Genomic DNA, 56,196 nt, shown 5'->3' with positions numbered 1-56,196 from the left:
GGCCGTGAGCGAGAGAGTGATGCTGCCGTCCTCATTGTCAGTGCGCGAAACGATGTCGCCGTTGCGGTACAGCCAGTCGACCTGGCCGAGCTGGGCCGGGCTCAACGTCACCGTCATCGTTTCCAGCTCACCCGACACGCGCGTCTCGATGAGTGCCTTCAGCGTGTCCAGTCCCTCGCCAGTCACCGCCGAAATCGCGATCGGCGGCGACTTGCCGCTCAAGCCCTCCGCGAGCAGCCGCTCGCGATTGCCTTCGTCGAGCAGGTCGATCTTGTTCCAGACCTCGATCACGCGGTTCGTGTCGGCGGCGTCGACGCCGAGATCGGCAAGGATGCGTTCGACATCCTCAGCCTGGGCCGCCGTGTCCGGATCGGAGATGTCGCGCAGATGCAGCACCAGATCGGCCTCGACGACCTCTTCCAGCGTCGCCCGGAAGGCGGCCACCAGATGCGTCGGCAGGTCGGAGATGAAGCCGACCGTATCCGACAGGATGATCGGCGTGCCGTGCGGCAGCCGCACGCGCCGCAAGGTGGGGTCGAGCGTGGCGAACAGCATGTCCTCGGCCAGCACCCCTGCCCCGGTCAGCCGGTTGAACAGCGTCGACTTGCCGGCATTGGTGTAGCCCACGATCGCCACCACCGGAAAAGGCACCTTCTTGCGCTTGGCGCGGTGCAGGTCGCGCGTGCGCCGCACCGTTTCCAGCTCGTGCTTCAGCTTGGTGATCTTGTCCTGCAGGATGCGGCGGTCGGATTCGATCTGGGTTTCGCCGGGGCCGCCGAGGAAGCCGGCGCCGCCGCGCTGCCGCTCGAGGTGGGTCCAGCTGCGCACCAGCCGACCCTTCTGGTAGTTGAGATGCGCGAGCTCGACCTGCAGCGTGCCTTCCTTGGTGCGCGCCCGCTCGCCGAAGATCTCGAGGATCAGCCCGGTGCGGTCGAGCACCTTGGCATTCAGTTCCTTTTCGAGATTGCGCTGTTGAACCGGCGTCAGCGGATGGTCGACAATGACCAGTTCCGCCTTGCGTTCTTTCACGATGTCGGCGAACTCGGCCACCTTGCCGCTGCCGAGCAGCGTCGCCGGACGCGGGTCGGCGACCGTCACCACCGCGGTGTGGACCGGGTTGAGGTCGATGGCGCTGGCAAGCCCTACCGCCTCGTCATGGCGGGCATCCGCCGAGCGGGTCAGACGCGGACGGCTGGTTTCCTCGTCGCCGCGCGGCTGGCGGGTAAGCACCGGCACAATGACAACAGCCCGGGTCGGATCCTTGGCTTCCGGCCCGAGTTGATGTCCTTGTTTTCCGCGAACGCTGCGGTCCGCGTCCTTATCACGTGCCAATCAGGCGCCCTGGCTTTCCTCGCCATCGAACATCTGAACCGGCTGGCTCGGCATGATCGTGGAAATGGCGTGCTTGTAGACGAGCTGGGAGTGCCCGTCACGCCGCAACAACACACAAAAATTGTCGAACGAAGTGACGACGCCTGTCAGCTTCACGCCGTTGATGAGGAAGATGGTAAGTGGATTTTTGCTCTTGCGAACTGAATTCAGGAACAGGTCCTGAAGGTTTTGCGATCGTTCCGCCATTTTTCTTGTCTTTCGCCGATCCCCTTCGGTTTGCAGCCAATGCGCCAAATTACGCGGCACGTGTCAAGCGCGCAAACCCCCTCTTGCCGATACAAAGGCAAGCAGAACGAGATAGTTGAGGTTAACTCCAGTTGTGCGGTTATCAGGCTGGACTTTTTTCCGCAACGTCAAAAAAAGCCTGCCGCAACGAAAGTGTCATAGAGCCAGGATGGCCATTTGCGATTGGCGCACCGTCGATTTCGACCACCGGCATGGCGATTGTGGTCGCCGAACTGATAAACGCCTCCCTGGCAGCCTTGGCCTCAGTGACCGAAAAACCGCGCTCCTCGATCTTGAGGCCGAGCTTGGCGGCGACATCGAAAAGTGTCGTGCGGGTGATGCCGCGCAGGATGCCGTGCTCGGCCGGCCGGGTCACAAGGACGCCGTCCCTTGTGACAATCCAGGCGTTTGACGAGCCGCCTTCCTTGACGTTGCCATCGGCGTCGACGAACCAGGCTTCCTGGGCGCCGGCTTCCTTGGCTTTCTGCTTGGCAAGCACATTGGGCAAAAGGCCCGTGCTCTTGATGTCGACGCGGTCCCAGCGATTCTCAGGCACGGTGATGACCTTGATGCCGGCCTCCACCCGCTTCGCATTCGCCGCCGGATCGGCTTTCCTTGCGGTTATGACCAGGGAAGATTTCGTGCCTGCCGGCGGAAAAACGAACTCGCGGCTGGCGACGCCGCGCGTCACCTGCACATAGACAAGGCCGTTGACCACGCCGTTGCGATTGACCACCTCGCGCAGCAGCAGCGACAAGACGCCTTCCGATACCGGCCAGGCGATCGACAGTTCCTTCAGCGAGCGCTTGAGCCGGGCAAGATGGCGCGGCATGTCGACGATATGGCCGCGCGACACTTCGCAGACCTCATAGACGCCGTCGGCGAACTGGTAGCCGCGGTCCTCGATATGGACGCTGGCTTGGGAATGGACGACATAGCGCCCGTTGACGTAGGCAATGCGCGGCATGGGCATCCTCGGGGAAATATCGGGCTTTCTTAGGCGATTCTGCCTTTGCCGTAATAAACAATCGCGTGGGCCAAGCCGGTCTAGACGCCGAGCGACTTCAGCTTGCGATGAAGGGCCGAACGCTCCATGCCGATGAACTCGGCCGTTTTCGAGATGTTGCCGCCGAAGCGGTTGATCTGGGCAATCAGATAGTCCTTCTCGAACTGCTCGCGTGCCTCGCGCAGCGGCAGCGCCATTATGTGTTGGTCCGACTGATTGGGCGTGCGTGGCATCACGTCGCCGATCTCGGAAGGCAGAAGGTCGGCGGTGATCGGAGCATCGGGATTTTCCCCTCGCGCCAGGATCATCAACCGCTCGACATTGTTGCGCAGCTGGCGAACGTTGCCCGGCCAGTTATGCGCCTGCAGCACGGCCAGCGCATCGTCGCCGATGCGGCGCGGCTTGATGCCGGCCTGGCGTGCGATCTGCTTCATGAAATTGTCGACGAGATAGGGAATGTCCTCGCGCCGCTCGGCGAGCCCGGGCACCATGACCGGAACCACCGCCAAGCGGTGGTAGAGGTCCTCGCGGAAGCGGCCGTCGGCGATCATCGCCTCCAGGTTTTGCGAGGTGGAGGAGATGATGCGGACATCGACCTTGACGCGCTTGGTGCCGCCTACCCGCTCGAACTGCTGCTCGACCAGCACGCGCAGGATCTTGTTTTGCGTTTCGCGCGGCATGTCGGCGACTTCGTCGATATAGAGGATGCCGCGATGCGCTTCCTCCAGCGCACCGACCTTGCGCTCGGTGCCGTTCGATTCGGTGCCGAACAGTTCGATCTCCATGCGCTCGGGCGTGATGGTGGCCGCGCTCAGCGTCACGAACGGGCCGGCCTTGCGCGACGACAGGGCGTGGATGGCGCGCGCCGTCAGCTCCTTGCCGGAGCCGGACGGGCCGACGATCATGACGCGGCTGTTGGTCGGCGCGACGCGCTCGATTGTCTGCCGCAGCTGGCTCATGGCCGACGACATGCCGATCAGGTCGAAGGTCTCGCCGCTGCGCTGCTTGAGGTCGGAGACCTCGCGCCGCAGCTTGGACGTCTCCAGAGCGCGCTCGGCGATCAGGATGAGGCGATCGGCCTTGAACGGCTTCTCGATGAAGTCGTAGGCACCGCGCCGGATGGCCGACACCGCCGTTTCGATGTTGCCATGGCCGGAGATCATCACGACCGGCATGTTCGGGTGCATGGTCTTGATCTCGTCGAGCAGCGCCAGGCCGTCGAGGCGCGAGCCCTGCAGCCAGATGTCGAGGAAAATCAGCCGCGGCGCGCGGTCGGCGATCGCCGCAAGCGCGCTGTCGGCGTCATGCGCCGTACGGGTTTCATGACCCTCGTCGCTCAGGATACCGGCGACAAGTTCGCGGATGTCTTCCTCGTCATCGACGATGAGAATGTCAGACGCCATTACCGACCTTTTCAGTTTCTCGTTCGTGTTCGTTTCGACCTTCACCGCGTGGCGGCGCGGCTACGACCGTCGCCGGCGGCAGGATGATCGAGATCATCGCGCCCCGGCCACCATGGAAATCCGCTGGCGCGTCGTGCAATTCGAGACGGCCGCCATGGTCCTCCACGATCTTCTTGACGATAGCGAGGCCGAGCCCGGTCCCCTTCTCGCGCGTCGTCATATAGGGCTCGAGAAGCCTTTGGCGATTCTCGCGCGGCAGCCCCTTGCCGTTGTCGATAACGTCGATTCGTATGGCGCCATCTTGGCGCCCGGCTTGAATCCGGATTGTGCCGTCCGAACGATCCGCCGGATCAAGTCCATCGATCGCCTCGGCGGCGTTCTTGATGACGTTGCCGAAGGCCTGCGCCATCAGGCGGCTGTCGAAAGTGCCCTTCAACGGCTCGCTGCCGAAATCGCGATCGAAGGCGATGTCGGGGCGGCTGACCTCGACCAGGAAGGAGGCCTCGCGCAGCGACTCACGCAGGTCGATCGCCTTCATCTCCGGCTTCGGCATGCGGGCGAAGGCCGAGAATTCGTCGACCATGCGGCCGATGTCCTCGACCTGGCGGATGATGGTATCGGTGCACTGGTCGAAGACCTCGCGATCCTCGGTGATGACCTTGCCGTAGCGGCGCCTGATGCGCTCGGCCGAGAGCTGGATCGGCGTCAGCGGGTTCTTGATCTCATGCGCGATTCGCCGCGCCACATCCGCCCAGGCCGAAGAGCGCTGCGCCTGGACGAGATCGGTGATGTCGTCGACCGTGACCACGTAGGATTTCTCTTCCTCGCCGTCGTCGCTGGACTCGACGGTGACCTGGACGTTGAAGGTGCGCTCCAGGCCGGCGCGGAAGAAGGTCACCTGCTCGCGGTAGACCGGCTTGCCCGACTGGCGTCCGATCTCGAAGACCCGGCCGACAAGGGGCAGGACCGCCGAAAGGTTCTGGCCGAGCGTCGCACTTGCCGAAATCGCCAGCATGGTTTCGGCCGAGCGATTGACGATGGTGATGATGCCGTAGGGATCGACGCCGATGACGCCGGCGGTGACGCCGGCCAGCACCGCCTCGGAGAAACGCCGGCGCTCGTCGATCAGATCCTTGGCCGAAAGGAGCTCGTTGCGCTGCGATTTGAGCTCGAGGATCATGTTGTTGAAGGTGTCGCCGAGCGAGGCGACGTCGCCGTCGGACTGGCGCACGGGCACGGCGACGTCGAGATTGCCGGTGGCCACCTCGTCGGCGGCGCCGATCAACTGACGGATCGGCCGCACGATCCGGTCGGCAACGGCGATGCCGGTCCAGATCGCCGACAGGATAATGATCAGCGTGAGCGACAGGTAAGGCAATGCAAAGGCGACCTGCGAGGTCCGCCGGTTGTCCTCCAGATTGCGGTATTCATCGGTGTTGCCCTTGACGATCTGGCGCGCCTTGATGACGTCGGGATCGACCAGCCGGATCGTATAGAGGTAAAGCCCTTCGATCTCGCGCAGCTTGATGATGGCGCCCATGATGTTGCGGGTGCGCGGCTCGATCAGCACCGGCTTGCCGGCCGCCGCGGTGTCGACTGCGCCCGCCGGCGGTTCAGGCATGGCGAAGTCGGCGTCGGTCTTGGCTTTCATGACGAACGAGCCGTCAGGATTGATCAGGGCGGCGTGCGCCAGTCCGCGGCCAACGGCTTCCTTGTTCAACAGATCGAGGAAACCACTACGGTCGAGGCCGTAGAGCGTGCGCGAGGCATCGAGATCGTATGCCATCGACAATGTCGTGCCCTGCAGGTTGCGCGCGTTCTCCTGCACATAGGCGTCGGCGATCGACAGGGACGAGTTGACGATCGTCTTGGTGCGGATCTCGAACCAGCGGTCAAGGCCGATGTCGAGCGTGATCGAGGCGATGATCGCCACCATGATGGCCGGGATTGCGGCAACCAGCGCGAACATCGCGACGATGCGCACATGAAGCCGCGAGGCGGCCCTGCCGTGGCGCCGCGCCAGGACGATGCGGCGCACCTCGCGGGCGATCAGCGCGATCAGGAACAGAACGAAGACGGCATTGGCCGCGACCAGGGCCCAGGTCGTGTCGGCGGTCGGCGCGATCGGCGTTGCGCCGACCAGGATAGCAAACGAGATTGCCGCCGTGATCACCGCGCCGGCGATGGCCACCACGCCGGGCAGCGCCAGCAGCCGTCGGCCGTCACGTGTGCCAGCCTGGCTGAAAAGCGGTTGGTTCAGGGTCGGAGCCTCAGCTGCCATATCGCGGTACAGAGTCGGTCATTGCGTCGGATGTATGCAACGCATTGTGGCGATTATGCAACAAGTGTGGCCGAGGACGAAATCTTTCCCCCGTCAATTCGCCAATTATTGCAAGCACGAGGCTGCGCTATGGCTGCCTGGACGACTTGTATACGTTGACGCCAAGCTCGCGGATCTTCTTGCGCAGCGTGTTGCGGTTGAGCCCCAAAAGCTCCGCCGCCTTGATCTGGTTGCCGCGCGTCGCCGTCATCGAGGCCAGCACCAGCGGATATTCGACCTCGGCGAGAATGCGCTGGTAAAGCCCCGACGGGGGTAATTCGCCGGCGAAGGAGGCGAAATAGCGCTGCAGGAAATGCTCGACCGCCTGGCCGATCGACAGATCGTCGGGAATGAGCGCGCCGCCGTCCGGCACGACTGGCCTCTCGCCGGTCTTGAGCTCAGACTCGATGATTTCCGACGAAATCTCGTCCTGCGAGTAGAGGGCGGCCAGCCGGCGCACCAGGTTTTCCAGCTCGCGCACATTGCCCGGCCAGGGATAGCGCTTCATGAGCTCGATGCCGCCGGACGAAATCCGCTTGGTCTGCAGGCCCTCGCTGGCGCCCTGCTTGAAGAAGTGCCGCACCAGGTCGGGAATGTCCTCGGAACGCTCGCGCAGCGCCGGCAGCCTCAGCGGCACAACATTAAGGCGATAGAACAGGTCTTCGCGGAAGAGGCCCTGATTGATCAGCGTGCGCAGGTCCTTGTTGGTGGCCGCGACGATGCGCACGTCGGTCTTGATCGGCGTGCGTCCGCCGACCGTCGTGTATTCACCCTGCTGCAGGACGCGAAGCAGCCGGGTCTGCGCTTCCATCGGCATATCGCCGATCTCGTCGAGGAACAGCGTGCCGCCCTCCGCCTGCTCGAAGCGGCCGCTGGAACGGTTCTGCGCGCCGGTGAAGGCGCCCTTCTCGTGGCCGAACAGTTCCGATTCGATGAGGTCGCGCGGGATCGCCGCCATGTTGATGGCCACGAACGGGCCGCCGCGGCGGCGGCCATATTCGTGCAGCGCGCGCGCCACCAGCTCCTTGCCGGTGCCGGACTCGCCGCTGATCATGACCGTGAGATCGGTCTGCATCATGCGTGCCAGCATGCGGTAGATGTCCTGCATGGCGGCGGAGCGGCCGACCAGCGGCATCGTTTCCGGCTGGTCTTCGGCGCGGGCGTCGAGCTTCGGCCGCTTCGGCTCGGACAGCGCCCGGTTGACGATGTTGAGCAGCTCGGTGAGGTCGAACGGCTTCGGCAGATATTCATAGGCGCCCGTTTCGGAGGCGCGGATGGCGGTCATGAAGGTGTTCTGGGCGCTCATGACGATGACCGGCAGCTCGGGCCGCGCCTTCTTGATGCGCGGCAGCATGTCGAAGGCGTTTTCGTCCGGCATCACCACATCGGTGATGACGAGATCGCCTTCGCCAGCCGCCACCCAGCGCCACAGGGTCGAGGCGTTCGAGGTGACGCGCACCTCGTGGCCGACGCGCGACAGCGCCTGGTTGAGCACGGTGCGGATGGCCGCATCGTCGTCGGCGACCAGAATATTGCCGCGAACGCTCATTTGCGGTCTCCTTCTGCTTCAGCGCCTGAGCCGGGCGAAGTCTCCTTCCAGGCCGGCATCAGGACGCGGAACGTGGTGCCCCGCGCGGTCGAATCGCATTCGATGATGCCACCATGCTCGCCGACGATCTTGGCGACCAGCGCCAGCCCGAGGCCGGAACCATTCGGCTTGGTGGTGATGAACGGATCGAACAGGATCGGCAGGATGTCTTCCGATACGCCGGGACCGTTGTCATGCACGCAGAATTCCAGCGGCAGCGAGACGCGGTCCTGCGTTCCAGGTACGGAAACGCGGATGCCGGGACGAAATGCCGTCGACAGCACGATCTCCCCCTGCGGATCCGATCCAATCGCCTCGGCGGCATTCTTGACCAGGTTGAGGAAGACCTGGATCAGCTGGTCGCGGTTGGCGAAGACCGGAGGCAGTGATGGATCATATTCCTCCAAGATCTTGATTCGCCTAGCAAAACCGTTCTTAGCGATCGCCTTCACGTGGTCGAGAACGACGTGAATGTTGACGGGATAGCGCTCGATCGGCCGCTCGTCGGAAAACACTTCCATACGGTCGACCAGCGAGACGATGCGGTCGGTTTCGTCCGTGATCAGGCGGGTGAGCGCCCGGTCCTCGTCGGAAGCCGAGAGTTCGAGCAACTGGGCCGCGCCCCTGATGCCGGAGAGCGGGTTCTTGATCTCGTGCGCCAGCATGGCGGCCAGGCCGGTGACGGAGCGCGCAGCACCGCGATGCGTCATCTGGCGGTCGATCTTGTCGGCCATCGACCGTTCCTGGAACATCACGACGACGGAACCCGGAAACTCCGGCACAGGAGCGACATAGAGATCGACCATCTTCTCGATGCCGAGGCGCGGCGACGAGACGTCGACGCGGTATTCGTTGACCGGCGCACGGCGCTCGCGCACCTGGTCGACCAGCGTCAGCAGCGGGCTTCCGAAGGGCACCAGCTTGGACAGCGTGTTGCGGGCAAGCATGGTCGCGCTGGAGCGGAAGAAATCCTCGGCATCCGCGTTGGCAAAAGTGATGAAGCCGTCGGGATCGACCATGATCACCGGGCGGCGGATGGTGTTGAGCACGATGTTGGCGGCGTCCGCCACCTGCTGCGGGGCATTGGCCTTCATGCAGCGCTCCGCAGGCTGTCCAACGGCAAGCTGTCGGTGAATACGCGGCGCAATTCGGCGACGATCTCCGCCGGTTCGAACGATGTGAGGATACGTTTGCGCTGCTCGGCGCGAACACCTGGAGCATGGCGGTCAAGATACCAGCCGAGATGCTTGCGCGCCTGGCGCAGGCCGCTTTCGACGCCGTAGAGCGCGAGCATGTCGTCGTAATGCGAGACGACGTAATCGGTTAACTCTTGCGGCGTCAGTGGAATGCCCTGTGTCTTTGCGCCGCCCGCGGCCGTCGCAATACCGCCGGCGATCCATGGCGCGCCATAATGCGCGCGGCCGATCATCACCGCGTCGGCGCCGGATTGATCGAGGATCGCCGTTGCTTCCTCAGGCGAGCCGACATCCCCGTTCGCCACCACGGGAATTGACACGGCTTGCTTGACGCGCGCGATGGCGCGCCAGTCGGCCCTGCCCTGGTAGAACTGACAGCGCGTGCGGCCATGCACGGTCACCATGCTGACGCCGGCCTGTTCGGCGCGCCGCGCCAGCATCGGAGCGTTGAGAGCGCTTTCGTCCCAGCCCAGCCGCATCTTGACCGTCACCGGCACCGAGACGGCGCCGACCACCGCCTCGATCAGGGACAGCGCATGATCGAGGTCGCGCATCAGCGCCGAACCGGCATAACCGCCGGTCACCTTCTTCGCCGGGCAGCCCATGTTAATGTCGATGATATCGGCGCCCTCGCCCGCCGCGATTCGCGCGCCCTCGCCCATATGGGCGGCCTCACGGCCGGCCAGCTGCACCATATGTACCGGCAGGCCGGAATGACGTATACGCAGGTCGCAGCCCGCCCTGCCCTTGGCCAGTTCGCCGCTCGCCACCATTTCCGACACGACCAGCCCCGCGCCATGCGCGTGGGCGCGCAGCCGGAACGGCTCGTCGGTGATGCCCGACATCGGCGCGAGGAAAACCCGATTGCGGATTTTTACCCCGCCGACATCGAGGGGCGATGCCAATGTGGTCAGTTCAGCCATGCACAAAAACCAAGCATGTTCGATCGTTGCACATTCTCTAGCCAGAAGTGTGGCGTTGTGCAACGCGCAATGACGTCACATTAAGGCGCATTTTGGAAAATGCTGGCCTTCGGCCATCACCCCGACTAGGACCGATCGGAATGAGCGAGGCAAGCGAAAAGCAAGCGGCGTCCCCAGGCGGCGGGATCGGAGTGGTGATCGTGGCCGCCGGCCGTGGCGCGCGCGCCGGTCAGGCCGACGGTCCGAAGCAATATCAGCGCATCGGCGGCCGTGCCGTTATCGCCCATACTCTGGATATCTTTCTTTCGCATCCGTTGATCGGCCCGGTTGTTGTCGCCATCCACGCCGACGATGCCGAGCTGTTGCAACGCGCCGCGGGGGCACACGCCGAACGTCTCATCACTGTTATCGGCGGCCCGTCGCGCCAGGCCTCCGTCCGGCTCGGCCTCCTCGCGCTGAGGGACCAGGCACCCGAAAAGGTGCTTGTGCATGACGCCGTGCGCCCGTTCGTCGATGCCGGGCTGATCGATCGCACCATCGAGGCCATCGGGGAGCGCCACGGCGCCCTGCCGGCACTGCCCGTCGCCGATACGCTGAAGCGGGAATCGGCCACCGGCATGATCGACGAGACGGTGTCGAGGGCCGGCCTTCATGCGGCGCAGACGCCGCAGGGTTTTCCGTTCTGGCCGCTGCTTGCGGCGCATGAGAAGGCGCATCATCTGGGCAAGACGGAATTCACCGACGACGCGGCGATCGCCGAATGGGCGCAGATACCGGTCAAGATCGTTCCCGGATCGCCAGACAACGTCAAACTCACCTGGGCAAGGGACATTGCATTGGCCGACGAGCGGCTCTCCAGCGCGCAGCAGCGCTTCCCCGATATTCGGACCGGCAATGGCTACGATGTGCATGCGTTCGAGCCCGGCGACCATGTCACGCTCTGCGGCGTCGCCATTCCCTATGACCGCAAGCTCTCCGGCCATTCGGATGCCGATGTCGGGCTGCATGCGCTGACCGACGCGCTGCTTGCCACCTGCGGCGCCGGCGACATCGGCACGCATTTCCCGCCATCGGACCCGCAATGGAAGGGTGCGGCCTCGAAGATCTTCGTCGAGCACGCGGCCAAGCTGGTGCGCGAGCGCGGCGGCCGCATCGCCAATGCCGACATCACGCTGATCTGCGAGGCGCCGCGCGTCGGCCCGCATCGCGCGGCGATGACGCAGGCGCTTTCGGCCGTGCTCGGCATTGCACCCGAGCGCATTTCGATCAAGGCGACGACCAACGAGAAGCTCGGCTTTGTCGGGCGCGGCGAAGGCATCGCGGCGATCGCCACGGCCAGCGTCGTCTATCCGGGAGAGGTGCCGGCATGAGCAACGCTGAACTTGCAAACGCCCTGCTCCAGGCCTGCCAGCAGCGCGGCATCATGCTGGCGACGGCCGAAAGCTGCACCGGCGGCCTGATCATCGCCGCGCTGACCGACATTGCCGGATCCTCCGCCGTGGTCGATCGCGGCTTCATCACCTATTCCAACGAGGCCAAGATGGAGATGCTCGGCGTCTCCGCCGCCACGCTCGACGCGCATGGCGCTGTCTCGCGCGAGACGGTGCTGGAGATGGCCGCGGGAGCGCTGGCGCATTCACGGGCAAGCCTGTCGCTCGCCGTCACCGGCATTGCCGGTCCCAGCGGCGGCTCGGCGGACAAGCCGGTGGGCCTTGTCTGGTTCGGGATTGCATTGGCCGGACAGCCGGTTGCCACCGAACAGCAATTGTTCGGCCAGAAGGGCCGCGAATTCATCCGGCACGAGACGGTGCGTCACGCGCTGCAGCTCGGGTTGCGGGCGCTTGGCGAGCGTTAGGCCTGCTTCCCTCCATAGATGACGTCGGCGCGCTTCTCGAAGGCTTCCGAGAACATGCGGAAGGCGCGGTCAAACATGGTGCCCATCAGCGCGCCGAGAATGCGGCTCTTGAATTCGTAGTCGATGAAGAAATGCACCTCACAGCCGCCGTCGGCGGGATCGAAGCGCCAGATGTTGCTGAGATATTTGAACGGCCCGTCGATGTATTTGACGTCGATTGCGTTCTCATCGGGTTTCAGCAGGACCTGTGTCGTGAAGGTCTCGCGGATCGCCTTGTAGCCGATGCTCATGTCGGCAACCAGGATGGTGCGGCCGTCCCGCTCCTTGCGCGAGCGCACGGTGAGCGATTCACAGAGCGGCAGGAATTGCGGGTAGGCCTCGATGTCCGCCACCAGCGCGAACATCTCTTGCGGTGTATGCGCGACGCGGCGTGTCGCCTCGAATTTCGGCATTGAAAGTCAGCTGGCCTTCGCGAGCTGCGCCTCGCGCGCCGCGCGCAGCCTGGCGAAATCCTCGCCGGCATGATGCGAGGAACGCGTCAGCGGGCTCGATGCCACGAGCAGGAAACCCTTGGTCTTGCCGATCGTCTCGTAGGACTTGAACTCGTCCGGCGGGATGAAGCGGATCACCGGATGGTGCTTCTTCGAGGGCTGCAGGTACTGGCCGATGGTCATGAAGTCGACATTGGCCGAACGCAGATCGTCCATCAGCTGCAGCACTTCGTTCCGCTCCTCGCCGAGGCCGACCATGATGCCGGATTTGGTGAAGATCGACGGGTCGAGTTCTTTCACGCGCTGCAAGAGCCGGATCGAGTGAAAGTAACGTGCGCCCGGACGGACGGTCAGGTAGTTGGACGGAACGGTTTCGAGATTGTGGTTGAAGACGTCGGGCTTGGCGGCAACGACGATCTCCAGCGCGCCGTCCTTGCGCAGGAAGTCGGGCGTCAGGATCTCGATCGTCGTCGAGGGCGTCGCCGCGCGGATGGCGCGGATGACGTCTGCGAAATGCTGCGCGCCGCCGTCTGCCAGGTCGTCGCGATCGACCGAGGTGATGACGACATGGCTCAGACCCATCTGCTTGACGGCGTCGGCGACGCGCGCGGGCTCGTCCGGGTCAAGGGCGGTCGGAATGCCGGTCGCAACATTGCAGAAGGCGCAGGCGCGCGTGCAGATCTCGCCCATGATCATGAAGGTGGCGTGCTTCTTGTCCCAGCATTCGCCGATGTTCGGGCAGCCGGCCTCCTCGCATACCGTCACCAACTTGTGCGACTTCACGATCTCGCGCGTCTCGGAATAGCCCTTGGAAACCGGCGCCTTGACACGGATCCAGTCGGGCTTGCGCAGCACCTCCTGGTCGGGCCGGTGCGCCTTCTCGGGATGCCGCGGGCGCGGCCGGTTGGCGATCGTGTCTACGACTGTGACCATCTCAAACCCTTCGCGGCCGCGATTTCGCCAGCCGCCTGTCTTTCGTCATCTAGGACTTTTCGCGGCAAAGAAAAAGGCCGGGGCGGCGCATGCCGCCACGGCCGTTTTCGCATAGCAGGCTTCGTTCAGCGACGCATTCGCGCGCCTTACCGGCGAACGAGCCGCCCGACGAAGATCAGCAGGCAGGCGCCGATGAAGCCGGTGATCAGATAGGCGACCCAGCCGACGCCGAACGACTGGATGTTGAGAGCCTGCAGGATCGCGTTCAGCACGATCGCGCCGACGATGCCCATGATGATGTTCATGAAAATGCCGGTGTTGCTCTTCATGACCATCTCGGCGAGCCAGCCCGCCAAGCCGCCGACGATGATGGCTGCGATCCAGCCGACGCCATTCAAATGCATGTGCCAGTTCCTCCTCGATCAGGTGAAAATGCATCCGGATACGAACCGCCTTGCCGTCAGCTATCTCCGGCTGCCGCGTGTGAGTCTCGCCTGACCAATCTAGCACGGATCGGCCGTCTATCACCGATCGGCGATCTATCACCGATTGGTGATCTGTCGCCGGGCGGTGATTTGTCATGCGTTCAAAGCGCGGCCATAGGCGTCGAGCACGCTCTCCTTCATCATCTCCGACAGCGTCGGATGCGGGAAGATCGTGTGCATCAGCTCTTCCTCGGTCGTCTCCAGGTTCATCGCCACGACAAAACCCTGGATGAGCTCCGTCACCTCGGCGCCGACCATGTGCGCGCCGAGAAGCTGGCCGGTCTTCTTGTCGAAGATGGTCTTGACGAAGCCCTGGTCCTCGCCGAGCGCGATGGCCTTGCCGTTGGCGCTGAAGGGGAAGCGGCCGACGCGAATATCCTTGCCTTCCGCTTTGGCCTTCGCCTCGGTCAGGCCGACGGAGGCCACCTGCGGGTTGCAATAGGTGCAGCCGGGGATCTTCAGCTTGTCGATCGCGTGCACGCCCGGGAAATTGGCGATCTTCTCGATGCAGACGACGCCTTCATGCTCGGCCTTGTGGGCGAGCATCGGCGGGCCGGCGACGTCGCCGATGGCGTAGACGCCGGGCACATTGGTCTTGCCATAGCCGTCGACGACCACGCAGCCGCGGTCCGTCTTCACGCCGAGCGTCTCGAGGCCCAGGTTTTCGATGTTGCCCTGCACTCCGACGGCCGAGATCATGCGGTCGGCGGTGATCTTCTCGACCTTGCCGTCCTTCATCTCGACATGCGCCGTGACCGAGTTGGCGCCCTTTTCGACCTTGGTCACCTTGGCTTCGAGGATGATCTTCATCCCCTGCTTCTCGAATTGCTTCTGCGCGAATTTCGAGACTTCGGCGTCCTCGACGGGCATGACCTGCGGCAGCAGCTCGACCACCGTCACGTCCGCGCCCATGGTGCGGTAGAAGGAAGCGAACTCGATGCCGATGGCGCCTGAGCCCATCACCAGCAGCGACTTCGGCATTTCCTTCGGCACCATCGCCTCGAAATAGGTCCAGATCAGCTTGCCGTCCGGCTCGATGCCGGGCAGCGCGCGCGGCCGGGCGCCGGTCGCGAGAATAATGTGCTTGGCGGTATAGGTGCCCTCGCCCTTGACGCCTTTCGGCACCGGCGGCTGCGGTTCCATCGCCTTCTTCGCCGTCTTCGAAACGACGACCTCGCCTGGCTTGGACAGCTTGGCCTCGCCCCAGATGACGTCGACCTTGTTCTTCTTCATCAGGAAGCCGACGCCGGTGTTCAGCCTGAGCGACACTTTTCGCGAACGGTCGACCACGGCGGCCGTGTCGGCGCTGACCTTGCCGCCCTCGAGCTTAAGCCCGTAATCCTTCAGGTGATCCGAATAATGCATGATCTCGGCCGAGCGCAGCAGCGCCTTGGTCGGGATGCAGCCCCAGTTGAGGCAGATGCCACCCAGATGCTCGCGCTCGACGATCGCCGTCTTGAAGCCGAGCTGGGCGGAACGCACCGCCGTAACATAGCCGCCGGGGCCTGAGCCGATGATGATGACGTCGTAGGATTCAGCCACGGGGTTTTCTCCCTGATCTTTCTGAAGGCTAGAATGAGAGCATCACGCGCACGAGCGGCGCCAGCGCCTTGCCGATGTTGCGCGTGTTCTCGGCATCGAGGTGGACGCCGTCGAGCGGCGTGGTGACGGCCACCGTGCCGGCGTCGAAGAAGCCGCAGCTGGCCTCGTCGGCCAGTGCTGAATATTGCGGCGCCAGACGCTTGGAGGCGTCGTCGCCGCCGGCGAACATTTCCTTGAATTCGGCATTGTCGGTGCGCGTCACCACCGGCGGCGCGACGATGAGGATCTGCGGTGCGGGCCAGTCGAACGGATAGTCATGGCCGCGCACGATGTCGATCAGGCGCTGGATGCCCTGTTTGGCTGCGACCGGATTGCCGTGGATCCATGGCTTCATGTCGTTGGCGCCAAGCATGATGATGATCAGGTCGAGCGGCGAATGGCTGGTCAGGATCGTCGGCAGCACACGGGCGCCATTGCGGTCCGCGCCGGCCAGATGGTCGTCGAAGGCCGTGGTGCGGCCGTTAAGGCCTTCGGCGATGATCTGGATATCGTCGCCGAGCTCGGCCCCGAGCACGCTCGGCCAGCGGTCCTGCAGCGCATGGCGCCCGAGGCTGGCGGCGTCATAGCCCCAGGTGAGAGAGTCGCCGTAGCAGAGAATCGTCTTCATGCTTTTGCCACACCCCTGCCGTCAAAGGTCGACCAGGCCGCCAGCGCGCGATCCGCCCGACGGAAAGAACAGGGCGAAAAGGCCGGTGAAGAATTTCCGCACCGCCTTTTCCCGTCCTACACCAGCATGCCCATCGGGTTTTCGATCATGCGCTTGAAGGCGCCGAGCAGTTCGGCGCCGAGCGCGCCGTCGACCGCGCGGTGGTCGGTCGAAAGCGTCACTGACATCACCGTGGCTATCTTGATCTCGCCCTTCTTCACCACCGCCCGCTCCTCGCCCGCGCCGACGGCCAGGATCGTCGCATGCGGCGGGTTGATGACGGCGGCAAAGTCCTTGATGCCGAACATGCCGAGATTGGATACCGCCGTCGTGCCGCCCTGATATTCTTCGGGCTTCAGCTTGCGGCTCCTGGCGCGGCTCGCGAGATCCTTCATCTCGTTGGAGATGACCGACAGCGTCTTTTCATCCGCATGCCGGATGATCGGCGTGATCAGGCCGCCGGGGATCGACACGGCGACGCCGACATCGGCGTGCTTGTGCTTGACCATGGCGTTCTCGGTCCAGGAGGCGTTCGCATCCGGCACCGCCATCAGCGCCATCGCCATCGCCTTGATCACCATATCGTTGACGGAGAGCTTGTAGGCAGGAACCTCGCCCTTGTCGGTCTTCCTCATGGGTGCTGAGGCATTCAACTGCGTGCGCAACGCAAGCAGCGCATCGAGCTCGCAGTCCAGCGTCAGATAGAAATGCGGGATGGTGGACTTCGCCTCGACCAGGCGGCGCGCGATGGTCTTGCGCATGTTGTCATGCGGGACGAGCTCGTAGGAGCCTTCGGCGAACAGCTTCAGCACCTGGTCGTCCGACATCGGCTTGGGTGCCGGCGCCGGAGCGGACGGAGCGCCGGCCGGCGCTTTCGCGGCAGGCGCCGCCTTGGCGCCGCCGGAAGAGATCGCCGCTTCGACATCGGCCTTGACGACGCGGCCATGCGGGCCGGTGCCGGTCACGGCGGAAACATCCACGCCCGCATCCTTGGCGATGCGGCGAGCCAGCGGCGACGCGAAGACGCGGTCGCCGGCGGCGTGGCCGTTGGCGACGGGAGCGGGCTCGGCCTTCGCCGGCGCAGGCGCCGCGGCCGCTGCTGCCGGCTTGGGTGCTTCCTTGGGGGCTTCGGCCTTCGGAGCGTCCGCTTTCGGCGCTTCGGCCTTTGGCGCGGCGCTGCCACCGCTCTTGGCTGCGGCGCCGGCATCCTCGCCCTCGCCGGCCAGGATGGCGATCAGCGCGTTGACCTTGACGCCTTCGGTGCCGGCCGGAACCACCAGCTTGGCGACCGTGCCTTCATCGACGGCTTCGACTTCCATCGTCGCCTTGTCGGTTTCGATCTCGGCGATCACGTCGCCCGGCGAAACCTTGTCGCCTTCCTTGACCAGCCATTTCGACAAATTGCCCTCTTCCATCGTCGGAGAGAGAGCCGGCATGGTGATGTTGATTGGCATGATGTCCTCCCGACCGGCTTAGCGATAGGTCACGGCTTTGACGGCCTCGACGACCTCGCCGACATTGGGCAGCGCCAGCTTTTCGAGGTTCGCCGCATAAGGCATCGGCACGTCCTTGCCGGCGATGGTGATCACCGGCGCGTCGAGGAAGTCGAAGGCGCGCTGCGAGACCTGGTTGGCGATATGGTCGCCGACCGAGTTCTGCGGAAAACCTTCTTCCACCACCACGAGACGGTTGGTCTTCTTCACCGAGGCGATGATCGTGTCGAAGTCGAGCGGCCGGATGGTCCTGAGATCGATGATCTCGGCATCGATGCCCATGCCGCGCAGCTCGGCCTCCGCCTTGACCGCATAGGTCATGCCGATGCCGAAGGAGACGAGGGTGACGTCCTTGCCCTGCTTGTGGATGCGGGCCTTGCCGATCGGCAGCACGAAATCGTCGAGCTTCGGCACATCGAAGGAATGGCCGTAGAGGATCTCGTTCTCGAGGAAGATGACCGGGTTCGGATCGCGGATCGCTGCCTTGAGCAGGCCCTTGGCGTCGGCCGCCGTGTAGGGCATCACGACCTTGAGGCCGGGGATATGGCTGTACCAGGCGGCATAGCATTGCGAGTGCTGCGCGGCGACGCGGGCGGCAGCGCCGTTCGGGCCGCGGAAGACGATCGGCGCGCCCATCTGGCCGCCGGACATATAGAGCGTCTTGGCGGCCGAGTTGATGATCTGGTCGATCGCCTGCATGGCGAAGTTGAAGGTCATGAACTCGACGATCGGCTTCAGGCCGGCCATCGCCGCACCCACGCCGACGCCGGCAAAGCCGTGCTCGGTGATCGGGGTATCAACCACGCGCCGTGGCCCGAATTCCTGCAGCAGGCCTTGCGTGATCTTGTAGGCGCCCTGGTATTCGGCGACCTCCTCGCCCATGACGAAGACGTCGCCGTCGCGGCGCATTTCCTCGGCCATGGCGTCGCGGAGCGCCTCGCGCACCGTGGTGGAAGCCATTTCGGTGCCGGCGGGAATGTCCGGGTCGGCCACTACTTCCGTCTTCGGCGCGGCGGCGACAGGGGCCGGGGCCTCGCTCTTGGCGGCAGCGGGCGTCGGCGCAGGCGCGGCTTCAGTCTTGGCAGGTTCTTCCTCGCCGATGCCTTCGCCGGCCTTGTCGACGTCTTCGCCGTCGACCGCGAGCACGGCGATCACCGCATTGACCTTGACGCCTTCGGTGCCGGCGGGAACGACGATCTTGGCCAGCGTGCCTTCGTCGACGGCTTCGACCTCCATCGTCGCCTTGTCGGTCTCGATCTCGGCGATCACGTCACCGGCGACGACCTTGTCGCCCTCGTTCTTCAACCATTTGGAAAGATTGCCCTCTTCCATCGTCGGTGAGAGCGCGGGCATGAGAATTTCGATCGGCATGTCCTTGCCCTCCCCTTAGAGTACGATGTCGGTCCAGAGCTCGGACGGATCCGGCTCGGCGTCGTTCTGGGCGAATTCGGCGGCGTCGGCGACGATGTCGCGAACTTCCTTGTCGATGGCCTTGAGCTCGTCCTCGCTTGCCCACTTCTTGTCGAGCAGCCGCACCCGAACCTGCTCGATCGGGTCGTGCTCGGAGCGCATCTTCTGCACCTCCTCCTTAGAGCGGTACTTCGCCGGGTCGGACATCGAATGGCCGCGATAGCGGTAGGTCTGCATTTCGAGGATAAGCGGGCCGTTGCCGGCGCGGCACCATTCGGTGGCGATGTCGGCGGCCGACTTCACGGCGCGGACGTCCATGCCGTCGACCTGGATGCCGGGGATCTTGAAGGAAGCGCCGCGATGCGAGAAGTCGGTCTCTGCCGACGAGCGCGACACCGACGTGCCCATGGCGTAGCGGTTGTTCTCGATGATGTAGATCACCGGCAGCTTCCACAGCGAGGCCATGTTGAAGCTCTCATAGACCTGGCCCTGGTTGGCGGCGCCGTCGCCGAAATAAGTCAGCGAAACGTTCTTATTGTCGCGGTAGCGGTTGGCGAAGGCGAGACCGGTGCCGAGCGACACCTGGGCACCGACGATGCCGTGGCCGCCATAGAAATGCTTCTCCTTGGAGAACATGTGCATGGAGCCGCCTTTGCCCTTCGACAGGCCGCCGCGGCGCCCGGTGAGCTCGGCCATGACGCCGCGCGGCGAAAGCTCCATCGCCAGCATGTGGCCGTGGTCGCGATAGGCGGTGATCATCTGGTCGCCTTCGACCAGCGCCATCTTCATGCCGGTGACGACGGCTTCCTGGCCGATATAGAGATGGCAGAAGCCGCCGATGAAGCCCATGCCGTAAAGCTGGCCGGCCTTCTCCTCGAAGCGGCGGATCAAGAGCATATGCCGGTAGGCGGAGAGCTCTTCCTCCTTGGTGAAATCAGCAGGCTTGGGTGCTGACAGATTGGGCTGCTTGTCGGATCTGGATTTGTTGTCGGATCTGGATTTGGCGGGCGCTTTTTTGGCGGCGGTGGCCATGCGTCACTCCCTGTTGGCGTCTCTTTGCGGACATTCAGGGAGATCGAAAAGTCTCCCCACCGATTTGCGCGAGGCTAACATGCAAGGATGCATTGCGCCATGCTGAAAAATGCATGGCTGGCATGCATCTAAGCGATTAGAATCATTGAAAATAACGGCGATTAACCGAAATTCGGTTATCTCGTCGCGGAGGGCAGCATGATGGTGATTTCGTCGGGCTGAGACAAATTGAGCGCCTTTCGGGCCTGCTCGTCAAGCATATCCTTTTCCAGCGTGCCTTCATGCATCAGCTGGACACGGCGCTCGAAATCGACCCGGCGCGCCTTCACGGCATCAAGCTGCGCCTGCAGTTCGGCCGCCCGGGCCTCGAGCCGGTACTTGGAATAGATGCCGAACTCGCCGTGATAGGCATGGAAGCCGAAATAGGCCAGGAACAGCACGCAGAGCGAAGGGATGATCAGTCTGCCGGTGTTTCTCTGCTTGTGCTGACGTGTCCACATGACCCGAACCCTCGCGGCCGCGAACGCAAGCGGCCATGAGTCGTATTTCGCCCGATTGTGCTTAATGGACGGTTACGGGCGACCAGGTGCGGGGCCGCTGGAAACGAAAAGGGCGGGAATGCCCCGCCCTTTTGGAGATCGCCAGGATGGGCTGGATCAGCCCTTGAACACCGACTTGCCGGCGTAACGCGCCTGCTTGCCGAGCTCTTCCTCGATGCGGATGAGCTGGTTGTACTTGGCCATGCGGTCCGAACGCGACAGCGAGCCGGTCTTGATCTGTCCGCAATTGGTGGCGACCGCGAGGTCGGCAATGGTCGAATCCTCGGTCTCGCCCGAACGGTGCGACATTACGGCGGTGTAGCCGGCCTTGTGCGCGGTCTCGACCGCGTCGAGCGTCTCGGTCAGCGAGCCGATCTGGTTGACCTTGACCAGGATCGAATTGGCGACGCCCATGCGGATGCCATCGCGCAGCCGCGCCGTGTTGGTGACGAAGAGGTCGTCGCCGACGAGCTGGGTCTTCTTGCCGATCAGGTCGGTCAAATACTTCCAGCCTTCCCAGTCGTCCTCGGCAAGGCCGTCCTCGATGGTGATGATCGGATAGTCGGAAGCGAGCTTGGCCAGGTACTTGGCCTGCGCCTTCGGATCGCGGGTCTTCTTCTCGCCCTCATAGACGTAGTTGCCGTCCTTGAAGAACTCGGTCGCCGCGCAGTCGAGGCCAAGCGCGACATCCTCGCCGGGCTTGAAGCCAGCCTTCTCGATCGATTCCATGATGAAATCGAGCGCCGACGGCGCGCTCTTCAGGTTCGGGGCGAAGCCGCCCTCGTCGCCGACATTGGTGTTGTGGCCGGCATCCTTCAGCTTCTTGCGCAGCGTGTGGAAGATCTCCGAGCCCCAGCGCACGCCGTCGCGCAGCGTCGGCGCGCCGACCGGCAGGATCATGAACTCCTGGAAGTCGATCGGGTTGTCGGCATGGGCGCCGCCATTGATGATGTTCATCATCGGCACCGGCAGGATATGCGCCTTGGCGCCGCCGAGATAGCGGTAGAGCGGCAGGCCGGCGGCTTCGGCCGCGGCTTTGGCGACCGCCAGCGAGACGCCGAGGATGGCGTTGGCGCCGAGGCGGCTTTTGTTCGGGGTGCCGTCGAGCTCGATCATCGTCTGGTCGATATGGATCTGGTTCTCGGCTTCCATGCCGCCGATCGCCTCGAACAGCTCGCCGTTCACCGCTTCGACGGCGCGCTGGACGCCCTTGCCGAGATAACGCGGCCCGCCGTCGCGCAGCTCGACCGCCTCATGCGCGCCGGTCGATGCGCCCGATGGCACCGCGGCGCGGCCCATCGAGCCGTCCTCCAGCACCACGTCGACCTCGACGGTCGGATTGCCACGGCTGTCCAGGATTTCACGCCCGACAATGTCGATGATGGCGGTCATTTGCGATGTCCCCGATTGATCGATTGAAGCGTCGCGCCCCTCTTAGCCAAAGCGGCGCAAAAGGCAATCGGCGCGCCCGCAATTATTGCCGCGGGCCGGATTCACGAAGCGCAAATTTCTGTCATCATAAGTCATGCGCATCGCGTGGCCTTCTCGTCTATGGTCGCGTTCGCGCGGGGCGAAACAGGAGGAGTTTCGCCATGTCCCAGTTGAGCGGTATCGTGAGTTTGTTCCTGATCGCGGCGGCGTTCCTGACGTCGTGCGACGACCAGAAACCGCAGCAGAGCTCGGTGGAATTGTCGACGCTCCAAGCGGCGCAGTAGTTCAACGCCAAAGGCCCCCGGGTTTTGCCCGGGGGCCTTTGGCTTTCAGTGCACCTATCTAGCGGTCAATGCCAATAGGGCTTCACGTGATAATACTGGAATGAAGCATCGCGAGCGGCCTCGCCGTCAGCGCCGGTCAGTTCCTCGATCGAATAGGCGGGCGCGGCCTGCAACTGCTCCTTGGTGAACGGGACGACGTAGCCGCCTTGATCCTCGTCATAGTCAAGCGTCGCCCACGGGATGGCGTGGTACTTCTCGCCCATGCCAAGGAAGCCGCCGAAGCCGATCACGGCGAACATGATGCCGTTCGACATCTTGTCGAGCATCACGTCCTCGATACTGCCGATGCTCTTGCCTTCGGTGTTGTAGACAGACGTGCCGATGACGCGCGAGGCGGCAATGGCTTCGGTGTGCCCGGACGGGGTGGTCATGGTGGTGCTCCTCTCGATTGAATGCCTGCATTGACAATGAGAGGAGCGGGTGAAGGTTCCCGACTTTTGCTTGCTGTCGACCAGGCAGTGCCAGCTCCCACAAGCCCTCGCGAGGTCCGTCGCCGCAATCAGTGCCCCTTGGCGATGCGGTCGAAGGCCATCAGCTTTTCCAGCAGCGCCGGCATGTCCTTGAGAGGCACCATGTTAGGGCCATCTGAAGACGTGGAATTGTCGGGGTCCTGGTGGGTCTCGATGAAGACACCGGCCACACCGACGGCAACGGCCGCGCGCGCGAGCGTCGCGACGAAGCGCCGTTCACCGCCGGAAGAGCCGCCCTGCCCGCCCGGCTGCTGCACGGAATGGGTCGCGTCGAAGATCACCGGGGCGCCGATCTCGGCCATGACCGGCAACGCGCGCATGTCAGAGACCAGCGTGTTATAGCCAAAGGAGACGCCGCGCTCGGTGGTGAGCACGTTCGCATTGCCGGAGCCGGTGATCTTGGCGACGACGTTCTTCATGTCCCAGGGCGCGAGGAACTGGCCCTTCTTCACATTGATGACTTTGCCGGTTTTGGCCGCGGCGACCAGCATATCGGTCTGGCGCGACAGGAAGGCCGGGATCTGCAGGACATCGACGTGGGGCGCAACGATGGCGCATTGTTCCTCGGTGTGGACGTCGGTCAGCACCGGGAGCCCGAACTCCCTGCGCAGATCGTCGAAGATCGGCATCGCCGCATCGAGGCCGGCACCGCGCGTCGCCGAAAGCGAGGTGCGATTGGCCTTGTCGTAGCTGGTCTTGTAGACGAGGCCGATACCTAGACGGTCCGTCAGTTCCTTCAACGCGCCGGCCATGTCGAAGGCGTGCTGGCGCGATTCAAGCTGGCACGGGCCGGCGATCAGCGACAGCGGCGCATTGTTGGCGAAGACGACCTTGCCGACGGTTACCGATGAATTGGGCGCCAGGGGCTTGCTCATGGGATCTCCCGGAAGATGAAGGCGGCGCCCTGCCCGGGCGCCGGCGGAACGACGATATCATTGCCGCTCATGTTGTGTCGGACTGCGTTGTACGCAAGCAGCTGCTTGGCGGCGGCCGTGTCGCGAACCGAGAAAACGATGGCCGTGAAGCGCAGGTTCGGCGATGGCGCGACTTTCAGCCCAAAGCGCGAGCCATAGTCTTCGCACGAAAGAACGCTGAGGACCGCATTCGGCAGCCGCACCGCGTCGCCATCGCTCGCATCCGCTTCGGCGGCGGTCGCGATCAATCCGATCTGGGCTGCGGGCCTGTCACTGACGGCGATGATTTCGAGAATACCCGTCACGCCATTGGCGTGCGCCTGCAGCGCCGTGCGATCGATCTTTGGCGTGTTGATGCGCTGGCAGGCGAAGAGGAAGGCCTCGTCGGCCTCCTTGTCGGATACGAATGCCAGCTTGAAGGAAGCCATGTCGCTTTTGCCGTTCGCGTCGGTAAAGGCGCGCGAGAAGCTCAGCATCCCGCCGGCCGAAAGACCGGCCTCGACATAGCGTCTATGATCGGCATCGGCATTGGCCGTTCCGAAGACAACAGCGGAAAAACCTTCCTCGCCAAGGGTTTGACGATAGAGACGGTCGCGCGCGACGAAGACATTGCCTTCGCTTATGGCGAGGTCCGCCGTCTGTTCATTTCCGATCGCCAGCGGCTCCAGATAGGTGCCGTCGGTGAAAAAGACGCAGCAATTCTCCGTGCCGAAGGGGTGGATGCCCGTGGGCGCGAAGAAAAAGCCGAGCGACGTCAGGCGTGAGCGGACGGCATCGAGGTTCTGTGCCGGCAGAACGAGATGGTCGAGCGGATGAGCGGATTTTTTGGTCATGCCGGCGCGGTTTGCCCCATTCCGATCCGCGGTTCAAGGGCGTCGGATCGAGAGTGCGCGCTTCGCCGGTTCAGGCTGCGGCGACGACATCGGCCGAATAGCGCAGTTCGCGCATCGGCTTCACCTTGCTGGTCGTGTCGGCGTAAATCGGATGCGCCTTGTAGGCGGCAAGCGCCGCCTCGTCCTCGAACTCGGCATAGACGACCACGTCGATCGCGTTGGAGAACAGATCGACCTTGGTGTTGAGCGTCACTTCGAAATGCTTGGAATGCGGAATCTTGCCCAGCGCCAGCAGGCCCGAGCGCACGGCCTCGACATCTTCCTTGCGCCGCACGCTGAAGAAAACGATGTGCCGGATCAAGCCAACCTCCGTGATCGTCGATTCAGCGGTGTTTTTGTGGGAGCGACGCCTGGGCGTCAACCGGCAACGATGTCGCGCCTGCGATATGCAACCGGCAAGGCTTATCCGGTGACTTGGCGCACGATGCGCGACATTTCCCGCACGGTCACGTCGAGATAGTGACCATGATTGTAGAGGCCATCCCAGATCAGGAAGAAGGCAATGGCTGCGATGACGATTACATAACGCATGGCTAAAACTAACGCATGTGGACGGCTTGAACCAGAGTGGGAGCGGCCACGGTCCTTCGAGTTCACGGCTTTTTGCGCCGGGCCGCTTCTCCGGGCCGGTCACCAAGCCTTCGACTGCGGCGCCAAGGGCATCAGCTCTTGTCGTCGTCGCCCTGCGTGATCAGCCGCGCGCTGCGCTGACCTGTAAGATAAATCCATAGCCAACTAAGCGAGACCGCCAGGCGGTTGCGAAAGTCGATCAGGAAATAGATGTGGGCGATGCCCCACAGCCACCAAGCGAGCCAGCCGGTGAGCTTGATCCAGCCGAAATCGATCGCGGCGGCGCGTTTGCCGATCGTCGCCAGATCGCCGGCATGACGGTATTGGAAAGGCCGCGCGGCGGTGTCGCCGGCAAGCCGCGCCTTGATCGTCGCGGCGACATGCTTGCCCTCCTGTTTGGCCGAGGGCGCCACACCCGGCACAGGCTTTCCATCCGGCCGCAGCACATGCGCGGTGTCGCCGATGACGAAAATGTCCGGGCTGCCCGGCACGGTCAAATCGGGTTCGACCAGCACCCTGCCCGCCCGGTCGGCGGAAGCGCCCAGCCATTCGGCCGCAGGCGAGGCGGCAACGCCAGCGGCCCAGATGATCGTCCTTGCCGGTAGCTGCTTGTCGCCAAAGACGACGCCCTCGGCGTCGAGTCGGGTGACGGGGCGGCCGAGCTCGACGGTGACGCCCAGCCGCTCCAGCGCCTTGCGGGCGTAGTCGGAAAGCTGCGGCGCGAAATTGGCCAGGATGCGGTCGCCGGCCTCGATCAGCACGACGCGCGCCTGGCGTGTGTCGATGTTGCGGAACTCGCCGCGCAGCGTGTCGTGCGCAAGTTCGACAATGGTGCCGGCGAGCTCGACGCCCGTCGGGCCGCCCCCGACGATGACAAACATCAGCAACGCCTGGCGCCTGGTGGGATCGGTTTCGCGTTCGGCCTGCTCGAAGGCGAGCAGGATGCGGCGCCGGATCGTTGTGGCATCCTCGAGCGTCTTCAGCCCCGGCGCGAACGGTTCCCATTCATCATGGCCGAAATAGGCATGGCGCGCGCCGGTGGCAAGCACCAGCGTGTCGTAGGGAACGGAGCTGCCGTCTTGGAGCAGCACGCGCTTGCCGGCGCGGTCGACGCCGGTGACAGTGCCGAGAAGCGTCGTCACGTCCTTGCGCCTGCGTAAGAGATGACGGATCGGCCAGGCCACCTCCGAGGTCGCCAGCGACGTCGTCGCTACCTGGTAGAGCAGCGGCTGAAACAGGTGGTGGTTGCGCTTGTCGATCATGGTGATGCGCACCGGCACGCCAGCCAGCGCACGGGTGAGTTCGAGCCCGCCGAATCCGGCGCCGACGACCACGACATGATGCCTGGCTTCGCTCATTTCATCCACCTCGCGGTGTAAAACTACCACATAGAATGTAGGTATTTTGTGCGCTGCAACAACATCTTGCCGGCTGGAAACATGCCCCAGAGTCGTCGCGCGGCGTCGTGAATGCATATGTAGCGCGTGCTGCCGCAGGTATAGCGTGAGACCCCATGACAGGAGCCTATCATGGCTGACAATCGCGACGACGAAGGGCCGGCCCAATACGCATCACCGCCCTGCTTCATGCATGAACTCGATCCGGAATACCGGGAGCCGCTGTCCGATTGGACGGATATCAGGCGTTGGCGCAAGGCCGAGCGCGAGCGGCTCATCAATGCCCGCCTTGCCGTCTCAGCCGATGCGCGCGCCGCCATGTCGGCATGTATCGCGGTCGGCCTCGACGCGCTGATCGGCGACATAGAAGGCCGGATGGTCAGCCTCTATTGGCCGTTTCGCGGCGAGCCGGATCTGCGCGGCTGGATGACTTCGATCAATGAGCGCGGCGGCCGCACCGCGCTGCCTGTCGTCATCGAGAAGGGTCAGCCGCTGGTGTTTCGCGCCTACAGACCGGGCGACCGGCTGGAAAAGGGTGTCTGGAACATTCCGATCCCGGCCGAAGGCGATCCCGTCCTGCCCGACATCGTGATTTCGCCGATCGTCGGCATCGATCCAGGCAAGTATCGGCTGGGCTATGGCGGCGGCTTTTACGACCGCACGCTGGCCGCCATGCCGTTCAGGCCGCTGGTGATCGGCGTCGGCTATGAATTGCAGCGCATCCCCACCATCTACCCGCAGCCACACGATATTTCGATGAGCGACGTGGTGACGGAGGTCAGCGCCTAGGCCATCTCCGGCCGCAGCCCGACTGCCGTGCGATCGACGATCTCGCGCAGCGCGAAGGACGAGTTGATCTTGGTCACATGTGGCATCGCCGACAGCCACTCCTTGTGGATGCGCTCATAGTCGACGAGATCCTTCGCCGCGATGCGCAGGATGTAGTCGTATTCGCCCGACATCAGATGGCAGGAGAGCACGTTAGGGCAGCGCTTGATCGCCGCCTCGAAATCCGACAGCGTCTTTTCGAATTGCCCCGACAGCGATATGTGCACGATCGCCGTCATCTGGTGGCCGAGCGCGCTGTTGGAAAGCCGCGCGTGATAGCCGCGGATGGTTCCGGACTTCTCCAGGTTGTCGAGCCTGCGCGAGCAGGCCGATTGCGAAAGGCCGACCTTCTCGGCAAGCGCCGCATTGGGTATCCGGCCATCCTTCTGCAAAGTCTCCAGAATGGCGATATCAATCCTGTCGAGCGGCATTTTTCGTGGTTCCTGCGAATTTCCGGCTATTTTGCGCAACGATTATCGAAGAGCGATCCTTGCCGCAAGTGCATTCGCAAACACATACGGAACGATTCGTGGTTGACTGCGATTATTGCGTGTCGCCTCCAAATCGCGCGGCGTTCCGGAGCTGATGGCATGCACCAACGACAGGGAGAGCGCCCCTGAAAGGGCGTGGACAGGAGAAGAAAGATGCGTGTCGGCTGCCCCAAGGAAATCAAGAACCATGAATATCGCGTCGGCCTGACGCCCGGCTCGGTCCGCGAATATGTCGCGCACGGCCATGACGTGCTGGTCGAGACCGGCGCCGGCGCCGGCATCGGCGCCGACGACAACGCCTATCGCGCCGCCGGCGCCACCATCGCCAAGACGGCGGCCGACGTGTTCGCCAAGTCGGACATGATCGTCAAGGTCAAGGAACCGCAGCCAAATGAATGGGTGCAGCTGCGCGACGGCCAGATCCTCTATACCTATCTGCACCTTGCCCCGGATCCGGAGCAGACCAAGGGTCTTCTCGCTTCGGGCGTCACCGCGATTGCCTATGAGACCGTGACCGATGATCGCGGCGGCCTGCCGCTGCTCGCGCCGATGTCGGAAGTCGCCGGCCGCCTGTCGATCCAGGCCGGCGCGACGGCGCTGCAGAAGGCCAATGGCGGCCGCGGCGTGCTGCTTGGCGGCGTGCCGGGCGTGCTGCCCGGCAAGGTCACCGTGCTCGGCGGCGGCGTCGTCGGCCTGCATGCGGCCAAGATGGCGGCCGGCCTCGGCGCCGACGTCACCATCATCGACCGCTCGATCCCGCGTCTGCGCCAGCTCGACGACATTTTTGGCGGCCGCGTCCACACGCGTTACTCGACCGTCGAGGCGTTGGAAGAGGAATGCTTCTCGGCCGACGTCGTTATCGGCGCCGTGCTGATCCCGGGCGCCGCGGCGCCCAAGCTCGTCACCCGCGAGATGCTTTCCGGCATGAAGAAGGGCTCGGTGCTGGTCGACGTCGCGATCGACCAGGGCGGCTGCTTCGAGACCTCGCATGCCACGACGCATGCCGATCCGACCTATGAGGTCGACGGTGTGATCCACTATTGCGTCGCCAACATGCCGGGCGCCGTGCCGGTCACCTCGGCGCACGCGCTCAACAACGCGACGCTGCACTATGGCCTGCAGCTCGCCGATAAGGGGCTCAAGGCGCTGGTCGACGACCACCACCTGCGCAACGGCCTCAACGTCCACAAGGGCAAGATCACCAACCGCGCCGTCGCCGAAGCGCTCGGCTACGAAATGGTCGAGCCGAAAGCGGTGCTCGCCGCCTGATATCCGGCAAGAATTCCTCCTGTCACGCCCGCCGGTTAACTCCGGCGGGCTTTTTTCTTGCGCGGAAGTAGGTTTCCGTGAAGAAGTCCGGACAACAAAAAAGCGGAGCAAAAGCCCCGCTTCCTCGATGTTGCGACCTGCCGCCGGTCCATCCGCGGTCGACTGATCATCAACCATTGCTTCTTAGCAAAGGAGTACGACGAGAATACGACAGTCTTGACGGACTTCGATCCTGTCTTTCGGCCGTTATGCGTCCCTGTGTGAAGTGCTTCACATTCGCGCGGCGGGAAAGATGCCTAGAAACGCGATGCTACTGGCGGTCTGTGCTGCTTGCCGGGTTCGGACAATCCCGACCTGACAGCGCTTGCCGACAGCTTCTGTCAGACCCTCCAACGGCCCGCCTGACCATCGGCGGGCTTCTTTTTTGGGGCTTGTCGGTTTGGGATCAGGCCCGCTCGATGCGGCATTGATAGCAATTGTTCCGCGCCGAGCGGACGTGGATGTAGGCGATGTCGTCGCGCTCAAGCAGTGTTGTGGCGCGGGCTGCGATATCGCCCGTCGGCGTGACCGCGCCGCTGCCATAGACGATGCGATCGTCCTTGCCATAGCCCCTGACGATATAGTCGCTGCTTGCCAGCATTTCCGGCGGCGCATCCCCGTCGGCGGCGCGTTCGCATTCCTCGGCATGCAGAAAGATTGGGCCGGTTTCGGCATAGGGCTGCAGTTCCGGGAATGGCCGGTAGGCAACGATCAGATAGCCGTCGCCGGCTGCGACGTTTTTCATGCAATGCCTGCAGGGCACGCCGTCGCCGTTGGAGATCCGGTGTTCCGGGGTGAGGCCATAGGCGTCGGGCCCTCCCCGCTGCAAGGCGCGCACGGCTTCGGTCGGCAAGGCTTTGAACTTTATGCTCATGGCGAATCTCCGGTGGCGACGTCCGGAAATTATGCTTTGGCGGCAGTGCCTCCCACCCGATTCCTGCCTAGAGCGGTTCACCGTTTCACGGAAACGGCGAACCGCTCTAACTCTTTGTTTTTACGCAATTCCGGACGGAAAACCGCTCACACTTTTCCTGGAATTGCTCTAGCGGCACGCATAAGGAAGAGCCCGGCTGCTTTGCGCAACCGGGCTCTAGACATGGCATTGTCGGACTGAGCGTTACCGCACGAAGTCGTCGAAGCGGCGCAGCGTCACGCGGCGGTTGCGCCAGTTCTCCTGCTGGGTCGGAACGAGCAGGAATTTCTCGCCATAGCCAACGGTTTCCAGCGCGAATGCGGGCACGCCGAACTCGCCTACCAGGGTCCGCTTCAGGGAGGCGGCACGGCGCTCGGACAGGACCTGGTTCGACTCGAAGGAGCCGACAGCGTCGGTGTGGCCCTCGATCAGGATGCGGGCGCCACGGTCGCGTCGCAGGATGCGATCGAGCGCGTCGGCGATGATCTCGACCTTGCCATATTGCGAGGGGGCGATGGCGGCCGAGCCGAACTCGAAATTGATCGACTGGATGTCGATCGAACGCGCCATGCGCCGCAGGTCCGGCCGGCGCTTGAACTCGCGAATGGTGACACGTTCATTGGGGCGCAGCTTCTTCCTGGGCGCGGCCTCGAGCTGCCGCTCGATGGTCGCGGCCGAAGGCGTGGTCGCCTGTGCGAATGCCAGGCTCGGCATGGCAATTGCCGCGATCGCGGCGACGGCAAACATACGTCGGGTCAACATGTCTTTTCTCCCACAAGCTCGGGCTCGTAATGCGGCCGGACAATGGCAAAGACAGTCTGGAGCGGCGATGAACGGAATGTTCAGGCCCACGGCAATTCTGGGAAAAGCGTCCGCCGGTTGGGCTCGGCTGCGGCGTGAAACGGGTCTAGCCTCGCATGACGCTGGCCGAACGCTCGGCGAAGGTCAGCGGGTGCACGACTTCCTTCTTCTGCGCCACAGGCGTGAAGCCGAGTTTCTGGTACAGCGGCAGTGCCGCCGGATGGTCGAGCGTGCAGGTCTGCACGGACACGAACTTTGGCCCATATGCCCAGGCCGCCGAGATCGCCGCGCCGAGGAACCAGCGGCCGATGCCCTGGCCATGCGCATGTTCCATCATGCCGAAATAGGCGAGCTCCACTTCGTCCGGAAGATGCGGCTTTAGGTCGAAGAAGCCGGCTGGAGCGCCATCGAGATAGAGCACCCTGACGTCGCGGTCCTCGCGGTGCAGGCCGGCGGCAAGCTCCTCGTCGCTCATCCTCAGCACATTGACCCAGTGCCATTTGCGCCCGACGCGATCTATCAAATAGCGGTAGAAATGGAGCGGGATGTCCTTGGTCTTCAGCAGCGCGATCTGCCGGTTGTAGGGGATTGGCGGCGAAACCGCGGGTGCGGCGTGCATCTCCAGGAACGTGACCGTGACATCGATAGCTTGCGGCGCGCCGTTTTCCATCACTCTTTCCCCGTCGCCACCGGCGTGTCGCTGAGACCGCCCCATTCCGTCCACGAACCGTCGTAAAGCCGGTTGTCGGTATGGCCGAGCGTCTCCAACGCGAGCGTGATCGCCGCCGCCGTGATGCCCGAGCCACAGGACGTGACGACCGGCTTCGACAGGTCGATGCCGGCATCCTCGATCACCTTACGCAGTCGATCCTTGGGCAGCAGCTCGCCATTCTCGGCAAGCGCAGTGATCGGGACATTATGCGCGCCCGGCATATGGCCCGAACGGACGCCCGGGCGCGGCTCCGGATCGATTCCGGCAAAACGGCCGGGCGAGCGTGCGTCGGCGATCTGGCTCTGGCGGCCCTCGACGATCCTGCGCATCTCGTCGAGGCTGACAACCCGGCCGGCATCGAAATCGGCATGGAAGACGCTCGGCGCGATCTTGGTCGGCTCGGACGTCACGGGCCGCCCCTCGGCCTTCCAGCGGTCGAAGCCACCGTTCAGAATATAGACCTGGAAAACGCCCATGACGCGGAACATCCACCAGGCGCGCGGCGCCGAGAACAGGCCAGGCCCGTCATAGATGACGATGGTGTCATCAGCCGTAACGCCCATGGCGCCGACATATTGGGCAAAGTGCTGCGGCGAAGCCAAAGTGTGCGGCAGGTTGGAATCCGGGTCGGAAACCGCATCCTGGTCGAGGAAGCGCGCCCCTGGGATATGCGCGGCATCGTATTCGGCGCGGGCGTCTCGCTTTTGCGCCGGCAGATACCAGGAGGCGTCGATGATGGTGAGGCCGGGCTCGCCAAGCTGCTTCTCCAGCCAGTCGGCGTCGACGATGAAGGGACTGTCCTGCGCCATTTTGTTCTCCCTGGCCCGCCTCAATTCGCCGGCATCGGGCCGAAGCGGATGCGGAACCGCCGGTTCTCGCGGCCTTTCTTCTCGATCTTGCCGATATGAATCTCGCCGACCTCGCCGGTCGACTTCACATGCGTTCCGCCGCAGGGCTGGCTGTCGACCGAGCCGTTGTCGCCGATGCAGACCAGGCGGATTTTTCCTGTGCCGACCGGTGGGCGGACGTTCTTCGATTTGACCAGGCCGGGATTGGCGGCGAGCTCTTCGTCGGTGATCAACCGGGTGAAGATCGGATGGTCGGCGCGCACCAGTTCCATCAGCCGGGCCGTAACATCTTCCTTGGTGAAGCCGGTGTCGGGGATATCGAAGTCGACACGGCTGTCGTCCTCGGCGACCGCGGCCCCGGTGATCGGAAACGGGCAAACGACCGTCAGCAGGTGGCAGGCGGTATGCATGCGCATCAGAAGGTGCCGCCGCTCCCAGTCGATCGAGAGCTTCAGCCTTTCGCCGGCAGCGGGGAGCAGCTGCTCCGGCGCCGGCACGTGGATGATCTCATCCTTGGTCTCGCCGGTGATGGTGGCGGCGATCGCGATGCGGCCGCCGTCCGCTCGTTCGAGCATGCCGGCATCGCCCGGCTGTCCACCCGACGTGGCGTAGAAGATGGTGCTGTCGAGAAGGATGCCACCCCGATCGTTGACGGCGACAACCTCGGCCTCGGCCGTCGTCTGATAGGCGTCGTCGCGAAACAGCGCCGCTGTCATGTGCGCCATCATGCTACCTTTTCGAACGGCACGGAAATGTCGGCCTTTTCTTCCATCCAGCCCGGCACCGGAAGGTTCTTGCCGCGCAGGAACTCCGGATTGAAGAGCTTGGACTGGTAGCGCGTGCCGTAGTCGGCAAGGATCGTCACGATGGTGTGGCCCGGTCCGAGCTCGCGCGCCAGCCGGATGGCGCCGGCGATGTTGATGCCGGTCGAGCCGCCGACACAGAGGCCCTCTTCCTGGATCAGGTCGAAGATGATCGGCAACGCTTCCTCGTCCGGGATCTGGAAGGAGAAGTCCGGCCTGAAGCCTTCCAGATTGGCGGTGATGCGGCCCTGCCCGATGCCTTCGGTGATCGAGCTGCCGTCGGATTTCAACTCGCCGCTGGTGTAGAAACTGTAGAGCGCCGCGCCCAGCGGATCGGCGAGCGCGATCTTGACGTCCTTGCTCTTGTCCTTGAGCCCCAGCGCGACACCAGCGAGCGTGCCGCCGGAGCCTACGGCCGAAACGAAGCCATCGACCTTGCCGCCGGTCTGGGCCCAGATCTCCTCGGCCGTCGTGCGGACATGACCGTCGCGGTTGGCGACATTGTCGAACTGGTTGGCCCAGATCGCGCCGTTCGGCTCCGAGCGCGCCAGTTGCTCGGCAAGCCGGCCGGACAGTTTTATGTAGTTGTTGATGTTCTTGTAGGGCACGGCCGGTACTTCGATGAGCTCCGCGCCCAAGATCTTGATCGTGTCCTTCTTTTCCTGGCTCTGCGTGTCGGGGATGACGATCACGGTGCGGTAGCCGAGCGCCTTGGCGACCAGCGTCAAGCCGATGCCGGTGTTGCCGGCAGTGCCTTCGACGATGAGCCCGCCGGGCTTGAGCAGCCCGCGCTGTTCGGCGTCGCGGATGATGAACAGGCCGGTCCGATCCTTCACCGATTGCCCCGGATTCATGAACTCGGCCTTGCCGAGGATCTCGCAGCCGGTCGCTTCCGAAGCCTTGTTGAGCCGGATCAGGGGCGTGTTGCCGATCGCTTCGATCACTGAACGGGGCATGTGGGATTCCTTCATGTGTGCGGCGAGACCCTAAAAACCGGACGCCGCGGTTTCAAGGCAAGATTTTGCCTGGTCCAGTCGCATTGCGGATGGTGCAACGCTCGCGACCATTTCGGTGCCAAGTGCAAAACCGCTCTTTTCAACCGAATTCTCCGCCGCTAGAGCAAACCGGAACATCCGCAGGACACCCTATGACACTCTACCGGGCCAATCCGAAAGACGGTGTCGCCTGGATCACGGGCGGCAGCAGCGGGCTTGGTCGCGCGCTGGCCAAGGATCTCGCCAATCAAGGCTATGCCGTGGCGGTGACGTCGCTACCGGAAGATCCAGCCGACACGCTGATCGTCGAAACGGCGCAAATGTCCGGGCATGTGAGGTCCTTTCCCTGCGACGTCACCGACGAGCAGGGCATGGCCCGCACGGCCTCCGCGATCGAGGAGCAGATGGGACCGATCGTGCTTGCCGTCTTCAACGCCGGCAACTACATCGCCACCCCCGGAGAGAATCTGGTGGTGCGCGATTTCCATCGTTCCTTCGCCGTGAACTATTTCGGCATCGTCAACGGCGTGGTGCCTGTCGTCGAGCATATGCGCGTGCGCGGACGCGGCCATGTCGTTCTTGTCGGATCGGTCACCGCCTATTCCGGCTGGCCGACAACGGCGGCCTATGGCGGCACCAAGGCCGCGATCAACATCCTGGCGGAGTCGCTGAAATACGACTTCGACAAGATGAACATCCGCATCCAGGTCATCAATCCGGGGTTCATCGACACGCCTTTGACCGAAAAGAACAAGCTGCCGATGCCGGGCCTCATGCCTGTGCATCGCGCCTCGCGCCGCATGGCGCGCGGCATCAGGAAGGGCGGCTTCGAAGTCACCTTCCCGTATCACATAAGCTGGCCGGTGAAGCTGCTCGGCCTGCTGCCGCGGCCGATCGGCCGCTTCGTCATCGGGCTCACCACCCACTGGTGGGGTCGGCCGCTGCATTTCGATCGCAGGCCGGCGGGCAAAAAAGACCCGTCCCGCGACAAGGCGACATAAGCCGGCGAAACGGCGATTGCCTGCCGGCGGGGACGGCCATAGGTTGAGAATCATTGCTTGGAGACTGGAATGGGGCGGCGGATCGTGCTGGCGGTGCTTGGCCTTGCAGTCATCCTGGTCGCCGGCTTCTTTCTCGGCCCGCGCGTGCCGGTAGACACCACAATCCGCTTCAATCCATCGGTGATCGGCGACGATCCGCAGGCCTATCTGGCACGTGAAGAGGCTGCCGTGCCCAACATCCGCGACGGGCTCGACAAGGAGATCATCTGGGCGAACCCGATGGTCCACGCCAAGACGCCTTTGGCCATCGTCTACATCCACGGCTTTTCCGCCTCTAAAGGCGAGGTCCGCCCCTTGCCGGATGACATTGCGGATGAACTGGAGGCCAACCTTTTCTACACGCGGCTGACCGGTCACGGCCAGGACGGCGTGGCTATGGCGCAAGGCAGCGTCAATGCGTGGATCAAAGACTATGAGGAGGCTTTGGCCATTGGGCGCGAAATCGGCGACAAGGTGATCGTCATCGGCACCTCGACCGGCGGCTCGCTGGCGGCGTGGGCCGCAACGCAGCCCGGCGCATCCGACGGTGTCGCGGCCATCGCGTTCATATCGCCGAATTTCGGCGTCAAGGCCTCCGGCGCGGAGTTGCTGACCATGCCCTGGGGCAGGCAGATCGCCGAACTTGTCGGCGGCAAGGAGCGCAGCTTCCCGGCACGCAACGCGCTGCACGAAAAATTCTGGACCACCAGGTACCCGATGAGAGCGGTGCTGCCGATGGCCGGGCTCACCGAGCTTGCCTATACCGCGCCGGTCGAGAAGGCAAAGATCCCTGCCCTGTTCATCTTCTCGGATTCCGACAAGGTGGTGCGGCCGGATCGCACACGCGAGATCGCCGCGCGCTGGGGCGGTCCGCACGAGCTGGTGCCGGTCGACGATACCGGCGATCCGGACAATCACGTCATCGCCGGCGATGTGCTGTCGCCGCAGACCACACGCTTTCTAACGGAGCGTATCGTGGTCTGGGTGAAGGCGTTGATGCAGCAGCAATCTGGCCAGTGAACGAAAAACGGCCGGAGCATTTGCTCCGGCCGTTTTTCGATGATGAGCTCAAGCAGCGCGGTTCGCCGGACGCTTGCCGCCGAAGCGGCGCTTGTTGTTTCCCTTGAAGCGCTTGAAACCGCCGGGCTTGCGCTCGCCGTTCGGCTGGGCGGCCGCCGGGCGTTCGCCCTGCGGCTTCGGTCCGCGCTCGCCATTGGGCTTGCCGGCGAAGTGCTTCTTGCCACCGCCATTGCCCGGTCGGCGGCCATCGCGGCGGCCGCCATGATGCTCGCGGTCATTGGCCGGCTCGAAATGGCGCTCGGTCTTTTCCCTGGGGTCGCGCTGCGGATCCGGGCTGCCGAGGTGGTCGGCAACGACCGGCAGCTTCATGCGGATGATACGCTCGACCTGCCGCAGCTTGGCATTCTCGGAGGGGTCGCAGAGCGTGATCGCGATGCCGTCCCTGCCGTTGCGGCCGGTGCGGCCGATGCGATGGACGTAGCTTTCAGCCTCGTCCGGCAGGTCGAAATTCACGACATGGCTGATGCCGGGCACGTCGATGCCGCGCGCCGCGATATCGGTCGCCACCAGGATGCGAACCGAGCCGTCGCGGAAATCGTTGAGCGCCTTCTGACGGGCGTTCTGCGACTTGTTGCCGTGGATGACGGCGGCTTCAAAACCGTCGCGCACAAGATCCTTGGTGACACGATCGGCGCCATGCTTGGTGCGCGAGAACACGATCACCGTTCGCATCGCCTCGTCGACCAGCATCTTGGACAGCACCTGGCGCTTCTGCCTTGTGCGGGCAAGCACCACGCTCTGCACGATCTCGGCGGCGGTCGTGCTCTGCGGCGAGACTTCGACGCGGACCGGATTCTTCAGGAGGCCCTTGGCAAGCTCGGCGATCTCGTCGGGCATGGTTGCCGAGAACAGCGCCGTCTGGCGGTCCGGCGCGGTCGCCTTGGCGATGCGCTTGACGTCGTTGATGAAACCCATGTCGAGCATGCGGTCGCCCTCGTCGAGGACGAGCCATTTGGTGTCGGCAAGGATAAGGTCGCCTTCACGCACCAGGTCGGTCAACCGCCCAGGCGTGGCGATCAGGATGTCGACGCCGGGCGCGATCTTCTTCACCTGGCTGAAGCGCGAGACGCCGCCGAGCACCAGCGCGGTCGAGATATGCGCGCCCTTGGCGAGCAGCTTGATGGTGTCCTCGATCTGCACGGCGAGCTCGCGCGTCGGCGCCAGGATCAGCGCTCGCGCCGTCTTTGGCCGGCGCTTGGTGCCGAGGCCGATGATCTTCGACAGGATCGGCAGCGCGAAGGCAGCCGTCTTGCCCGAACCGGTCTGGGCGATGCCGAATATGTCGCGGCCTTCGAGCTGCGGCGGGATGGCCTGCACCTGGATCGGCTTCGGCTCTTTAAAGCCCGCGGCAAGCGTGGCCTTCAGCAGCGCGCCGCCGATGCCAAGGGCCGCGAAACCGGAAAGTTCCCCAGCGTCGTTGTTGGGGAGAGTGTTTTCGTTGGTCAAATTCATCTTCTTTCAAGCGGGCAATCGCCGCAAACGTCGATGGCGGCAGGGCGCAACCTGCCGTCGAAACAAATATAAGGAAACGACAAGGCGGCGGACGGGAAACGTCCGCGCGGCTGCGCTGTCGTGCCCGCGGACGTCATGCCCCGGGGCTTTTTCGCCGTCTTGCCGATCGACCGAGGCCGATTTGAAAGAGGGAAAACAGACGCAACCAGTCTCATTCGTGGAGAAAGCCGGACAGGCCGGCCCAAGCGCCTATGCGCTGCATATGGCCGAGTCCGGCCCGAAATGCAAGGGGCGTCATGTTGCAATGCAGCAAAACGAGGGTGCTTGCGCTCTCCTGCCCTCGCCATTACCACAAACCACTTATCCGTTTTGGGGACCAGCGATGAAAGACGTGCTGAAGGAACTCGAACGCCGCCGCGAGATTGCCCGCATGGGCGGCGGCAAGGACCGTATCGAGGCGCAGCACAAGAAGGGCAAGCTCACCGCCCGCGAGCGTATCGAGGTCTTCCTCGACGAGGGCTCGTTCGAGGAGTTCGACATGTATGTCGAGCATCGCTCGACCGATTTCGGCATGGAGAAAACCAAGATCGCCGGCGACGGCGTCGTCACCGGCTGGGGCACCGTCAACGGCCGCCCGGTCTATATCTTCGCCAAGGATTTCACCGTGTTCGGCGGTTCGCTGTCGGAGGCGCATGCCGAAAAGGTCATCAAGGTCCAGGAGATGGCGCTGCGCAACCGCGCGCCGATTATCGGGCTCTATGACGCAGGCGGCGCGCGCATCCAGGAAGGCGTGGCCGCGCTTGGCGGCTATGCCGAGATTTTTCAGCGCAATGTGCTCGCCTCAGGCGTGATCCCGCAGATATCGCTGATCATGGGCCCCTGCGCCGGCGGCGATGTCTATTCGCCTGCCATGACCGATTTCATCTTCATGGTGCGCGACACCTCCTACATGTTCGTCACTGGACCGGATGTGGTGAAGACGGTGACCAACGAGACGGTGACCGCCGAAAGCCTCGGCGGGGCTTCCGTCCACACGACCAAATCCTCGATCGCCGACGGCGCCTATGACAACGATGTCGAGGCGCTGCTGCAGATGCGCCGGCTGGTCGATCTGCTGCCGGCATCTAACACGGCGGAGATCCCCGAGATCGAGTGCTACCAGTCGGTGACGGACCACGACCTGTCGCTCGACCGGCTGATCCCCGACAACGCCAACAAGCCCTATGACATCAAGGAGCTGATCCTGAAGGTCGCCGACGAAGGCGATTTCTTCGAAATCCAACAGAGTTTTGCGAGAAACATCGTCACCGGCTTCGGTCGCGTCGAGGGGCGCACGGTGGGCTTCGTCGCCAACCAGCCGATGGTGCTGGCCGGCGTGCTTGATTCCGACGCCAGCCGGAAGGCGGCGCGCTTCGTGCGCTTCTGCGACTGTTTCTCGATTCCCATCGTCACCTTCGTCGACGTGCCGGGTTTCCTGCCTGGCACCGCGCAGGAATATGGCGGGCTGATCAAGCATGGCGCCAAGCTGCTCTTCGCCTATGCCGAAGCAACCGTGCCGAAGATCACCGTCATCACCCGCAAGGCCTATGGCGGGGCTTATGACGTTATGGCGTCGAAGCATCTGCGCGGCGACATGAACTATGCCTGGCCGACGGCGCAGATCGCCGTGATGGGCGCCAGGGGCGCGGTCGAGATCATCTACCGCAAGGACATCGGCGATCCGGAGAAAATTGCCGCCCATACAAAGACTTACGAGGATCGCTTCCTGTCGCCTTTCGTCGCCGCCGAACGCGGCTATGTCGATGAGGTGATCATGCCGCATTCGACGCGGCGTCGCGTGGCGCGCGCGCTGCGCATGCTGCGCAACAAGGACATGCAGAACCCCTGGAAGAAGCACGACAACATCCCGTTGTGAAACGCAGTATCCTCTGTTTGTCGATCGACGGTCGGATCAAAAAGTGGAAACTCTTAGAATTTGTATTGCTGCGTTTAACGCATCAGACCTCACAAAATGTGCCCCAGTCGGACTTAGCCTCGACGCTTGGGCTACCATCTTAGGTATGAGCACCTTGGCGATCCTCGGTATGCTTTTACGAGGATTCCGGTTCGGCTTTTTGGGCTTTGTTGGTCTAATTTCGAAGGCATTGGCTAGGGTTCGTTCTTTCATTTTCGGCTCGAACGATTATCGGGAGATGTGTCGCACTATCTTACCTTTGATGGAGGAAAATGGCAGGATATTCGAAGCTTTCGGACCAAAATCATCTGCAGCCGATGAATATACTCGGTTCGATCAGTCCCTTTGGGTTGCTCGCAGGGTAGGCATCGTTGAAAATAATAGGCAAATCGCGAATATTATACTAAAAGCGAAGAACGTCATTCCTGAAGCTGATGAATTTCTTTTCGACCAGTGGCTTTCGCATATTGACGCGTTTGAATCGCATGTCGCGGACGAAAGGGTAGACTACCGGAATCATCAATTCCCAAGAGCAGTAGTCGAATTAATTCATCACCATGCATGACAAAATAACGATGAAGTTATGGATTGAGAGGGCACTCCGGCGCAACGTCGAGGTTGTAAACTTTTATTTTTTTGGTTCGATTTTGACGCCAACTCGCAATCTCGGAGACGTGGATGTTGTGGTCGTCTTTTCCGCGTGGGACCAATACAACTTTTTGATGGATACCTGCCGATCGTTCAGATGTAGGTTTGGGATTCCCCTTCACATTCAATCGTTCCATGCAACTCAACGAAACGATATAACTCAATTCTTGAGCGACTCAGCCATATTGAGGCAGGGAAATGGGTAAAGATCTGCACTATTCAATAATGCGGTTTCTCGAGAAAAGGCTCGACGAGCACTCAGCTGTAAAAAAATGGGAAAGGAAAGACCTTGATGATTGGATAATGTACACAATTAGTAGATATAAGTTCAACGACGAGGTAAGAATTTGCTTGTCGGACGCCTATAAATTTACTGATTTTGATTATCATAACAGACCACCGTTTCTTACGATTGGGGACTATATTTTGGTTGCAAAGCCAGAGGGCGGCTTGATGGTTAGCGGTCACCTAGTCGACGCAGCCAGGATCGGGGTGGGCAAACTTGGTGAGATGATGGGGGCCCTTAATTCTAAAGAAATGTGGAGATACACGCCGCCGTCCGATGAAGAACTGAAGCGGCGGCGGGATCGCTCTCGTAAGTGAGTGACCACCGCTGATATGAGCGTGGAGACCAAATGCGTATAACACTCGCGGCCCAGGGCCTTATTCCGTGCAAGGGCTATGGCGGCATCCAGCGGCAGGTCGAATGGCTGACCACGGAAATGGTCAAGATGGGGCATCAGGTGACGTTGATCGCCGGTCCGGGATCGTCGCATCCGATGTGCGAGGTTCGCCACGCGGTCACCAATGACGAGTGCCGCGCGGCTGTTCCCAAGGACACCGACATCGTCCATCTCCACGCCTGGAAGGTGGAAGTCCCTTTTCCGACGCTCAATACCGAGCGCGGCCATCTGCCGGATTATCCGAGGCCGCAGCCGAACTGGAGCTTCATCAGCGCCCGCCATGCCGAGCTGCACGGCCGCAAGACCTTCGTCTACAATGGTTTTCCGGTCGACGCCTATCGCCTGGCGCCGTCGAAGAACGACCATCTGTTCTTCATGGCGGCCATCGCGCGGGCTGGAAAGGGTCTCAACCGGGCGGTGGACCTAGCGAAAAAATATGATTTCAAGCTCGATATCGCCGGCGGCTCGCGCTGGAAGCTGCTCGGCCGCAGCAAGACCCGCCGCGAGGGCGTCTTCTTCAAGAGCCTGTCGTCGCGATTCCGCTATCACGGCATGGTCGATGGCGAACCGAAGGTACGCCTGTTGGGCGAGACCAGGGCCTTTCTCAACCCGATTTCCTGGGAAGAGCCTTTTGGCAACGCGCCGGTCGAATCCATGCTGTGCGGCACGCCGGTGCTGACCACGGCGCGCGGCGCGCTGCCCGAAACCGTCGACGCCGACACTGGCCGCTTCTTCGATACGGATGACGAGTTCGCGCGCGGCCTTGGCGAGATCGGCGGTTTGTCGGCGCATAGATGCCGCGAATCTGCAGCAGACCGGTTTCCGATCGAGAAGGCCGCAAAAGCCTATGTCGAGCTCTATCACCGCATCCTTGATGGCGAAGCGCTTCCGTGAGACATCACGCAGGCGTCTCCTGTCAGCGGTGGCCGTTCCGGATCGAAAAGGTTTCGCGCATTGCGCCCCATCCTGGTTTTCTGCCTGCCGGCGATCGGTGATTTCATCCGCTGCCACGCGGCCATCCAGATCATCGCCGGGAGATTTCCCGGGCAGCCGATCGACATCATCACCTCGAGGATCGCCGCGCCGCTGGCGCGGCTGATGCCGCATGTCCGCAAGGTCTGGATAGCGGAGAAGCACTGGAAGCCGGGGCTGAAAGAGCGAGCAGCACTCGCGCGAAAACTGCGCGAGGAAAATTACCAGGCCGCCTATATGCTCACCAGCAGCGCCAAGGCTTGCCTTGTGCCGTGGCTTGCCGGAATCCCGGAGCGCATCGGCTATCCGCGCGAGTTCCAGTTCGGCATCGTCAACCGCCTGCCTGCCGGTTGGCTGAAATCGATGATTGCATACGGCCCGCGCAAGACGCGGCTGGCGGAACAGGTCTGCGCCATCGCACGCCTCGGCAAAAGGCCCGACGACGACCGGCCTTTGCCGTCGCCGCAGCTTGTTGTTTCCGCCGAGGAGCTTGCCGATTGGCGCCGGCGCAACGGCGTCGATCCGGCAAAACCGGCGATTGCCCTCTATACGTCCGACTTTGCCAACAAGCGCTCGTGGCCAGTGGAGCGCTTTGTCTCGATCGCGCGCGACTATACCGCTCGCGGCTGGTCGGTTTGGCTGATCGGCGGGCCGCGCGAGCGGCGGGGCGCCGCCGAAATAAAGGCTCATTTGCCGGAGGCGATCGACTTCACCGCGACGCCCGATATCGCGGAGGCCGTGTGCCAGATCGCGGCCTCGACCGTCTTTCTCGGTGTCGACGGCGGCATTTCCCATGCCGCCGGCGCGCTCGGCGTTCCATGCGTGCTCATATATGGCTCGAACCGGGCCTATGTGCACGGTCCGGTGAACGAACAGGTGATTTTCCTCGAGCCGCCGATTTCGACACCGGGTTGGGTCGAGAACACGCGCGCCGTCAGCGAGGACCGGGTTCGCGAGGCGCTGGCGGCAGCGACCCGAAAACACGCGCCGCAATTCGCCTGACCTTACTACTCGACCGCGGCGCCGAAGGGTTTATCGACAGAGCTCTGCATCAATTCGCGAAGAACCGGCACCATGGCCAGGGGCAGGTCTTCGGCTATCAAGCCCGGCCCAAAACGGTTGCCAGCCTCGGCATGGATCCAGACCCCAGCGCAAGCCGCTTCGAAGGCCGGCATGCCCTGGGCAAGGAGGCCGGCGATGATGCCTGCCAGCACGTCGCCCGAACCGGCGGTGGCAAGCCAGGGCGCGCCATTGCCGTTGATCGCGGCGCGGCCGTCCGGCGCGGCGATCACGCTGTCGGCGCCCTTGTAGACGATCACCGCGTTGGCACGCTGCGCGGCTTCGCGCGCCTTGGCGAGCTTCGACAACGCCTTGTTGCCCGCAATGTCCGCGAACAGCCTGCCGAACTCACCCTCATGCGGCGTCATGATCAACGCTGGCGCATCCGGTCTGCCGGCTGCCTCGAACAGCGTCGAGGCTCCATTGCGGAAGGAGGTGATGCCGTCGGCGTCGAGCACGAGGCCCTCGACGCCACCGTCCTGCCGCTTCCTGGCCAGCACGGCGAGCGTGAAATCGCGCGCCTTGTCGCCGATGCCGAAGCCGGGGCCGAGGACAAAGCTGGACGGCCGGCGATCGCCGATCAGGTCATGCACGTCCTCGATCGCGTCGACCTTGCGCAGCATGATGGAGGTCAGATGCGCCGCGTTGACCTGCATGGCGTTTGCCGGCGAGAGCACGGTGACGGCCCCTGCCCCGCTTCTTGCGGCCGCCAGCGCCGACAGCCGCGCCGCGCCGGTCGCCGATGGTCCGCCCGAAAAGACACTCGTATGGCCGCGCTTGTATTTGTGCGCGTCGACCGCCGGCGTCGGAAAGTTCGCGATCCAAAGCCCGGGCCGGTTCTCGAAGGTCCTTGGCGCGATCTCGTCGATGATCTCGTCGCGAATGCCGATATCGGCCAACACGATCTCGCCGCATCGCTCGCGGCCCGGCAGCAGCAGGTGCCCGGGCTTCTTTCGCGCGAAGGTCACCGTGAGGACCGCGCGAAATGCCGAGCCAAGAACTTCGCCGCTATCGCCGGAAACGCCCGAAGGCAGGTCGATCGCGACAACCGGCAGGTTCATCCCTGTCACGATGTCGACCGCGGCCTTGGCGTCGCCGGATAGCGGTTTCGACAGGCCTGCGCCAAAGAGCGCGTCGACGACCAGCGAACCGTCTTCGGGCGTGAGGGCCGACAGCGGTCGCCGCTCCAGGGTGCAAGCGGCAGCCGCGAGCGCGGCGTCACTGCCTGGCCGCGGTTCGCCCAACGCCCACAGAGCCACATCGACGCCGGCCTCGGCCAACAGCCGCGCCACGACATAACCGTCGCCGCCATTGTTGCCGGGGCCGCACAGCACATGCGCCCTCTTCGCGCCCGGGTGGCGCGCCAGCACCAGGGTCGCGACTGCTTCGCCGGCGCGTTGCATCAAACCGTAGCCGTCGAGCGGCCCGGCCGCGATCGCTAGTCTGTCCGCCTCGGCCATTTCGGCCGTCGATAGAAGTTCATTGCGCATGGGATTGCCGATCTCCGTGCGATCAAGCATTGTCCAGTTTTCGGTTCGAAGCAAACCGCCGCGGCCGCGCATCGTTTGCAGATGCGGCCGCATCCGACAAGGGTTCGATTGCTATTTGCGCTTCCTGCCCATTTTTTATGCAGGATTGAGGAGGGGCGATGTATAGGGTTTGGGCGTCCATGCCGCATCCGGCGCAGCGGATGACGCGAATTTGCATCCGGGCCCGATGCGGAATCGAAAACGCCCTGTACCGTCTCCTCCCCTCTGGATTGGCACGGTTCGTGCTAGATGGAGGCGCAAGCGGGGTACACAACCCGTCTTCTTGGCAGTGGAGGCCATTTTTTACATGAAAAAGATCGAAGCGATCATCAAGCCATTCAAGCTGGACGAAGTGAAGGAAGCGCTTCAAGAGGCCGGGCTGCAAGGCATCACCGTCACCGAGGCCAAGGGTTTCGGCCGTCAGAAGGGGCATACCGAGCTTTATCGCGGCGCCGAATATGTTGTCGACTTCCTGCCCAAGGTGAAGATCGAGGTGGTGCTCGGCGACGAAGCCGTTGAAGGCGCCATCGAAGCCATCCGGAAAGCGGCGCAAACGGGCCGTATCGGCGATGGAAAAATCTTCGTTTCCAACATAGAGGAAGTCGTGCGCATCCGTACCGGCGAGACCGGTATCGACGCCATCTGACGCCCTCCATCTTTCTGCAACGTCATCATCAAAAACACGTCATCACACAGGGATACATGACATGACGACAGCCAAAGACATCATGAAGCAGATCAAGGACAATGATGTGAAATTCGTCGACCTGCGCTTCACCGATCCACGCGGCAAGCTGCAGCATGTGACGATGGATGTCGTCGAGGTCGAAGAAGACATGTTCGCCGATGGCGTCATGTTCGACGGCTCCTCGATCGCCGGCTGGAAGGCAATCAACGAGTCCGACATGGTGCTGATGCCCGACACGGATACCGTCCACATGGATCCGTTCTTCGCGCAGTCGACCATGGTCATCCTGTGCGACATCCTCGATCCGATCTCGGGCGAGGCCTACAACCGCGATCCGCGCGGCACCGCCAAGAAGGCCGAAGCCTATATGAAGTCGGAAGGCATCGGCGACACCATCTATGTCGGCCCCGAAGCCGAGTTCTTCGTCTTCGACGACGTGAAGTACAAGGCAGACCCCTACAACACGGGATTCCGCCTGGACTCCACCGAACTGCCGTCCAATGACGATACCGACTACGAGACCGGCAATCTCGGCCACCGTCCGCGCATCAAGGGCGGCTACTTCCCTGTGCCGCCGATCGATTCCGCCCAGGACATGCGCTCCGAAATGCTGACCGTGCTGGCCGAGATGGGCGTACGGGTCGAGAAGCACCACCACGAAGTCGCCGCCGCCCAGCATGAGCTCGGCATCAAGTTCGACACGCTGGTGCGCAACGCCGACAAGATGCTGATCTACAAGTATGTCGTGCACCAGGTCGCCAATGCCTACGGCAAGACGGCCACCTTCATGCCGAAGCCGGTGTTCGGCGACAACGGCTCGGGCATGCATGTGCACCAGTCGATCTGGAAGGGCGGCAAGCCGACCTTCGCCGGCAACGAATATGCGGGCCTCTCCGAAACCTGCCTCTATTATATCGGCGGCATCATCAAGCACGCCAAGGCGATCAACGCCTTCACCAACCCGCTCACCAACTCCTACAAGCGTCTGGTGCCGGGCTATGAAGCGCCGGTGCTGCTCGCCTATTCGGCGCGCAACCGCTCGGCTTCCTGCCGCATTCCGTTCGGCTCCTCGCCGAAGTCGAAGCGCGTCGAGGTCCGCTTCCCCGATCCGGGCGCGAACCCCTATCTCGGCTTCGCCGCCATGCTGATGGCCGGCCTCGACGGCATCAAGAACAAGATCCATCCGGGACAGCCGATGGACAAGGACCTCTACGACCTGCCGCCGAAGGAGCTGAAGAAGATCCCGACCGTCTGCGGCTCGCTGCGCGAGGCGTTGCAGAACCTCGACAAGGATCGCGGATTCCTGAAGGCCGGCGGCGTCTTCGACGACGATCAGATCGATGCGTATATCGAGCTCAAGATGGCCGAGGTGATGCGCTTCGAAATGACCCCGCATCCGGTCGAGTACGACATGTACTATTCTGTCTGACGACCGAACTTCTCGGCATCGGCGACAAAGACGGACCCCGGCGTTTCGCCGGGGTTTTCGCATGGGCAGTCCATCGGAGGGCTTTCCGCAAACCCAGCGTAGCCATGCAGCATCCGGCCGGTCCGCCACTGCAGAAGCAGCAGTCACGCCAAAGTGGTCGCGGCGCTCAATCGCCTGGCGTTGCTGCCGTTGACGGCGGCGGCAGGCGAAACATTTCCGCCGGTTGTTTGCATGCAAAAAAGCCCCGGCGAAGAACGCCAGGGCTTTCGACAATTGAAACTTACGAGACGCAGGCGAAGCCCGCGCCTGGATGATCAGGCTGCGGCGGAGACCGCGTCGGTCGAAACCTGCGAGATCGTCTTCAGGATCTGCGAAGCGATCTGGTAGGGGTCGCCCTGCGAGTTCGGGCGGCGATCTTCCAGATAGCCCTTGTAGTCGTTCTTGACGAAGGAGTGCGGAACGCGGATCGAGGCGCCGCGGTCGGCGACGCCGTAGGAGAATTTGTTCCACGGCGCGGTCTCGTGCTTGCCGGTCAGGCGCTTGTCGTTGTCCGGACCGTAGACGGCGATGTGATCCATCAGGTTCTTGTCGAACTGCGCCATCAGCGCCTCGAAATAGGCCTTGCCGCCGACTTCGCGCATATAGGCGGTCGAGAAGTTGGCATGCATGCCCGAGCCGTTCCAGTCGGTATCACCCAGCGGCTTGCAGTGGAACTCGATGTCGATGCCGTATTTCTCAGTCAGACGCAGGAGCAGGTAGCGAGCCATCCACATCTGGTCGGCGGCCTTCTTGGAGCCCTTGCCGAAGATCTGGAATTCCCACTGGCCCTTCGCCACTTCGGCGTTGATGCCTTCATGGTTGATGCCGGCGGCGAGGCAGAGGTCGAGATGCTCCTCGACGATCGTGCGGGCGACATCACCGACATTCTTGTAGCCGACGCCGGTGTAGTACGGGCCCTGCGGCGCCGGATAGCCGCTCTCAGGGAAGCCGAGCGGACGGCCGTCCTTATAGAAGAAATACTCCTGCTCGAAGCCGAACCAGGCGCCCTCGTCGTCGAGGATGGTGGCGCGCTTGTTGGAGACATGCGGGGTCACGCCATCGGGCATCATGACTTCGCACATGACCAGCACGCCATTGGTGCGGGCCGGATCCGGGTACACGGCGACGGGCTTCAGCACGCAGTCGGAGCTGTGGCCCTCGGCCTGGTTGGTGGACGAGCCATCGAAGCCCCACAACGGCAGTTGCTCGAGCGTCGGGAACTCGGCAAACTCCTTGATCTGGGTCTTGCCGCGCAGGCTGGGGGTCGGGACATATCCGTCGAGCCAGATATACTCGAGCTTGTATTTGGTCATTCCAGTGCCTCTCGTTGCTAGGACGCCGCAAGCGACGTCAACGCATGGCCGGGCTTGCCGGCCTGCCGATGGTTAAAAAGCAATTCGTATGCCACTCCGCCGTCGGCGGGTGCGGCAAAATGGTCGCGCCAACACGTGGATTTTGCTCAGCCGCCTCAATAATGCGCTCTGATCGCTCAATCGAGATTTCTGCATAAATAATTGGCAAATAATGATCTTTTTGTAGGCATATTGCCTAAACGAATCGCAGAACCTATCTTGCTTGCTAAGTTGAATCGGTAAGTCCCTAGACAAGCAAGGAGGTCGCCAATGCAGGTCATGCAACCGCTTCCGTCGGCAAAAATCCTGATGTTCCCGCTGGCAGGGCGCAAGTCTGCCTCAAATTTAGGCGCCAAGGCGAAATTCGCGGCAGAGCTTGCGACGCTTCGCGGCGAGCACGCCGACTTTGACGGCTGGTATCACGAAGCAGCCGTCGAGGAAGAAAATCAGCGCAAGAGCTGATCGCCCCTTAGGTTTTATGGACGAAAAAGCCCGGCGCGATCGCTCGCGCCGGGCTTTCTTTTCGAGCAGATGACCGAGGTCAGTCCTTGGCGTGCAAGTCGGTGCCGAGCGTATCCCTGACGAAGATCATGCCGATGATCAGCGACATCGCCGCGATGATCACCGGGTACCAGAGACCGTAGTAGATATCGCCCTTGTAGGCGCTGAGCGCGAACACTGTCGCGGGCAGCAGGCCGCCGAACCAGCCGTTGCCGATATGGTAAGGCAACGACATGCCGGTGTAGCGGATGCGGGTCGGGAACATCTCGACCAGGATCGCGGCGATCGGCCCATAGACCATGGTCACGAACAGCACCAGGATGAACAGGATGCCGATCGTCATCGGCCAGTTGATGGCCGCCGGATCGGCGAACATGGCGAACGCGCCGCCGCCCGGTATGGTGTAGACCGTGACTTCCGTCGCACCGGCCGCCTCGTCCTTGGTCAGGACCTTGTCGGCGATCGCCTGCTCGGCCGGAACCGTGGCCTTCTCGCCGCCGCGGATCGTGGCTGCATCGAGCTTCAGTTCCGGATTGGCCGCGATGAAGGCGTCGAGCTTCTGGTCCGCCACCTTGGCCGCGGCGCGCTTCAGGGGATAGCCGCCGTCCTTCAGCGCCATGTTCACCGCCTTCTGGAAGACCCCCTCCTTGGCCTTGGCCTGATCGCCGGCGGCAACGGCATCATAAGACTCCACCGTCTCGTTGCCGATCTTGACCGTAGCCGCGGTTCCAGGCGCGGCCGTCGTGACGACGTCGTATGGCACCGAGTTCTTGGTCAAGAACGAGGTCGCGATATCGCAGGATGTCGTGAACTTCGCGGTGCCGACCGGGTTGAACTGGAACCTGCAGTCGCCGGGAGCCGCCGTCACCGTCGCGCGGGTGTTCTGCTGGGCGGTGGCAAGAGCCGGGTTGGCGGCCGAGGTCAATGCCTTGAACAGCGGGAAGGTGCAGACGATGCCCAAAGCCAGTCCGGCCATGATGATTGGCTTGCGGCCGATCTTGTCGGACAGCCAGCCGAACACAACGAAGAAGATCGAGCCGATGGCAAGCGCGATGGCGATCATGATGTTGACCGACTGCGCGTCGACCTTCAGCACGTTGGTGAGGAAGAACAGGGCGTAGAACTGGCCATTGTACCAGATCACGGCCTGGCCGGCGGTGAGGCCGAGCAGCGCAAGAAGGGCGATCTTGGCGTTCTTCCACTGGCCGAAAGCCTCTGTCAGCGGCGCCTTGGAGCCCTTCCCCTCGTCCTTCATACGCTGGAAGGTGGGCGACTCCGACAGCGACAGACGAATCCAGACCGAAACGGCGAGCAGCAGGAAGGAAACGATGAAGGGAATGCGCCAGCCCCAGCTGGCATAGGTTTCCTTGCTGAGCGAGGCCTGCACGATCAGGATGACGATGAGCGACAGGAACAGGCCGAGCGTCGCGGTCGTCTGGATCCATGACGTGTAGTAGCCACGGCGATCGTCGGGCGCATGCTCGGCGACATAGGTCGCGGCGCCGCCATATTCGCCGCCGAGCGCCAGGCCCTGCAGCATGCGCAGCCCGATCAGGATCACCGGAGCCGCGATGCCCCAGCTCGCATAACCGGGCAGCAGGCCGACCAGGAAGGTCGACAGGCCCATGATCGTCATGGTGACGAGGAAGGTGTATTTGCGGCCGACGAGATCACCGATGCGGCCGAACACGAGCGCGCCGAACGGGCGCACCAGGAAGCCGGCGGCAAAGGCCAGCAGCGCGAAGATGTTGCGCGTCGCCTCCGGGATCGCCGGGCTGAAGAAGGTCGAGCCGATGAAGGCGGCCAGCGAACCGTAGAGATAGAAATCGTACCATTCGAAAACGGTGCCGAGCGATGAGGCGAAGATGACTTTCTTCTCCTCCCGCGTCATACCGCGGCTGGTTCCGCCGGCGGCCGATGCCATTGCCATTTGAATATCCTCCCGTGAGATCCCGTCTGTCCTCGATGGCTGCGCGCCGCACTCCTCCGAACGCAGACTCGAAAACGCAGCCAACAAAGCAAAAAATGACAGAAATGACGGCCGAAAGGCACCGCGACGATGGGATTATGACTTTGGTATTAGGTGCGGTGCGGGAGCGGCGCAGTGCCGGGAGCGGTTCATTTCCAGCGTTAGGCAACCAATCCGACGCACATCCTCTTTGAAAGGAGCGTTTTTCTCAGTATCCACGTGAAGCGTACGCCGTAGCCTTAACGATCGAGCGCCAACGTCTCGTCGTTGATTATCCCAAGACGGGCTTCAATCATTGCTATCTCGTCGGGCGAGGCGGCACCAGACGCCTCTATCTCCATGAAGAGTTGCTCGAAGCCGCCCGGCGTTACTATTGCGAACATCTGCCCGGGCTCGTCGCCAATGTTGCGCCAGCTGTGACGCACGTAAGGGGGCAGAACGACGACAGTGCCTGGAGGGGCATCGAATTCTTCGTCACCGCACTGGAAACGATACGTCCCGCAAACCACCCTAAAAACCTCTGTCTCGCGGGTGTGAGTGTGAGGGGTCGGGTCTTTCCCAGGAAGAGTGAAAGTTTCCCACATTCCGAATGCGCCGTTGGTCTCGGCGGCAGTGGCATGGACGACTACCTTCGCACCATGTGGCGCTTTGGCGAGGCGCTCGCTGCCCGGCGTGGAGATAACTGCTTTCTGAAAGTCCGACATGACCGCCCCCACTGGTTGAGTGGGGAACAATAGCATGAGATCGATTGCTGGTTCAGCCATTGGTGGCAGAGCAGCATTCCGCACGAAAAACCCCTGCGCCCATTTCTTGGCTTCTAGGCCTTCAGTGCCTCGAGCAGGCTGACCGCCGCCATCATGTCGCGTTTGCGGGCCGAGCGGCGCGCGACTGCCTCGGCGTCCTGGCCCCAGTGCTCGATCTGCCAGTCCTCGTCGACATGGGCCGCTGCCCAAGCTTCCTCGGCGTCCAACTCGCCGAAATCCACGGCCAGCGCCAGCAGCGCCGAGCCGGTCAGCGCTGTCATGACATGGATGGCGGCCAGCCGCATCGGCTCCGAGCGTTGGCCAAGATGCGCGCCAAGGATGGCGATGGCTTCGCGCGGCTGCTCGACATGGATGACGCCTTCGGCAAGATTGAAGCGCGCGCCGAGGCTGCCGCGTGCCCAGTCCAGCACCGGATCCCACAGCTTGTTCTGACGATCGACCAGGCCTTGCGGACCGTCGGCGCGGTAGCAAAGCAGATCGGACGAAGCGAAGCGCAGCACATCCTCCAGCACCGCCTGCGGATCGGAGGCGACACCGTCTATGGCGGTGTTGACGAGGCGCATGACTGGCATCGTCACGGGATCGATGACTTCGCCCTGGGCGCTGAATTCGCCCGCCACAAGTGCTGCGGCCTTTTCGGTTGGCAGCACCATCACGGCCTTGCCCGGCGTGCGCACCGGACGGCCGTCGAGATGAACGGCAAAGCCGTTTTCCACCGGGACAACCGAAACCGCCTTGTAGAAACGCTTCGGCAGCGGCGTCTTCATCTGGATCTGGGCGCGGCGCACGGGATCTGGATCGGAAAGCAGTTTTCCGGCTTCGAGGTCTTCGAGGATGTCGCGCATGTCGAGCTCCCTAAACTGTTGGCTGCCTGCGCGCCGGCCGGTTGACGATGATGAGACCGGCGGCGATCAGGGCCAGAGCCAGGAATATCCTGGTCGTCGGCGCTTCACCAAGGACCACCGCGCCGCACAAGACGCCGAACACCGGCGACAGGAAGGCGAAGCTCGACAGACCGGACGCGGGGTAGCGCCGAAGCAGCCAGAACCACAATACATAGGTGAAGGCGACGATATAGAAAGACTGGAAGAGCAGCGCCAGCGTCGGCAAGGTTGCAACCGCGCGAATGGGCGGGCCGGCCAAGGGCATCACCAGGACACCGACTATCGCCGCGCCGGCCAGTTGGTAGAGCAGCAGTTTCTCGGCGCTGGTCGCGACCAGTTTCGAGCGCTTGATGACGATGCTGGTCGCCGCCCACAGGACGCCGGAACCAAGGCTGAGCAGATCGCCCAGAAGGGTCGTGTCGCTGCCCGCGACAATGCCGTCCGAGAACACGGCCACCAGGCCGCAGAAGGCCAGGACAAGCCCACCGAGCTTGCGCGCGTTGATGCGCTCGCCGAGCAGGAAATGACCGCCGATCAGCACCCAGAATGGCATGGTGTTGACCAGCAGCGTGTTGCGGGCGACGGTCGTGTATTCGAGGCCGATATAGAGGCACAGGAACTCGATGCCGAAAAGCACGCCGACGACGACGCCGGCGGCCAGCGTTCCATCCGCTTCGAACAGCTTGATGCCGCGCAGCCGGCACCAGCCAAGCACGCAGGCTCCCCCGATGAGCGAACGGGCGATCGAGACGAAGACGGGGTCGTAGCCTGCGTAGGAGATCTTGGCCGCGACGTAGTTCAGGCCCCACGAGAAGGTCAGCCCGACCATGATGGCCGCTGCCGCCATGTCGACCGCGTCGCGGCGATCCAGTGCGGGCGCAACGGTCAATCTAGTCCTCCGCGCTCTGTTCGTCGAAGCCGAGCAGGTTCCAGCTCTGGCGCATATGGGGCGGCATCGGCGCCGTCACATCGATGACGCCCTGGTCCGGATGCGGGATGACGATGCGGCGGGCGTGCAGATGCAGGCGGTTCTGGATGCCCCCCGGGAATTCCCAGTTGGTATCGGCCTCGAAATATTTCGGGTCGCCGATGATCGGGCAGCCGATATGGGCGGCGTGGACGCGAAGCTGGTGCGTGCGGCCGGTATAGGGCTCCATCTCCAGCCAGGACAGCGACTGCGCCGCCTGCTCGACGACGCGATAGTAGGAAACGGCATGGTCGGCGCCCTTCTCGCCATGCTTGGCGATGCGCACGCGGTCACCATCCGGTGTCGCCTCCTTGACCAGCCAGGTCGAGATCTTATCCTCGCGCTTCGGCGGCACGCCCTTGACCAGCGCCCAGTAAGTTTTCTTGGTCTCTCGCGCCCGGAATGCTTCCGAGAGCTTCATTGCGGCAAGACGCGTGCGGGCAACCACCAGCACGCCGGAGGTGTCGCGGTCGAGGCGGTGGACGAGGCGCGGCTTCTCGCCCTTCTGGTTGCGCCAGGCCTCCAGCATGTCGTCGACATTGCGGGTGACGCCCGAGCCGCCCTGCACCGCAAGGCCGGCCGGCTTGTTGAAGACGAAGACCTTCGGGTCCTCGTGCAGAAGCATCTTGGCGAGCACGTCGGCATCGCCCTGGTTGCGGATCGAGTGGCCGGTAAGCGGCGCATCGCCTTTCTTGTCGATGTCGAGCGGCGGGATACGCACCGTCTGGCCAGGCTCTACGCGCGTGTCCGCCTTCGCCCTGCCGCCGTCGATGCGGATCTGGCCCGAGCGCAACAGCTTCTGCAGGTGGCCAAAGCCTAGGCCCGGATAATGGACCTTGAACCAACGGTCGAGCCGCATGCCCGCCTCGCCGGCCTCCACCGTGATCTGTTCTACACCTGCCATGGATACGCTTTTCCGTTTGAAAGCGGCGCCATAGCACTAAGGCGAACAGGTTGCGAGCCAAAGACCCAACAAAGCGCGACGATTACCCCAATCGCGGCCGATGGCGGGCTGGTCTGCTCGCTCAGTCGGCGGAAGATGACGGCGATACCGCGCAGACCGTCGAGCGCGTCAGGAAGCGCTTCTCGCGGCCATTGTCGAGCGAGAACATGCCGCCCTGCCCTTCACCACGTCGATGATCAGGTCGGTGTGCTTCCAAACTTCATATTGCGAGGCGCTGATATAGACCGGCATGTCGCCGATCTCGCCGAGCATCACGTCATTGTCGCCGATCATGAACTCGCCGCGCGCATAGCACATCGGCGAGGATCCGTCGCAGCAGCCGCCGGACTGGTGAAAGAGCACCGGCCCGTGGTCGGCGATGATCTCGGCCAGCAGCGTCTTGGCCGCCGCCGTGGCCGAGACTTTGCCCAATGAAGCCCTGTCCATGGCAATCCTCCTATGTTGAAGGGAGGGCACCGTCCGCGGCGCCCTCCCTTCCCCCTTCGCCCTGGGAGGATCAGAAGAAGCCGAGCTTCTTCGGGCTGTAGCTGACCAGCATGTTCTTGGTCTGCTGGTAGTGGTCGAGCATCATCTTGTGCGTCTCGCGGCCGATGCCGGACTGCTTATAGCCGCCGAAGGCGGCATGCGCCGGATAGGCGTGATAGCAGTTGGTCCAGACGCGGCCTGCCTGGATCGCGCGGCCGAAGCGGTAGCAGCGGTTCGCGTCGCGGCTCCAGATGCCGGCGCCGAGGCCGTACAGCGTGTCGTTGGCGATCGACAGCGCCTCGTCATCGTCCTTGAAGGTCGTCACCGACACCACCGGCCCGAAGATTTCTTCCTGGAAGATTCGCATCTTGTTGTGACCCTTGAAGACCGTCGGCTTCACGTAGTAGCCGCCGGCAAGGTCGCCCGGCAGGTGGTTCTGCTCGCCGCCGGTCAGCACCTGGGCTCCCTCCTGGCGACCGATATCGAAGTAGGAGAGGATCTTTTCCAACTGCTCGCTCGAAGCCTGCGCGCCGATCATGGTGGCCGGATCGAGCGGATCGCCCTGCACGATCGCTTCGACGCGCTTCAGCGCGCGCTCCATGAACTTGTCGTAGATCTTCTCATGTACCAGCGCGCGGCTCGGGCACGTGCAGACCTCGCCCTGGTTGAGCGCGAACATGACGAAGCCCTCGATCGCCTTGTCGAAGAAGTCGTCATCCTCGGCAACGACATCCTGGAAGAAGATGTTGGGCGACTTGCCGCCGAGTTCCAGCGTCACCGGGATGAGGTTCTGCGAGGCATACTGCATGATCAGGCGGCCGGTCGTCGTCTCGCCGGTGAAGGCGATCTTGGCGATGCGGTTCGACGATGCCAGCGGCTTGCCGGCCTCGAGGCCGAAGCCGTTGACGATGTTGAGCACGCCTTCCGGCAGAAGGTCACCGATAAGGTCGGCCCACAGCATGATGGTGGCGGGCGTCTGCTCGGCCGGCTTCAGCACCACGCAATTGCCGGCGGCGAGCGCGGGCGCCAGCTTCCAGCAGGCCATCAGCAACGGGAAGTTCCAGGGGATGATCTGGCCGACGACACCCAGCGGCTCATGGAAATGATAGGCGACCGTGTCATGGTCGATCTCGGAAAGGCTGCCCTCCTGGCTGCGAAGGACGCCGGCGAAATAGCGGAAGTGGTCGATGGCCAGAGGCAGGTCCGCCGCCGTCGTCTCGCGGATCGGCTTGCCGTTGTCCCACGTTTCGGCGAGCGCCAGCAGGTCGAGATTGTCTTCCATGCGGTCCGCAATGCGATTGAGGATCAAGGCGCGGGCCGCCGGACTGGTCTTGCCCCAGGCATCCTTGGCCTTGTGCGCGGCGTCGAGCGCGGCTTCGACGTCCTGTGCGTCGGACCTTGCGATCTCGCAAAGCGGCCGGCCGGTCACCGACGAGATGTTGTCGAAGTATCTTCCGGCATGCGGGGCGACCCAGCGGCCACCGATGAAGTTGTCATAGC

55 protein-coding genes and 1 pseudogene (2 of these 56 cut by a window edge) are annotated in these 56,196 nt (G+C 63.2%); 15 read left to right on the top strand and 41 right to left on the bottom strand.

Annotated features, from left to right (window positions below; genetic code table 11):
• The 8 genes from hflX to dusB all read right to left on the bottom strand — a co-directional run.
• On the bottom strand, positions 1-1,332 hold the 5' portion of the coding sequence (gene hflX / locus EJ068_RS31610; protein WP_127253366.1) for a GTPase HflX. 57 nt of this gene lie to the left of the window's left edge; only the first 1,332 of its 1,389 coding nucleotides appear in the window; it begins with the start codon at positions 1,330-1,332; its stop codon lies beyond the left edge, outside the window.
• The gene (gene hfq / locus EJ068_RS31605) at positions 1,333-1,578 is read right to left on the bottom strand and encodes an RNA chaperone Hfq (RefSeq protein ID WP_006202172.1); all 246 of its coding nucleotides are present in this window, start codon (positions 1,576-1,578) and stop codon (positions 1,333-1,335) included.
• Positions 1,579-1,720: 142 nt separating this feature from the next.
• Positions 1,721-2,584: a D-amino-acid transaminase gene (locus EJ068_RS31600; protein WP_127253365.1), complete on the bottom strand. Its 864-nt coding sequence runs from the start codon at positions 2,582-2,584 to the stop codon at positions 1,721-1,723.
• 80 nt (positions 2,585-2,664) lie between these two features.
• Positions 2,665-4,026: a sigma-54 dependent transcriptional regulator gene (locus EJ068_RS31595; protein ID WP_042642304.1), complete on the bottom strand. Its 1,362-nt coding sequence runs from the start codon at positions 4,024-4,026 to the stop codon at positions 2,665-2,667.
• Positions 4,016-6,307, bottom strand: a complete 2,292-nt coding sequence (locus EJ068_RS31590) for a PAS domain-containing sensor histidine kinase (RefSeq protein WP_128298257.1) — start codon at positions 6,305-6,307, stop codon at positions 4,016-4,018. The genes EJ068_RS31595 and EJ068_RS31590 overlap by 11 nt, the downstream gene beginning before the upstream one ends.
• Before the next feature lie 127 nt (positions 6,308-6,434).
• On the bottom strand, positions 6,435-7,895 hold the full coding sequence (ntrC, locus tag EJ068_RS31585; protein ID WP_042642300.1) for a nitrogen regulation protein NR(I): 1,461 nt from the start codon (positions 7,893-7,895) through the stop codon (positions 6,435-6,437).
• Positions 7,892-9,028 (bottom strand): nitrogen regulation protein NR(II), encoded by a 1,137-nt coding sequence (locus tag EJ068_RS31580; RefSeq protein WP_127253062.1) that lies wholly within the window; start codon positions 9,026-9,028, stop codon positions 7,892-7,894. The genes ntrC and EJ068_RS31580 overlap by 4 nt, the downstream gene beginning before the upstream one ends.
• Positions 9,025-10,053, bottom strand: a complete 1,029-nt coding sequence (gene dusB / locus EJ068_RS31575; RefSeq protein ID WP_127253060.1) for a tRNA dihydrouridine synthase DusB — start codon at positions 10,051-10,053, stop codon at positions 9,025-9,027. The genes EJ068_RS31580 and dusB overlap by 4 nt, the downstream gene beginning before the upstream one ends.
• Before the next feature lie 140 nt (positions 10,054-10,193).
• Between dusB and EJ068_RS31570 the strand changes: the two genes are divergently transcribed.
• Complete coding sequence (locus EJ068_RS31570) at positions 10,194-11,423, top strand: bifunctional 2-C-methyl-D-erythritol 4-phosphate cytidylyltransferase/2-C-methyl-D-erythritol 2,4-cyclodiphosphate synthase (protein ID WP_127253058.1); 1,230 nt, start codon at positions 10,194-10,196, stop codon at positions 11,421-11,423.
• Positions 11,420-11,908, top strand: coding sequence for a CinA family protein (locus tag EJ068_RS31565; protein ID WP_127253056.1), 489 nt, complete (start codon positions 11,420-11,422; stop codon positions 11,906-11,908). Before EJ068_RS31570 ends, EJ068_RS31565 begins: the two co-directional genes overlap by 4 nt.
• Here the strand turns inward: EJ068_RS31565 and EJ068_RS31560 are convergent.
• The 10 genes from EJ068_RS31560 to eno form a co-directional block, all read right to left on the bottom strand.
• On the bottom strand, positions 11,905-12,360 hold the full coding sequence (locus EJ068_RS31560; protein WP_127253054.1) for a type II toxin-antitoxin system RatA family toxin: 456 nt from the start codon (positions 12,358-12,360) through the stop codon (positions 11,905-11,907). The two genes, EJ068_RS31565 and EJ068_RS31560, sit on opposite strands and share 4 nt — an antisense overlap.
• 6 nt (positions 12,361-12,366) lie before the next feature.
• A complete protein-coding gene (gene lipA / locus EJ068_RS31555) occupies positions 12,367-13,332 on the bottom strand; it encodes a lipoyl synthase (RefSeq protein WP_127253052.1) in 966 nt (321 codons plus the stop codon).
• Between the two features lie 146 nt (positions 13,333-13,478).
• The gene (locus EJ068_RS31550; RefSeq protein WP_042642286.1) at positions 13,479-13,736 is read right to left on the bottom strand and encodes a GlsB/YeaQ/YmgE family stress response membrane protein; all 258 of its coding nucleotides are present in this window, start codon (positions 13,734-13,736) and stop codon (positions 13,479-13,481) included.
• A 174-nt stretch (positions 13,737-13,910) separates the two neighbouring features.
• Positions 13,911-15,359 carry a dihydrolipoyl dehydrogenase gene (gene lpdA / locus EJ068_RS31545; RefSeq protein ID WP_127253050.1) on the bottom strand — a complete coding sequence of 483 codons (1,449 nt, stop codon included), beginning with the start codon at positions 15,357-15,359 and terminating at the stop codon, positions 13,911-13,913.
• A 28-nt stretch (positions 15,360-15,387) separates the two neighbouring features.
• Positions 15,388-16,026: an SGNH/GDSL hydrolase family protein gene (locus EJ068_RS31540; protein ID WP_127253048.1), complete on the bottom strand. Its 639-nt coding sequence runs from the start codon at positions 16,024-16,026 to the stop codon at positions 15,388-15,390.
• 116 nt (positions 16,027-16,142) lie between these two features.
• Positions 16,143-17,519 (bottom strand): pyruvate dehydrogenase complex dihydrolipoamide acetyltransferase, encoded by a 1,377-nt coding sequence (locus EJ068_RS31535; protein ID WP_129554976.1) that lies wholly within the window; start codon positions 17,517-17,519, stop codon positions 16,143-16,145.
• Between the two features lie 18 nt (positions 17,520-17,537).
• A complete protein-coding gene (locus tag EJ068_RS31530; RefSeq protein WP_127253538.1) occupies positions 17,538-18,929 on the bottom strand; it encodes a pyruvate dehydrogenase complex E1 component subunit beta in 1,392 nt (463 codons plus the stop codon).
• A 15-nt stretch (positions 18,930-18,944) separates the two neighbouring features.
• Positions 18,945-20,000: a pyruvate dehydrogenase (acetyl-transferring) E1 component subunit alpha gene (gene pdhA / locus EJ068_RS31525; protein WP_127253539.1), complete on the bottom strand. Its 1,056-nt coding sequence runs from the start codon at positions 19,998-20,000 to the stop codon at positions 18,945-18,947.
• A 176-nt stretch (positions 20,001-20,176) separates the two neighbouring features.
• Complete coding sequence (locus tag EJ068_RS31520; protein WP_127253540.1) at positions 20,177-20,500, bottom strand: septum formation initiator family protein; 324 nt, start codon at positions 20,498-20,500, stop codon at positions 20,177-20,179.
• A 156-nt stretch (positions 20,501-20,656) separates the two neighbouring features.
• A complete protein-coding gene (gene eno, locus EJ068_RS31515) occupies positions 20,657-21,931 on the bottom strand; it encodes a phosphopyruvate hydratase (protein WP_127253541.1) in 1,275 nt (424 codons plus the stop codon).
• A gap of 200 nt (positions 21,932-22,131) precedes the next feature.
• Here eno and EJ068_RS33785 point away from each other — a divergent pair, with 200 nt between their 5' ends.
• Entirely contained in the window at positions 22,132-22,254 is a 123-nt protein-coding gene (locus EJ068_RS33785) for a hypothetical protein (RefSeq protein ID WP_280952541.1), read from the top strand.
• A gap of 65 nt (positions 22,255-22,319) precedes the next feature.
• Here EJ068_RS33785 and EJ068_RS31510 read toward each other — a convergent pair whose 3' ends face one another.
• From EJ068_RS31510 to EJ068_RS31490, 6 genes are all read right to left on the bottom strand, one after another.
• Positions 22,320-22,685: a PRC-barrel domain-containing protein gene (locus EJ068_RS31510; RefSeq protein ID WP_126082771.1), complete on the bottom strand. Its 366-nt coding sequence runs from the start codon at positions 22,683-22,685 to the stop codon at positions 22,320-22,322.
• Between the two features lie 128 nt (positions 22,686-22,813).
• Complete coding sequence (gene kdsA, locus EJ068_RS31505) at positions 22,814-23,659, bottom strand: 3-deoxy-8-phosphooctulonate synthase (RefSeq protein ID WP_127253542.1); 846 nt, start codon at positions 23,657-23,659, stop codon at positions 22,814-22,816.
• Entirely contained in the window at positions 23,656-24,531 is an 876-nt protein-coding gene (locus tag EJ068_RS31500; protein ID WP_127386212.1) for a VOC family protein, read from the bottom strand. Before EJ068_RS31500 ends, kdsA begins: the two co-directional genes overlap by 4 nt.
• 70 nt (positions 24,532-24,601) lie before the next feature.
• Positions 24,602-24,892, bottom strand: a complete 291-nt coding sequence (locus EJ068_RS31495) for a Dabb family protein (protein ID WP_126061001.1) — start codon at positions 24,890-24,892, stop codon at positions 24,602-24,604.
• Positions 24,893-24,993: 101 nt separating this feature from the next.
• The gene (locus EJ068_RS33780; protein ID WP_278161972.1) at positions 24,994-25,122 is read right to left on the bottom strand and encodes a hypothetical protein; all 129 of its coding nucleotides are present in this window, start codon (positions 25,120-25,122) and stop codon (positions 24,994-24,996) included.
• Positions 25,123-25,253: 131 nt separating this feature from the next.
• Positions 25,254-26,519 carry an NAD(P)/FAD-dependent oxidoreductase gene (locus EJ068_RS31490; protein WP_127252797.1) on the bottom strand — a complete coding sequence of 422 codons (1,266 nt, stop codon included), beginning with the start codon at positions 26,517-26,519 and terminating at the stop codon, positions 25,254-25,256.
• Between the two features lie 171 nt (positions 26,520-26,690).
• Between EJ068_RS31490 and EJ068_RS31485 the strand changes: the two genes are divergently transcribed.
• Positions 26,691-27,347, top strand: a complete 657-nt coding sequence (locus tag EJ068_RS31485; RefSeq protein WP_127252796.1) for a 5-formyltetrahydrofolate cyclo-ligase — start codon at positions 26,691-26,693, stop codon at positions 27,345-27,347.
• Here EJ068_RS31485 and EJ068_RS31480 read toward each other — a convergent pair.
• Positions 27,344-27,817 carry an Lrp/AsnC family transcriptional regulator gene (locus tag EJ068_RS31480; RefSeq protein ID WP_040994689.1) on the bottom strand — a complete coding sequence of 158 codons (474 nt, stop codon included), beginning with the start codon at positions 27,815-27,817 and terminating at the stop codon, positions 27,344-27,346. The two genes, EJ068_RS31485 and EJ068_RS31480, sit on opposite strands and share 4 nt — an antisense overlap.
• Positions 27,818-28,030: 213 nt before the next feature.
• Between EJ068_RS31480 and ald the strand changes: the two genes are divergently transcribed.
• The gene (ald, locus tag EJ068_RS31475) at positions 28,031-29,146 is read left to right on the top strand and encodes an alanine dehydrogenase (protein ID WP_126082776.1); all 1,116 of its coding nucleotides are present in this window, start codon (positions 28,031-28,033) and stop codon (positions 29,144-29,146) included.
• Between the two features lie 445 nt (positions 29,147-29,591).
• On the opposite strand, the gene EJ068_RS31470 is transcribed toward ald, so the two are convergent.
• From EJ068_RS31470 to EJ068_RS31445, 6 genes are all read right to left on the bottom strand, one after another.
• Positions 29,592-30,059: a DUF1203 domain-containing protein gene (locus EJ068_RS31470; protein ID WP_127252795.1), complete on the bottom strand. Its 468-nt coding sequence runs from the start codon at positions 30,057-30,059 to the stop codon at positions 29,592-29,594.
• A gap of 243 nt (positions 30,060-30,302) precedes the next feature.
• Entirely contained in the window at positions 30,303-30,860 is a 558-nt protein-coding gene (locus EJ068_RS31465; RefSeq protein ID WP_127252794.1) for an OmpA family protein, read from the bottom strand.
• Positions 30,861-31,005: 145 nt separating this feature from the next.
• The gene (locus EJ068_RS31460) at positions 31,006-31,569 is read right to left on the bottom strand and encodes a GNAT family N-acetyltransferase (protein ID WP_127252793.1); all 564 of its coding nucleotides are present in this window, start codon (positions 31,567-31,569) and stop codon (positions 31,006-31,008) included.
• The gene (gene sseA, locus EJ068_RS31455) at positions 31,569-32,420 is read right to left on the bottom strand and encodes a 3-mercaptopyruvate sulfurtransferase (RefSeq protein ID WP_127252792.1); all 852 of its coding nucleotides are present in this window, start codon (positions 32,418-32,420) and stop codon (positions 31,569-31,571) included. The genes EJ068_RS31460 and sseA overlap by 1 nt, the downstream gene beginning before the upstream one ends.
• Positions 32,421-32,440: 20 nt before the next feature.
• The gene (locus EJ068_RS31450) at positions 32,441-33,184 is read right to left on the bottom strand and encodes an alanyl-tRNA editing protein (RefSeq protein WP_127252791.1); all 744 of its coding nucleotides are present in this window, start codon (positions 33,182-33,184) and stop codon (positions 32,441-32,443) included.
• The gene (locus EJ068_RS31445; protein ID WP_129554975.1) at positions 33,184-34,218 is read right to left on the bottom strand and encodes a cysteine synthase A; all 1,035 of its coding nucleotides are present in this window, start codon (positions 34,216-34,218) and stop codon (positions 33,184-33,186) included. The genes EJ068_RS31450 and EJ068_RS31445 overlap by 1 nt, the downstream gene beginning before the upstream one ends.
• A gap of 191 nt (positions 34,219-34,409) precedes the next feature.
• Here EJ068_RS31445 and EJ068_RS31440 point away from each other — a divergent pair, with 191 nt between their 5' ends.
• Positions 34,410-35,258, top strand: coding sequence for an SDR family oxidoreductase (locus EJ068_RS31440; RefSeq protein ID WP_127252789.1), 849 nt, complete (start codon positions 34,410-34,412; stop codon positions 35,256-35,258).
• 69 nt (positions 35,259-35,327) lie between these two features.
• A complete protein-coding gene (locus tag EJ068_RS31435) occupies positions 35,328-36,317 on the top strand; it encodes an alpha/beta fold hydrolase (RefSeq protein ID WP_127252788.1) in 990 nt (329 codons plus the stop codon).
• A gap of 48 nt (positions 36,318-36,365) precedes the next feature.
• Here the strand turns inward: EJ068_RS31435 and EJ068_RS31430 are convergent, their stop codons facing one another.
• A complete protein-coding gene (locus EJ068_RS31430; RefSeq protein ID WP_129554974.1) occupies positions 36,366-37,823 on the bottom strand; it encodes a DEAD/DEAH box helicase in 1,458 nt (485 codons plus the stop codon).
• A 388-nt stretch (positions 37,824-38,211) separates the two neighbouring features.
• Between EJ068_RS31430 and EJ068_RS31425 the strand changes: the two genes are divergently transcribed.
• The 5 genes from EJ068_RS31425 to waaF all read left to right on the top strand — a co-directional run bounded on the left by EJ068_RS31425 (position 38,212) and on the right by waaF (position 43,088).
• Positions 38,212-39,744 (top strand): acyl-CoA carboxylase subunit beta, encoded by a 1,533-nt coding sequence (locus EJ068_RS31425; protein WP_126061014.1) that lies wholly within the window; start codon positions 38,212-38,214, stop codon positions 39,742-39,744.
• 43 nt (positions 39,745-39,787) lie between these two features.
• Positions 39,788-40,348: a hypothetical protein gene (locus EJ068_RS31420; protein ID WP_127251502.1), complete on the top strand. Its 561-nt coding sequence runs from the start codon at positions 39,788-39,790 to the stop codon at positions 40,346-40,348.
• A 281-nt stretch (positions 40,349-40,629) separates the two neighbouring features.
• A complete protein-coding gene (locus EJ068_RS31415; protein WP_127251503.1) occupies positions 40,630-41,034 on the top strand; it encodes a hypothetical protein in 405 nt (134 codons plus the stop codon).
• A 32-nt stretch (positions 41,035-41,066) separates the two neighbouring features.
• Positions 41,067-42,008, top strand: a complete 942-nt coding sequence (locus EJ068_RS31410; protein WP_127251504.1) for a glycosyltransferase — start codon at positions 41,067-41,069, stop codon at positions 42,006-42,008.
• A 60-nt stretch (positions 42,009-42,068) separates the two neighbouring features.
• Positions 42,069-43,088 carry a lipopolysaccharide heptosyltransferase II gene (gene waaF, locus EJ068_RS31405; protein ID WP_127251505.1) on the top strand — a complete coding sequence of 340 codons (1,020 nt, stop codon included), beginning with the start codon at positions 42,069-42,071 and terminating at the stop codon, positions 43,086-43,088.
• Between the two features lie 5 nt (positions 43,089-43,093).
• On the opposite strand, the gene EJ068_RS31400 is transcribed toward waaF, so the two are convergent.
• The gene (locus tag EJ068_RS31400; RefSeq protein WP_127251517.1) at positions 43,094-44,635 is read right to left on the bottom strand and encodes an NAD(P)H-hydrate dehydratase; all 1,542 of its coding nucleotides are present in this window, start codon (positions 44,633-44,635) and stop codon (positions 43,094-43,096) included.
• A gap of 346 nt (positions 44,636-44,981) precedes the next feature.
• Here EJ068_RS31400 and EJ068_RS31395 point away from each other — a divergent pair, with 346 nt between their 5' ends.
• Complete coding sequence (locus EJ068_RS31395) at positions 44,982-45,320, top strand: P-II family nitrogen regulator (RefSeq protein WP_018428041.1); 339 nt, start codon at positions 44,982-44,984, stop codon at positions 45,318-45,320.
• 61 nt (positions 45,321-45,381) lie between these two features.
• Positions 45,382-46,791 (top strand): type I glutamate--ammonia ligase, encoded by a 1,410-nt coding sequence (gene glnA / locus EJ068_RS31390; RefSeq protein WP_042642240.1) that lies wholly within the window; start codon positions 45,382-45,384, stop codon positions 46,789-46,791.
• 314 nt (positions 46,792-47,105) lie between these two features.
• Here glnA and EJ068_RS31385 read toward each other — a convergent pair whose 3' ends face one another.
• Positions 47,106-48,143 (bottom strand): glutamine synthetase beta-grasp domain-containing protein, encoded by a 1,038-nt coding sequence (locus tag EJ068_RS31385; RefSeq protein WP_042642239.1) that lies wholly within the window; start codon positions 48,141-48,143, stop codon positions 47,106-47,108.
• Positions 48,144-48,452: 309 nt separating this feature from the next.
• On the opposite strand from EJ068_RS31385, the gene EJ068_RS31380 reads away from it, so the two are divergent.
• The gene (locus EJ068_RS31380) at positions 48,453-48,644 is read left to right on the top strand and encodes a DUF2735 domain-containing protein (protein ID WP_127251506.1); all 192 of its coding nucleotides are present in this window, start codon (positions 48,453-48,455) and stop codon (positions 48,642-48,644) included.
• A gap of 79 nt (positions 48,645-48,723) precedes the next feature.
• Here EJ068_RS31380 and EJ068_RS31375 read toward each other — a convergent pair whose 3' ends face one another.
• The 7 genes and pseudogenes from EJ068_RS31375 to adh form a co-directional block, all read right to left on the bottom strand.
• A complete protein-coding gene (locus tag EJ068_RS31375; protein WP_126082789.1) occupies positions 48,724-50,613 on the bottom strand; it encodes an MFS transporter in 1,890 nt (629 codons plus the stop codon).
• A 278-nt stretch (positions 50,614-50,891) separates the two neighbouring features.
• Positions 50,892-51,356 carry a cupin domain-containing protein gene (locus EJ068_RS31370; RefSeq protein WP_127251507.1) on the bottom strand — a complete coding sequence of 155 codons (465 nt, stop codon included), beginning with the start codon at positions 51,354-51,356 and terminating at the stop codon, positions 50,892-50,894.
• 113 nt (positions 51,357-51,469) lie between these two features.
• Entirely contained in the window at positions 51,470-52,261 is a 792-nt protein-coding gene (locus EJ068_RS31365) for an ATP12 family chaperone protein (protein WP_127251508.1), read from the bottom strand.
• 10 nt (positions 52,262-52,271) lie between these two features.
• Positions 52,272-53,147, bottom strand: coding sequence for a DMT family transporter (locus tag EJ068_RS31360; protein ID WP_127251518.1), 876 nt, complete (start codon positions 53,145-53,147; stop codon positions 52,272-52,274).
• Positions 53,148-53,190: 43 nt separating this feature from the next.
• Positions 53,191-54,171 carry an RluA family pseudouridine synthase gene (locus tag EJ068_RS31355; protein ID WP_126061020.1) on the bottom strand — a complete coding sequence of 327 codons (981 nt, stop codon included), beginning with the start codon at positions 54,169-54,171 and terminating at the stop codon, positions 53,191-53,193.
• Positions 54,172-54,292: 121 nt separating this feature from the next.
• Positions 54,293-54,657 (bottom strand): annotated as a pseudogene (locus EJ068_RS31350) (DUF779 domain-containing protein).
• Between the two features lie 70 nt (positions 54,658-54,727).
• On the bottom strand, positions 54,728-56,196 hold the 3' portion of the coding sequence (gene adh, locus EJ068_RS31345; RefSeq protein ID WP_127251509.1) for an aldehyde dehydrogenase. It continues 49 nt past the right edge of the window; only the last 1,469 of its 1,518 coding nucleotides appear in the window; its start codon lies off the right edge, out of view — the gene reads right to left on this strand; its stop codon occupies positions 54,728-54,730.

It is taken from the genome of Mesorhizobium sp. M2A.F.Ca.ET.043.02.1.1 (assembly GCF_003952405.1).
In the GTDB taxonomy this organism is placed as follows: domain Bacteria; phylum Pseudomonadota; class Alphaproteobacteria; order Rhizobiales; family Rhizobiaceae; genus Mesorhizobium.
The sequence above is the reverse complement of the archived record's forward strand: the minus strand, read 5'-3'. Positions and strand labels throughout refer to the sequence as shown.

Bases quoted from the DNA above. Each gene is read 5' to 3' on its own strand.
- hfq (WP_006202172.1), bottom strand. From the start codon at position 1,578: ATGGCGGAACGATCGCAAAACCTTCAGGACCTGTTCCTGAATTCAGTT.
- EJ068_RS31600 (WP_127253365.1), bottom strand. From the start codon at position 2,584: ATGCCGCGCATTGCCTACGTCAACGGGCGCTATGTCGTCCATTCCCAA.
- EJ068_RS31595 (WP_042642304.1), bottom strand. From the start codon at position 4,026: ATGGCGTCTGACATTCTCATCGTCGATGACGAGGAAGACATCCGCGAA.
- EJ068_RS31590 (WP_128298257.1), bottom strand. From the start codon at position 6,307: ATGGCAGCTGAGGCTCCGACCCTGAACCAACCGCTTTTCAGCCAGGCT.
- ntrC (WP_042642300.1), bottom strand. From the start codon at position 7,895: ATGAGCGTTCGCGGCAATATTCTGGTCGCCGACGACGATGCGGCCATC.
- EJ068_RS31580 (WP_127253062.1), bottom strand. From the start codon at position 9,028: ATGAAGGCCAATGCCCCGCAGCAGGTGGCGGACGCCGCCAACATCGTG.
- dusB (WP_127253060.1), bottom strand. From the start codon at position 10,053: ATGGCTGAACTGACCACATTGGCATCGCCCCTCGATGTCGGCGGGGTA.
- EJ068_RS31570 (WP_127253058.1), top strand. From the start codon at position 10,194: ATGAGCGAGGCAAGCGAAAAGCAAGCGGCGTCCCCAGGCGGCGGGATC.
- EJ068_RS31565 (WP_127253056.1), top strand. From the start codon at position 11,420: ATGAGCAACGCTGAACTTGCAAACGCCCTGCTCCAGGCCTGCCAGCAG.
- EJ068_RS31560 (WP_127253054.1), bottom strand. From the start codon at position 12,360: ATGCCGAAATTCGAGGCGACACGCCGCGTCGCGCATACACCGCAAGAG.
- lipA (WP_127253052.1), bottom strand. From the start codon at position 13,332: ATGGTCACAGTCGTAGACACGATCGCCAACCGGCCGCGCCCGCGGCAT.
- EJ068_RS31550 (WP_042642286.1), bottom strand. From the start codon at position 13,736: ATGCATTTGAATGGCGTCGGCTGGATCGCAGCCATCATCGTCGGCGGC.
- EJ068_RS31540 (WP_127253048.1), bottom strand. From the start codon at position 16,026: ATGAAGACGATTCTCTGCTACGGCGACTCTCTCACCTGGGGCTATGAC.
- EJ068_RS31535 (WP_129554976.1), bottom strand. From the start codon at position 17,519: ATGCCAATCAACATCACCATGCCGGCTCTCTCTCCGACGATGGAAGAG.
- EJ068_RS31530 (WP_127253538.1), bottom strand. From the start codon at position 18,929: ATGCCGATCGAAATTCTCATGCCCGCGCTCTCACCGACGATGGAAGAG.
- pdhA (WP_127253539.1), bottom strand. From the start codon at position 20,000: ATGGCCACCGCCGCCAAAAAAGCGCCCGCCAAATCCAGATCCGACAAC.
- EJ068_RS31520 (WP_127253540.1), bottom strand. From the start codon at position 20,500: ATGTGGACACGTCAGCACAAGCAGAGAAACACCGGCAGACTGATCATC.
- eno (WP_127253541.1), bottom strand. From the start codon at position 21,931: ATGACCGCCATCATCGACATTGTCGGGCGTGAAATCCTGGACAGCCGT.
- EJ068_RS33785 (WP_280952541.1), top strand. From the start codon at position 22,132: ATGTCCCAGTTGAGCGGTATCGTGAGTTTGTTCCTGATCGCGGCGGCG.
- EJ068_RS31510 (WP_126082771.1), bottom strand. From the start codon at position 22,685: ATGACCACCCCGTCCGGGCACACCGAAGCCATTGCCGCCTCGCGCGTC.
- kdsA (WP_127253542.1), bottom strand. From the start codon at position 23,659: ATGAGCAAGCCCCTGGCGCCCAATTCATCGGTAACCGTCGGCAAGGTC.
- EJ068_RS31500 (WP_127386212.1), bottom strand. From the start codon at position 24,531: ATGACCAAAAAATCCGCTCATCCGCTCGACCATCTCGTTCTGCCGGCA.
- EJ068_RS33780 (WP_278161972.1), bottom strand. From the start codon at position 25,122: ATGCGTTATGTAATCGTCATCGCAGCCATTGCCTTCTTCCTGATCTGG.
- EJ068_RS31490 (WP_127252797.1), bottom strand. From the start codon at position 26,519: ATGAGCGAAGCCAGGCATCATGTCGTGGTCGTCGGCGCCGGATTCGGC.
- EJ068_RS31485 (WP_127252796.1), top strand. From the start codon at position 26,691: ATGGCTGACAATCGCGACGACGAAGGGCCGGCCCAATACGCATCACCG.
- EJ068_RS31480 (WP_040994689.1), bottom strand. From the start codon at position 27,817: ATGCCGCTCGACAGGATTGATATCGCCATTCTGGAGACTTTGCAGAAG.
- ald (WP_126082776.1), top strand. From the start codon at position 28,031: ATGCGTGTCGGCTGCCCCAAGGAAATCAAGAACCATGAATATCGCGTC.
- EJ068_RS31470 (WP_127252795.1), bottom strand. From the start codon at position 30,059: ATGAGCATAAAGTTCAAAGCCTTGCCGACCGAAGCCGTGCGCGCCTTG.
- EJ068_RS31465 (WP_127252794.1), bottom strand. From the start codon at position 30,860: ATGTTGACCCGACGTATGTTTGCCGTCGCCGCGATCGCGGCAATTGCC.
- EJ068_RS31460 (WP_127252793.1), bottom strand. From the start codon at position 31,569: ATGGAAAACGGCGCGCCGCAAGCTATCGATGTCACGGTCACGTTCCTG.
- sseA (WP_127252792.1), bottom strand. From the start codon at position 32,420: ATGGCGCAGGACAGTCCCTTCATCGTCGACGCCGACTGGCTGGAGAAG.
- EJ068_RS31450 (WP_127252791.1), bottom strand. From the start codon at position 33,184: ATGGCGCACATGACAGCGGCGCTGTTTCGCGACGACGCCTATCAGACG.
- EJ068_RS31445 (WP_129554975.1), bottom strand. From the start codon at position 34,218: ATGCCCCGTTCAGTGATCGAAGCGATCGGCAACACGCCCCTGATCCGG.
- EJ068_RS31440 (WP_127252789.1), top strand. From the start codon at position 34,410: ATGACACTCTACCGGGCCAATCCGAAAGACGGTGTCGCCTGGATCACG.
- EJ068_RS31435 (WP_127252788.1), top strand. From the start codon at position 35,328: ATGGGGCGGCGGATCGTGCTGGCGGTGCTTGGCCTTGCAGTCATCCTG.
- EJ068_RS31425 (WP_126061014.1), top strand. From the start codon at position 38,212: ATGAAAGACGTGCTGAAGGAACTCGAACGCCGCCGCGAGATTGCCCGC.
- EJ068_RS31415 (WP_127251503.1), top strand. From the start codon at position 40,630: ATGGGTAAAGATCTGCACTATTCAATAATGCGGTTTCTCGAGAAAAGG.
- EJ068_RS31410 (WP_127251504.1), top strand. From the start codon at position 41,067: ATGCGTATAACACTCGCGGCCCAGGGCCTTATTCCGTGCAAGGGCTAT.
- EJ068_RS31400 (WP_127251517.1), bottom strand. From the start codon at position 44,635: ATGCGCAATGAACTTCTATCGACGGCCGAAATGGCCGAGGCGGACAGA.
- EJ068_RS31395 (WP_018428041.1), top strand. From the start codon at position 44,982: ATGAAAAAGATCGAAGCGATCATCAAGCCATTCAAGCTGGACGAAGTG.
- glnA (WP_042642240.1), top strand. From the start codon at position 45,382: ATGACGACAGCCAAAGACATCATGAAGCAGATCAAGGACAATGATGTG.
- EJ068_RS31385 (WP_042642239.1), bottom strand. From the start codon at position 48,143: ATGACCAAATACAAGCTCGAGTATATCTGGCTCGACGGATATGTCCCG.
- EJ068_RS31380 (WP_127251506.1), top strand. From the start codon at position 48,453: ATGCAGGTCATGCAACCGCTTCCGTCGGCAAAAATCCTGATGTTCCCG.
- EJ068_RS31375 (WP_126082789.1), bottom strand. From the start codon at position 50,613: ATGGCAATGGCATCGGCCGCCGGCGGAACCAGCCGCGGTATGACGCGG.
- EJ068_RS31370 (WP_127251507.1), bottom strand. From the start codon at position 51,356: ATGTCGGACTTTCAGAAAGCAGTTATCTCCACGCCGGGCAGCGAGCGC.
- EJ068_RS31365 (WP_127251508.1), bottom strand. From the start codon at position 52,261: ATGCGCGACATCCTCGAAGACCTCGAAGCCGGAAAACTGCTTTCCGAT.
- EJ068_RS31360 (WP_127251518.1), bottom strand. From the start codon at position 53,147: ATGGCGGCAGCGGCCATCATGGTCGGGCTGACCTTCTCGTGGGGCCTG.
- EJ068_RS31355 (WP_126061020.1), bottom strand. From the start codon at position 54,171: ATGGCAGGTGTAGAACAGATCACGGTGGAGGCCGGCGAGGCGGGCATG.